A 56,011-nucleotide genomic window follows, 5' to 3' on the forward strand; every position below is an offset into this window, starting at 1 on the left:
TACGAGACTACGTTGGGGTGCATGAACTTCAAGGGACCGACCGCACGTCGCCTGAACAGGCTGATCGTCGGACTGCGGGACGCGCCGCTCGTCGGGAAGCTCGTCCGCAAGAGCATCACCGTCGTGTCCTACACAGGGCGGCGTTCTGGCCGTACGTTCTCCACGCCCGTTAGCTACCAACGCAAGGGCGGCGACGTCGTCGACATCCAGGTGATGATGCCGGACGCGAAGACGTGGTGGCGCAACTTCAGCGGTGAAGGTGGCCCGCTCACACTCGAGCTCGATGGTGCGCAACGGACCGGACACGCGACATCGCACCGTGACGACAAGGGGCGCGTCACGGTGCGTGTGCAGCTTTAGAACCCACAGCAGTTGATCGACGAAGGTGGCCGATGGTCGGCTCAGGCAAGTAGCGTCGACCTGTGCCAGAGCAAGGTGAGGTGATCGCCGGGCGGTACCGGCTGATGTCGTCGATCGGCCACGGGTCCATGGGCGTTGTCTGGCAGGCGCGCGACGAGCGCCTCGACCGCGTGGTCGCCGTCAAGCTGCTCAACACGGACCGGCGGTCCCCCGAAGCGGTGGCGCAGATGCTGCGCGAGGGCCGGGTCGCCGGTCGGCTGCGGCACCCGCACGCGATCAGCGTGCACGAGGTCGTCGAGCACGACGGCAAGCCCTGTCTGGTGCTGGAGTACCTGCCCTCCCGCAGCCTCGCGGCGCTGATCGCCGATCGGGGCGCGCTGCCGCCGGGCGTGGTCGCGGCCGTGGGCAGGCAGATCGCCGCCGCGCTGGCGGCGGCGCACGCCGAGGGCATCGTGCACCGGGACGTCTCGACGTTCAACGTCCTGCTCGCGGAAGACGGCATCGCGAAGATCACCGACTTCGGCGTCGCCCGCGCGGTCGGCGAGGGCACGGTGAACGATGCCCGCCTGATCGTCGGCACGCCGGCTTTCCTGGCGCCGGAGGTGGCGGCGGGCGAGGAGGCGACGTCCGCCTCCGACGTGTTCTCCCTCGGCGCGACCCTCTACGCGGCGCTGGAGGGCGCACCGCCGTTCGGTGTGGACGAGAACCCTTATGCGCTGCTGCAACGCGTGGTCCGCGCGGAGTTCGAGCCGCCGCGGTCGGGTGGCCCGCTCAACGAAGTGCTGCTGCGCCTCCTGCGCCGGGACGCTGCCGAACGCCCGACGATGGCCGAGGCCCACAAGCTGCTCGCCGCGGTCGCGGAAGGACTGCCGCTGCCCGCTGGGCCTCCGAAGAGCGGGACGCGGCAGCTTCTCGCGCGCCGGCACGTGCCGCGCAAGGTGATCGCGATGGTCGCCGGTGCGGCCGTCCTGGTCGCCGCCGGCGTTGTGATCGGCACCGTCGTGCGGGGCGAACGGCCCGGCAATGCCCAGACGAACCCCACCACGACGACGACCGCGAACGCCTGCGACGCACGGTACGAGGTGACCAACTCGTGGCCGGGCGGCTACCAGGCCGAGGTGACCGTGCGCAACACCAGCCCGAACGGCCTCACCGGCTGGACCGTGACGTGGCAGCCAACCGCGGGCCACACCATCGGCAACCTGTGGAACGGCACCCTGGCCCAGAACGCGACCGCCGTGACCGTCACCAACGCCGGCTACAACGCCGTGGTCCCCGCCGGGGGAACCACCACGTTCGGGTTCGTCGCCGCCGGTCCCGAACCCGCCCGCCCGGCCGTGAGCTGCTCTGCGGCGTGACTGACGGCTCATCGGTCAGCCAGGCGGCGGGGCTCCAGGAACGCCGCCACCAGGTAGGCGCCGCCGCCCAGCACCGCCAGCACACCGAAGAAGCCTGGTGCTGGCACGAACAGCGATGCCGCGGCGACCAACGCCAGCCACGTGCCGAGGTTGTAGTGCAACGCGTTGCGGCGCACGGCTCCCTCGGCGATGTAGATCAGGCCGACGACGATCGTCGAACCCGCCGGCCAGAGGATGGTCTGCAGCTCCGGCACGTCGAACACGGTGCTCAGGCCGGTGATCGCCAGCCCCAGCGCGACGAATCCGGTGATCCACGCCGTGCCGACCAGCTTCTCGGCACGACGCCGTTCGGGAGATGCCCTGCGCTGGATGCGCAGCGACGCGGACGTCGCCATGATCGTGCCGGCGAGGAGACCGCCGCCGAGCAAGCCGATCGGGAGCCAGCCCGGCAGGGGCACGGCACCTGACCTGGACAGCACCGCGGCACCGTGGCCGAAGAAGTAGGCGAACGCGAAACCGAGATATGCGGCGATCATGACAATGCCTCCGAAGCGAGTGAGTTGATCAGGCGCGGAGCGACCGCGGAGAACACGTGCGTGCGGCGGCTCGACGCGCGCTGGTGGGCGAGACCGTGCAGACCCAGCCAGAGCGCCAGGGCGTTCGCGGTGTGTGCGGTGAACAACCGAAGTGCCGGTTCGGCGAGGTCGAACACGCCGAACATCACGCGGTAGCGACTGGGGTGCGCAGCGGCGAAGTCCAGGTAGGCGAGGCCTGCCGCGTGGACGTCGGGAGCGCTGAGGACGGCGGAGGAGAGTTCGGCGAAGGCCGCGTGACACACCGCCAGCAGGATCGCCGAGCCGTTGGGGAAGTGCGGGTAGATCGACGATGTGGGCAGGCCCGCCTCGCGAGACACGGCCCGCAGCGTCACGGCGTGGTTCCGGTCGACCAGGGCGGTCGCCGCCGCGACGATGAGCTGCCTGCTCACGGCTCCGCGACGATGACGACCTTGCCCAGCACGGTGCGCGACTCGGCCAGCGCCAGTGCGGCGGCGGCTTCCCGCAACGGGATGCGCGCGGCGATCTGCGGCGTGAGCACACCATCTCCGACCAGGCGCAGCACGGCGGAGAGGTCCTCGGCCAGCCGCGCGCGGAACGCGGCGGGACGGAAGCGCTTGCCGGCCCAGAAGTTGTAGAACCCGGCGCGCTTGCCGTTGGGCAGCAGGTTCCACAGCATCAGGCGTCCGAACAGCTTCAGCACCGGCAGCATCGCGTTGCCCGGCTCGTCCTTCGTCGCGGCCGAGCCGTAGTTGACCAACGCACCGCCACGGCGCAAGAGCCGCCACGACTCGTGCAGACCTTCGCCGCCGACGTGGTCGAACACCGCGTCGACACCGTCAGGCGCGATCTCACGGATGCGGTCGTACATGTTCGGGTCGCGGTAGTCGACGGGAATCGCGCCGAGCGCGCGCACCGCGTCGTGGTGACGCGTGGAGGCCGTGCCGATCACCCTGATGCCGGCGTGGCGAGCGAGCTGCACCAACGTCGACCCGACACCGCCGTTGGCGCCCAGCACGACGATCGTGTCGCCGCGCTCGACCTTCGCGACGCGGTACATCATCTGCCACGCCGTGACCCCGTTGACCACGACGGTTTCCGCGGCGGCGGCTTCCACGCCGTCCGGCACGGGCACGAGGTCGGCGGCCTCGACGATCAGGTGGCTCGCCCACCCGCCGACCTTGGTGACCGCGGCGAACCGGTGCAGCGTGATCGCCGGGTCGACGCCGGGACCGGTCGCGACGACCGTGCCGACCACGTCGTAGCCCGGCACGAACGGGAACGGCGGCTGGTCGAAGTACTTGCCCAGGCGCATCTGCTGCTCGGCGAACGAGACGCCCGTGGCGTCCATGCGCAGCACGACCTGGCCCTGACCCGGCGCGGGCAGGTCGCGGACCCGGACGTGCAGGCCGTCGGGCTCGACGACGCCCGGCAGGACGATCTCGGTGGCGCGAGTGGTGGTGGCGATCATGCTGACTCCTCGGCTCGTTGTGCTTACGGCCATAAGCTAACGCCCGTAAGTCTAAGACTGCAAGGCCTAACGCCCATAAACTTTCAGGTGTATGGTTACGGCCGTGACCAACACGGAGCCGCGCAGGCGCAACCGCCGGGGTGAAGGCGGGAAGCTGCGGGAAGAGATCATCGCCGCGGCAGTCGCGCTGCTGGACGAAGGCGGCGACGAACGCGCGGTCACGCTGCGCTCGGTCGCACGCAAGGCGGGCATCGCGGCGCCGTCGATCTACGCGCACTTCGCCGACCAGCCGTCGATCATGCTGGCCGTGGTGCAGCAGGAGATGGACAGACTCGCCGCCACCCTGCGCGAGGCCGACGAGAACGCCGGCGCCGACCCGCGCCAACGGCTCTTCGCGGTCTGCAACGCCTACCTGGACGTGGCCAGGGCGCACCCGCAGCGCTACCGGATCATGTTCGGCGGCCTGTGGACGCCGTCGGTGGACGACACCTCGATCTCCGACGCCGACCTCGAGTCACTGGGCGCCGAGGCCCTCACCGTGCTGGCCGACGTGCTCGGCGCGTGCGTGGAAGCCGGGATCGCGCACGGCAGCGACGACCTCTACGGCGACGCGGTGGCGTTGTGGCTCGGGCTGCACGGCCTGGCGCACCAGCGGGCCGTGGTGCGCAAGATGCCCGGACCAGCGGACGTGGGGGACCGGCTGATCAGGGCTCTCGCGCACCTCAAGTCCTAGCCGAACACGTCCTCCGGATCGCAGTACTGGTCGCGGAGTTCACGGCGGCGGGCGTCGTCCGGCGGAGTGCCCGTGTCAGGGCGCCTCGAACAGCGTCGACACCGACTCGCCCACGTTGATCCGCCGCATCGCCTCGGCCATCGCCGGCGCGATCGACAGCACCTTCAACTTCGGCACGACCTTCTCCTGCGGGATCGGCACGGTGTTCGTCGCGACGATCTCCAGCACGTCGTCGAACGCCTGCAACCGGTCCAGCGCCCCCGACGAGAACAGTCCGTGCGTGCATGCGACCCGGATCGGTCCCGCCCCGCGCTCCCGCAGCTTGTCCAGCAGCTCGATGACGGTCGACCCCTTGGCGATCTCGTCGTCCAGCACGATCACGTCCCGCCCGGCCACGTCACCGATCACCGTCGAGATCTGCACCTCGTCGTCCGCGAACCGCTGTTTGGCACCGGCCGCGACCGGCACGCCGAGGATCCGGGCGAAGTGCGCGGCCTCCTTGGCGTTGCCCAGATCCGGCGACACCACAACGGTGTTCGACAGGTCGTGCTGGGAGAAGTGCGCCGCCAGTTCGCGCAGTGCGTGCAGGTGGTCCACCGGCACGGAGAAGAAGCCGTGCACCTGCGGCGAGTGCAACGTCATCGCCAGCACGCGGGAGGCCCCGGCGGCGACCATCAGGTCGGCGACCAGGCGGCCGCCGATGGAGATGCGCGGCGCGTCCTTCTTGTCCGAGCGCGCGTAGGCGTAGTGCGGCAGAACGACAGTCGTGCGCGCGGCGGACGCGCCACGGGCAGCGTCCAGCATCAGCAGCAGTTCGACGAGATGTTCCTGCACCGGCGGCACCAGTGGCTGGATCAGGAACACGTCCCGCTCGCGGCAGTTCGCCTGCAGCTGCACCTCGAGGCAGTCGTTGGCGAACCGGGTCAGGCGGCTGGGTGACAGGTCGACGCCGAGGTGACCACAGATCTCGGCGGCGAGGGAGGGATGGGCGGAACCGGTGAAGACAGCGATGTCACGCACATCCCGAACCTAGTCGACGACCAGCACCAACTTGCCGTCGCGGAAGAACGGGACCAAGTTCCCGCGCGTGTCGACCGTGTGGGTTCCGCGCGGTAAGACGGCCTCTATGGCCGTGAACGCGAGGATGTCCGACACGCCGTGACGGCCGCGCAACGACCGTTGGCCCTGGAATCGCAGAGCGCGCCCCTCGCGGCGGTACTGGTGTGCCTCAGCAGCAGCGGAGGCGCCTACTCGCAGCGCCTCCGGGCCTACCAGGCGCCCCGACGACGCACCGCGCACGGCGACCCCGAAACCCTGCTCGACGAGCGAGTTCACCACCGCGTCGGACGGGGGCACGGGGAGCAGGAAGGACATCGCGTGGTGACCTTCGACCTCGTGCACCACGACCGTCCTGGCCGTGGTCAGCAGGGTGTCGTGCAGTTCCAGTGCGATCTTCTCCGCTTCCCAGCGGTTCTCGTAGCCGGCGTCGACACCGACGAAGGTGCTGGTCACCTGACCTCCACGAAGATCGGGTTGGTGTAGCACCACAGGTCCTCCCACGGGTTCGCGGCTCCCGGAGTGTCCGCCTGCGGTTCGAACGCGCCGCGGTTGCCGTCGGTTCCGCGCAATCGGAGGTAAAAAGTTTCTCGGACGTTGCGGAACGTGTGCGTGAAGACCGCATAGTGCCAGCGCGGCTCGTAAGATCGCTCGACGTTCACATGTGGCGTGGACAACGTTTCAGACGACGTTCGACCGGTTACCGCACCCTTGATGAGGTCCAAACGGCGCAACCGGGGAATGAACCCCGCGCTGTTCGGGCGCGTGGCCAAACGTGCCTTGACCAGCACCGTCACGTCCGAACCGCGGCGCACGCGCAGACGTCCGCCCATCGTTTCGCAGCCACCGGTGCCGACAACGGTGAACTGCAGGTCTTCCACCAATCCACCGTGCGAAACCCACGCGCGACCTGCCCGCAGGCCCTCCATCACGGCGCCGCGGGTCCGCCTGGTCGCTCCGACGACGGTCCGGGAGAACTCGCAGGGGAAGAAGTCGACGTAGGGCGGCGACGCCTGGGGCGGGCCGCTGTCGACCGGGTCGAGGTGCTTGCCGGTGAGGTCGAACTGGTTGCCCGGCTCGGGCACGCGGACGATCGTGTCGCGCGAGTTGAAGTGCGAGTCGGAGTTCGACGTGATCCACCAGCCGAGGCCCTCGGCGAGCAGCGAGTCCCAGACGCCGCCGAGCTTCGCGGTCATCCAGTCGAAGCCGCCGTAGGTCCGGTACGCCTCCGTCGGATAAGGCGTGTAGGAGTTCGAGCCGGGGCTGTTCGCGTAGCCGCCGCGGTAACCGCCGGGACCGCGCAACGGATCGCCGTCGCCCTGCGCGCCGGGTGCGCCTTCCATGCCGACAACGATGTCGGGCGCCAGGTCACGCATGTTCCGCAACTCGTAGGGCGCCACACGGCCGTTGCGCATCGGGTGGTTGATGAACACCAACGCGGACTTCATCGTGCCGTTGCGGATCTTGGCTTGGAGAAAGCGGATCGCGTCCAGAGCCTTGCGCTCGTTGGCGGGGCTGGACGCTTCGGCGCCGTTCAGCCGCCAGTCGAACTGCCGCTCGAAGTCGCGCAGCACGCCGGCTTCGTCGTGGCAGTCCTCGAAGAAGAGGGTCGCGTGTTCGGCGCCGGGCACGTTCCACTCCATGCCCTGCCACAGCAGCAGTTGAGGGAACTTCTGCTGTGCGCGCCGAATGTCCGCCGCGGTCGCCTCAACGGAGTGCGCCTCGTGCGACGCGTGTCCGTGGTCGGTGATCACGAGCCAGTCAGTGCCGTGCCGCAACGCACCGCGAATCTGCTGCTCGATGGTGTACATGCCGTCGTACGAGTACTGCGTGTGCGTGTGGTGGTCGCCGGAAAGCCAGTGATAACGGGCAGAAGCAGCCGCACGGCCCGTGCCCAACACACCAGCTACACCCAGTGCACTCGCTCCCTGCAAGAAGCGCCTGCGGGCCACTTCGGACATGGCTGATCCTCCACGCGACGGGTCGGGTCCGTGGAGGCTAGGCCGATCGGGTGAGGCGCAGGTGGCTGCCGAATGACCGGCGGGCGAACAACGTCAGATCGGGAGGAGGTCGACCCAGTCCAGGAACGGCAGCGCGCCGGTCGCCTGCAACGCCGCGAGGCCCAGCCACACCGACAGGATCGTCACCACCGGCCCGACGATGGCCATCTCGACGACGCCACCCGTCTTCATGCGCATGATCTTCGGCGGCGCCACCGGGTACCACGTCTTGCCCATGATCGGTATCGGCCACAGCATCGGGCAGCCCTGCTCGGTGATCGCGTCACCGATGTAGTGCGCCACGCACCCGACACCGACCGCGATCCCGCACGCCGCGGCGGAAGCGTTGGTCTGCGCCGTCCACGCGATCATCGCCCACGTCACGCCGGCGGACACGACGGTGATCATCAACGCGTCCTGCTTGGGGTTCCAGTCGTTCATGATCCCGCGCACGGCGAGGCCCGCGAACACGAACATCAGCACCGGCAGCGCCCACTTCTGGCTGTTCTGCACGACCGCGGTGGTGAAGATGGCGGCGAACAGCGCGAAGACGAGCGTGTGTGTGAGACCGCGATGTCCGCCGTCTCTCTTGGAATCCTTCTTCAGACGTGTTGTCCGGTAAACGAAGCTGCTGACCGCGTTGATCCCCGCCGACAGCCCGCCGCTCAGTGCTCCGAACGTGCGCGAGATGGTCGAACCGGGGTGGTCGAGGTCCGGCAGAAGTGCTGCTCCAGTGGCAAGAACCGCGCCAACGGCCCAGCTCTGCGGCGAGAGCTGGCCGATCGGGTGACTCGATGCGAGTGCGGTGACGGCGCTCCAGGCGAGCAGCCCGCTCATCGCATGTGTTGGCCCAGTTGACACTTACTCCCCTTCAGTGATCACCCGACGGTGAAAACAGTAGCCGCAGGTATCACGTGTCCGAGCCAGAACTCCATATCTCCGGACAACCAACTCCTCGGCAAGGAGCACGGACATGGCTCAGGTTTGGCTCATCACCGGCAGTTCCCGCGGCATCGGCCGCAAGACCGCCGAAGCAGTGCTCGCCGCCGGACACCGGCTCGTCGCGACCGCCCGCGATCCGCGCGATCTCGACGACCTCGTCTCTCAACACGGCGACCGGGTCAGATCTGTTGCACTGGACGTGCGCGACACCGCCCAGGCGAAGGAAGCCGTGGCGACCGCGGTCCGCGAGTTCGGTCGGCTCGACGTCGTCGTGAACAACGCGGGGGCCGGCCGCGTCACGTCGATCGAGGAGTGCTCGGAGGCCGACTTCCGCGACCAGCTGGAGATCAACCTCTGGGGTGTCGTCAACGTCACGAAGGCCGCGCTGCCCGTTCTGCGCGAGCAGCGGTCGGGTCACTTCATCCAGGTCGGGTCGACCGCAGGGCACATGGCGTTCGGCGGCGGTCTCGCCCCGTACGTGATGGCCAAGTTCGCGCTGCGCGGCTTCACCGAGTCGCTGGCCGCGGAGTGCGCGCCGTTCGGGGTGAAGGCCACGATCGTCGAGCTCGGCGGCTTCCAGACCGACTGGACCGGCCCCTCTCTGGTGGTGACCGAGCCGGGGGAGGACTACGTTCCCTCTGTCGGGGCAATGCTCGACATGATGCGTGGCGCGCACGGCAACATGCCTGGTGATCCGGCTGAGGCCGCGCGAGTCATGCTCGACGTGGTAGCCATGGACGAGCCGCCACCGAGTCTGCTGCTCGGCAGCGACGCGGTGGACATGGTCCGCCTGGCCGACCAGGCACGGAATGCTGAAATCGACAAGTGGGAGCACGTGAGCCGCTCGACGGACTTCGACCCTGAATCGGTGTAACCAGGGTCGCAGGCACACCTCGGCGGTTTACCAGTACGCTTGTCTTGCTTGCATCGTCGCGAGAGGAGCGCCCGGAGTTATGGGCAAGATCAAGGTTCAGGGCACCGTCGTCGAGCTCGACGGCGACGAGATGACCCGGATCATCTGGCAGTTCATCAAGGACAAGCTGATCCACCCGTACCTGGACGTCACCCTGGAGTACTACGACCTGGGCATCGAGCACCGGGACGCCACCGACGACCAGGTCACCATCGACGCCGCGAACGCCATCAAGAAGCACGGCGTCGGCGTCAAGTGCGCCACGATCACGCCGGACGAGGCGCGCGTCGAGGAGTTCGGCCTCAAGAAGATGTGGGTCTCGCCGAACGGCACGATCCGCAACATCCTCGGCGGTGTCGTCTTCCGCGAGCCGATCATCATCTCGAACGTCCCGCGCCTGGTCCCGGGCTGGACGAAGCCGATCATCATCGGCCGTCACGCGCACGGTGACCAGTACAAGGCCACCAACTTCAAGGTGCCCGGCGCCGGCAAGCTGACGATCACGTTCCAGCCGGAAGACGGCTCGGAGCCGATCGAGCACGTCGTCACCGAGTTCCCGGCGGAGGGCGGTGTGGCGATGGGCATGTACAACTACAACAAGTCCATCGAGGACTTCGCCCGCGCCTCGTTCTCCTACGGCCTGCAGCGGGGCTACCCCGTCTACATGTCCACGAAGAACACGATCCTGAAGGCCTACGACGGCGCCTTCAAGGACATCTTCCAGCGCGTGTTCGACGAGGAGTTCAAGGCGGAGTTCGACGCCAAGGGCCTCACCTACGAGCACCGCCTGATCGACGACATGGTCGCCGCGGCCATGAAGTGGGAGGGCGGCTACGTCTGGGCGTGCAAGAACTACGACGGTGACGTCCAGTCCGACACGGTCGCGCAGGGCTTCGGCTCGCTCGGCCTGATGACGTCGGTCCTCATGACCCCGGACGGCAAGACCGTCGAGGCCGAGGCCGCCCACGGCACCGTCACGCGCCACTACCGCCAGCACCAGGCCGGCAAGCCGACGTCGACGAACCCGATCGCGTCGATCTTCGCCTGGACCCGCGGCCTCATGCACCGCGGCAAGCTGGACAACACCCCCGAGGTGATCCGCTTCGCCGAGGCGCTGGAGCAGGTCGTCATCGAGACGGTCGAGGCCGGTCAGATGACCAAGGACCTCGCCCTGCTCGTCGGCAAGGACCAGGAGTGGCTGACCACCGAGGACTTCCTCGCCGCGCTGGACGAGAACCTCAAGAAGAAGATGGCGTCGTTCTGACGTTCGCCTGATTCGAGCACGCGAGAAGGCCATCCCGGTCACACCGGGGTGGCCTTCTCCGCTTTTCGTCACCCGGTCGGTTCCTCTTGCGGGTGGTTGCCGCGCCGAGCCGTCCACAGGGGACTTCCAGCCGCTATATCTGCTGCTCGGGGCAGTTCGCGGTACAGGAGGCGGCGTCATGTTGGGTGTTCCGGTCAGGGGAATGATCGTGATTGGGGTGCTGGGCGTCGCCGGTGTCATGTACGTGGCGAACGGCGGCAAGCCGATGGGCAGCGACAAGGGCGCGGAGATCTGCAAGATCACCGTGACCGCCGACATCCTCAACGTCAGGTCCGGCCCCGGCGACATGCAGCCGATCGTCTCGACCATGCCGCGTGATGCCGTCGCCGACGCCCAGGCACGCGTGGAGAACGGCTACCGGATGCTGAGCGACCGGCGTTGGGTGAGCCAGCAGTTCGTCGCGCTGACGAGCGACTCGACCTGCAAGTGAGCCACCGACGCCGTGGCAGACTTGGGTCATGCTGCGGAACATGTTTCGGTGGGGCAGGGGCAAGGGCGTCACGCAGTGCTCCTGCGAGCCCGAGTGGCAGGGCCTCTACACCGAGATCGACGGCCAGCGCCAACTGGCGCTGCCCCGCGACGAGATGGCCACGATCGTGGGCTACCTGGACCTGACCGCCCACTGCGCGGGCTGCGGCGCCGAGTACCCGAAACCCTGGGGCCTCGCCTCTAGGTAGGCTCCCGCGTCGTGCTCACGGTCTCCACGGTCAACGTCAACGGTCTGCGCGCTGCCGCCAAGAAGGGCTACCTGGAGTGGATGGCGTCCACATCCGCGGACGTGGTGTGCCTGCAGGAAGTTCGCGCCGAACCCCACGAACTGCCCGCGGAGGTCCACTCACCGTCGGGCTGGCACGGCGTGTACGCCCCGTCGTCGTTGAAGGGCCGCGCGGGCGTGGGCGTGCTCTCGCGCGTTGAACCGTCCTCGGTCCGTGTGGGCTTTGGCACTGCCGAGTTCGAGTCGAGCGGCCGCTACGTGGAGATCGAGCTGCCGGGCGTCGTCGTCGGCTCGCTGTACCTGCCGTCCGGCGACGTCGGCACGGAGAAGCAGGACGAGAAGGACCGCTTCATGGCGGCCTTCCTGCCGTACCTGGTGTCGTTGCGAGAGAAGGCGGCCGTGTCGGGCCGTGAGGTGCTCGTGTGTGGTGACTGGAACATCGCGCACCAGCAGGCAGACCTGAAGAACTGGCGCACGAACCAGAAGGAGTCCGGCTTCCTGCCGTACGAGCGGGAGTGGATGTCGTCGGTGTTCGCCTCCGGGTACAACGACGTGGTGCGCGCGCTGCACCCCGATGTGGCCGGGCCGTACTCGTGGTGGTCGTACCGAGGCAAGGCGTTCGACAACGACTCCGGCTGGCGCATCGACTACCACGCCGCCACCGATGGGCTGGCCGGGCGGGCGGTCTCCGCGGTGGTGGAGAGGGCGGCGACGTACGGGGAGCGCTGGTCGGACCACGCGCCGGTCACGGTCGTGTACGCCGACTGATCCGACGCGGATCAGGCACAATCGTCCCGGAGGAGGTGACGAAGGTGCACGAGGTCGTGGCCACCAAGGTGGCTGAGATCGAGGAGCTCTGCCGAGCGCTCGGAGTTCGGCGTCTCGACGTGTTCGGGTCAGCTGTGAGCGATTCGTTCGACGTCGTGACCAGCGATGTGGACATCCTCGTCGACTTCGAGACCGGGGACGATTTCGATCACTTCGGCACCTACTTCGCCTTGAAGGAGGGGCTGGAGCGCATTCTCGGCAGACCGGTTGATCTGGTGGTCAGCACCAGCATTCGCAACCCGTACTTCCGGCAGCAGGTCATGGAGAGCAAGGAAACCTTGTATGCGGCGTGATCCCCGCACTTACCTGTGGGACGCCTTGCGCGCGGCAGAGTTGCTCGCCGAGTTCAGCAGCGGCAAGTCCTTCACGGACTACCTGGATGACGCGATGCTGCGGTCGGCCGTCGAGCGGCAGTTCGAGATCATCGGCGAAGCGTTGAACAACCTGTCGAAGGTTTCCCCGGAGCTCGCAGCTGCCGTTCCGGACCTGCCTCGCATCGTCGCCTTCCGCAACATCCTGATCCACGGTTACGCCAGCGTGGACGATGCACTCGTGTGGCAGGTGCTCACCGAGAAGCAGCCAGCAGCTGGAGGAGAGGCTGCACCAGCTGCTGGCTGGGCTGAGTTGAGAGCTGTCCCGGTACTCCGACTGATCCAGTCCGCCCAGCCTTTATCGCTCCCGTCCCCCTCCTGACCACTCGATTTCACCTGCCGGCTCCCCGAATCTGAACACGATTCACCATCGGTCAGATCAAGGGGGCGGCTCATGGCGGGCTTCACTCGGCGTTCGTTCCTGCTCGCGATGGGCGCCACAGCGGCAGGCGTGCCGCTCCTAGACACGCAAGCGATTGCCTCCACCGCGGGCACCACGCTCGAAGCCACGGCCACACCGGTCGGCACGAGCGGTTACCGCAGGCTGGCGGCGGGGCCGGGCTGGCCGACCGTGATCCGCAACGACTTCGTCCAGGCCAAGGCCGGGCGGGAAGCCAGGCGGCGGGCGCTGGTCAGCTTCGTGCAGTTCAGCGACATGCACATCTGCGACGCCCAGAGCCCGCTGCGGTTCGAGTACCTGCATCCGATCATGGGCTCCAGCGCGCACCGGCCGCAGGAGGCGCTCACGGCGCAGGGGTCGACGTCGCTCGTCCGGCGGGTCAACGCCGTGCGGACGGGTCCGCTGACCGGGCGGCCTTTCGACTTCCTCATGACCACCGGCGACAACACGGACAACCACGAGAACGTCGAGCTCGACTGGTTCCTCACGATTCTCAACGGCGGCCGGATCACGCCCAACACCGGCGACGTGCGGTACGAGGGCGTGCAGAACTCCGGCATCAGCGCGTTCTGGCAACCGGACCTCGCGGGCGTGGACGACTACAAGGCCAAGGGCTTTCCGCGGCTCGACGGACTGCTCGACGCGGCGGTCAGGGAGTTCACCAGTCCCGGCCTGAACATCCCCTGGTACTCCACCATCGGCAACCACGACGACAGCGTGGTCGGCGCGCTGCCGGACGGGTTGCTCGACAGCTGGTACACCGGGCGCAAGAAGATCGTCGGGTTCGGGGATCCCGTGCAGAACGCGAAGGTGGCGCAGGCGTTCAACGACCCCAAGGCGGTTCCTGAGGCGTTGGCGATCCTCGCTGGCGGCGGCGTCGTCCGGACCGTTACGCCTGATGCACGGCGACGGTTGTTCGACACCGGTGAGTTCGTGCGCAAGCATCTGCCGTCGGGCGGGCACGGTTACACGGAGGCCAACGCGGACGGCGTCGACGTCTTCTACACGTTCCGGATGGCGCCTGGTGTCACCGGCATCAGCATGGACACCACGAACCTCGCGGGGTTCTCCGAGGGGTCGATCGGGCTGCATCAGCTCAATTGGATCGAGAAAACCCTCAGGCGGAACAGCTCGCTCTACTACGACTGGCTGGGACTGCCGCAACGGCAGAACGTCACCGACGAGCTGTTCGTGCTGTTCAGCCACCACACCAGCAAGACGATGGGCAACGTCCTGCCGGACCGGCGCCGTCCGCTCGAACCGCGCATGAACGGCGACGCGCTCGTGAACCTGTTGCACCGGTTCCCGAACGTGCTGGCGTGGGTCAACGGGCACACGCACCGCAACGTGATCACGCCGCACCGGCACGAGACGCCGGGCAGGAGCTTCTGGGAGATCAACACCGCCGCGCACGTCGACTACCCGCAGCACGCCCGCGTCATCGAGGTCGCGGACAACGGGGACGGCACGTTGTCGCTGTTCACGACGCTGCTCGAGGCCGACGCGCCGTACCAGGCCGACTACGACGACCGCAGCGACTCCGGCCTCGCGAGCCTCTGCCGGGAGTTCACCTACAACGACATCCACTCGCGGACGAACCCGCTGGGCACGCCGCTCGACCGCAACACGGAACTGCTGGTCACCGTGCGATGAGTGGGATGTCCCACAGCTCATCACAACTGATCAGGAATTTCGGCGGCCTAAGGTCGTTGACGTGGCAGTGGACATCTCGCTAACCCCACCGCAGCCCCGTCCGAGCGCGGCGGCCATGCGGCGTGCACTGCGCCGGGCAGCTGACGGTGCCGTCCTCGACGCGACTGAGGCCGCTGTGCTGCTGCACGCGCGCGGGGAGGACCTGGACGCGTTGCTGACCGCGGCCGGCAAGGTGCGGGACGCGCACCTGCTCGCCGAAGGGCGGCCCGGGGTGGTCACGTACAGCCGGTCGGTGTTCATCCCGCTGACCAGGCTGTGCCGGGACCGGTGTCACTACTGCACGTTCGCGACCGTGCCGCACAAGGTGCCCGCCGCGTTCCTCGAACGCGACGAGGTGCTGGCGATCGCCCGCGCGGGTGCCGAGCAGGGGTGCAAGGAAGCGCTCTTCACGCTCGGCGACCGGCCGGAGGACCGCTGGCCCGCCGCGAGGGAGTGGCTGGACGCACGTGGTTACGAGTCCACTTTGGACTACGTGCGGGCCAGCGCCATCGCGGTGCTCGAGGAGACGGGTCTGCTGCCGCACCTCAACCCCGGCGTGCTGAGCTGGGAGGAGCTGACGCGGCTGCGCCCCGTCGCGTCCAGCATGGGGATGATGCTGGAGACCACGGCCGAGCGGCTGTGGAGCGAGAAGGGCGGCCCGCACTACGGCAGCCCCGACAAGGATCCCGCTGTCCGCCTTCGGGTGCTGACCGACGCCGGACGCGTGAACGTCCCGTTCACCACCGGAATCCTGATCGGCATCGGCGAGAACCTCACCGAGCGCGCCGAGTCGTTGCTCGCGATGCGTCAGGTCGCCAAGCAGTACGGGCACATCCAGGAAGTGATCATCCAGAACTTCCGCGCCAAGCCGGACACGGCGATGCGCGGCATGCCCGACGCCGACCTGACCGAGCTCGCGGCGACGATCGCCGTGGCACGCCTGGTGATGCCGTCGACCGTGAGCGTGCAGGCGCCGCCGAACCTGGTCGGCGAGGAGTTCGGCCTCATGCTGCGCGCGGGCGTCGACGACTGGGGCGGCGTCTCGCCGATCACGCCGGACCACGTGAACCCCGAGAAGCCGTGGCCCCAGGTCGATCGGCTCGTGGACATCACGCGCGAAGCCGGATTCTCGTTGCAGGAGAGGCTGAACGTCTACCCGCGCTACGTGCGCGCGGCGGCGGGCCAGTGGATCGACACGCGGCTCACCGCCCACGTTTCCGCGCTGGCACTGGAAAGCGGCCTCGCGAACCCGGACGCTCCCGTGGTCGGCCGCGAGTGGCAGGAACCCGACGGCGGGCTCGACACGTTCGGGCGCGCCGACCTGAACACCGCGATCGACACCGAGGGTCGCACGAGCGATCGCCGCGGCGACTTCGACGAGGTCTACGGCGACTGGGACGAGCTGAAGATTCCCGTTGCGCCGCAACGGCTTTCCGAAGACGTCCAACGTGGACTGAAGATCGCGGCGAACGACCCGGCCGCGTTGCTCGACGACACCGACGCCGCGATGGCGCTGCTCACCGCCGACGGCGACGCGCTGGAGGAGATGACGCGCCTCGCCGACGACCTGCGGCGCGAGGTGGTCGGCGACGACGTCACGTACGTCGTCAACCGGAACATCAACTTCTCGAACGTATGCTACGTCGGCTGCCGCTTCTGCGCCTTCGCTCAACGTGAACGGGACGCGGACGCGTTCAGGTTGAGCGCCGAAGAGGTCGCCGACCGCGCGCAGGAGGCGTGGGACTCCGGCGCCACCGAGGTCTGCATGCAGGGCGGCATCGACCCCAAGCTGCCGGTCACCTACTACGCGGACGTCGTGCGCGCGATCAAGAAGCGTCTGCCGCAGATGCACGTCCACGCGTTCAGCCCGATGGAGATCGTCTCCGCCGCCGCGAAGGCCGGCGTGAGCGTGCGCGAGTGGCTCACCGAGCTCAAGGAAGCCGGCCTCGACACCATCCCCGGCACCGCGGCCGAGATCCTCGACGACGACGTGCGGTGGGTGCTGACCAAGGGCAAGCTCCCGACCGCGACCTGGCTCGACGTCGTCAGCACCGCCCACGACCTGGGCATTCGCTCTTCGTCGACGATGATGTACGGCCACGTCGACCACCCCGGCCACTGGCTCACGCACCTGCGCGTGCTGGCCAGGTTGCAGGACCAGACCGGCGGTCTCACCGAGTTCGTCGCGCTGCCGTTCGTGCACCGCAACGCCCCGATCTACCTGGCAGGAGTCGCCCGTCCCGGCCCCAGCCGCCGCGACAACCGCGCCGTGCACGCGTTCGCACGGTTGGCGCTGCACGGGCGGATCGACAACATCCAGTGCTCGTGGGTCAAGCTCGGCGACGAGGGCACCGCGGAGATCCTCAACGGCGGTGCGAACGACATCGGCGGCACGTTGATGGAGGAGACCATCAGTCGCATGGCAGGGTCCGAACACGGGTCGGCGCGTACTGTGCGTGAGCTTGAGACCCTGGCTTCGCTTGCAGGGCGTAACGCCCGTCAGCGGACTACGACATATGGGCGAGTGCGAACCGATCATCAGTGACCGATAGTCTGATTCGGCGCATCGACGCTACCGGTGATCGGTAGCTTGGCGGCCAATCAGTCAGCAAGGTTCACCCTTCCGGGGTGGGTCTGTGCCTTGGGGAGGCTCGGCAAGTGCACGGCATGAGTCTGGTACTGAGCGCTGCGGTTGAGAGCAGCATGACCGGTACCGCTGCTGGTCCCGTGGGTCTGATCGCGGTCACGGCGGGTGTGGGTGGTCTGGTGTACGGCCTGGTCAAGCGGCGCAAGCCGGCGGTCGTCCCGGCGGCGAACCAGCGCATCGACCTGGTTCAGCAGGACACCGCGCAGAACTGATCCACCTGGTCTGAGAAGATTTCGTTCGTGTCCACGGAGAGCGCACCCACCAGCCGTCCTCGTGTCCTGTCCGGCATCCAGCCGACGGCGGGCTCGTTCCACCTCGGGAACTACCTGGGTGCGGTGCGGCAGTGGGTGGCCCTGCAGGAGGACCACGACGCGTTCTACTGCGTCGTCGACCTGCACGCGATCACCGTGGAGCAGAACCCGAAGGAACTGCGCCACAACACGCGCGTCTCGGCAGCTCAGCTGCTCGCGCTGGGCATCGACCCCGACCGCGCGACGCTGTTCGTGCAGTCGCACGTCCCGGAGCACGCCCAGCTCGGCTGGCTCATGCAGTGCATGACCGGCTTCGGCGAGGCGTCCCGGATGACGCAGTTCAAGGACAAGTCCGCACGCCAGGAGCAGTCCGTCGGCGTCGGCCTGTTCACCTACCCGATCCTGCAGGCCGCGGACATCCTGCTGTACCAGGCGCACTACGTGCCGGTCGGCGAGGACCAGCGCCAGCACCTGGAGCTGACCCGCGACCTCGCGACGCGGTTCAACTCGCGCTACGGCAAGACGTTCCGCCTGCCGGAGGCGTACATCGTCAAGGACACCGCCAAGATCTTCGACCTGCAGGACCCGACGGCGAAGATGAGCAAGTCGGTGCCCGGCGGCGTCGTGGAGCTGCTGGAGGACCCGAAGCGGTCGGCGAAGAAGATCCGCTCGGCCGTCACGGACACGGGCCGCGAGATCATCTTCGACGTCGAGAACAAGCCGGGCGTCTCGAACCTGCTGACGATCTACTCGGCCCTGACCGGCCGTTCCGTGGACTCGCTGGTCTCCGACTACGACGGCAAGGGCTACGGCGACCTCAAGAAGGACCTCGGCGAGGTCTTCACCGAGTGGGTCACGCCGGTCCAGGAACGCGTCCGCACGTACCTCGACGACCTGGCGTCCCTCGACAAGATCCTGGCCCGCGGCGCCGAGCGCGCCCGCGAGGTCGCGTCGGTCACGTTGCGCCGGTCGTACGAGAAGATCGGGTTTGTTCTGCCCGAGTAGTGCACTTGCACTAGCGTCCTGACCGTGGACAAGTGGCGGCGGAAGTACGCGTGGCTCGACCACGTCATGCTGGCGTACGAGCGCTACACCGAGAGGTACGGCACCCACTACGCGGCGGCGGTGACGTACTTCAGCATCCTGTCTCTGGTGCCGATCCTGATGATCGGGTTCGCGGTCGCCGGTTTCGTGCTGCAGTCCCAGCCGGACCTGCTGGCCGAACTGCGCACGGCGATCGCGGAGGCCGTGCCGGACGAGAACCTCAGCAAGCAGATCAACGAGGCCGTGAACACCGCCCTGGACTCCAAGGGCACGGTCGGCATCATCGGCCTGCTGGGCGCCGCCTACTCGGGCCTCGGCTGGATGGGCAACCTCCGCGACGCCCTGACCGCGCAGTGGGGCCACGCCAAGGAGAACCTGCCGTTCCTCGGCACGTTGTGGCGCGACCTCCTGGCGCTCATCGGTCTCGGACTCGCGATCGTGCTGTCCTTCGGCATCACCGCCCTGGGCTCGGGTTTCGCGGACCACGTGCTGGTGTGGCTGGGCCTGGAGGACGCCGGCTGGGCGCGGGCGCTGGTGAAGATCGCGTCGATCCTCCTCTCGCTGCTGGCGAACTGGATGGTGTTCCTCTGGGTGCTCGCCCGGCTGCCGCGCAAGCCCGTGGGCTGGCGCAGCGCGCTGCGCGGAGCTCTGGCGGCGGCCATCGGGTTCGAGGTGCTGAAGCAGGCCGCCACGATCTTCCTGTCGTTCGTGACGTCGTCGCCGACCTCCGCCGCGTTCGGGTCGGTGATCGGTGTGCTGGTGTTCGCGAACCTGGTGGCGCAGTTCTTGCTGTTCATCACCGCCTGGACGGCTACGGCGAAGGAGAACCGGGAGCCGGAGGTGGTGGCTGCGCCGCCGCCCGCGGTGATTTCGCCGGTGGTGTCGGTGCGGTCGGGGCCTGCGCCGTCGTTGATGTTGGGGGTTGGGGCTGTGATGGGGGCGTTGCTGGGGTTGAGGTGGCGTAGGAGGTAGACCGCTGGGGCCGGGATGGCGCGGCTCGGTGGTTCGGGCCTGAGGTCTCCCTGGTAGCCACCGTGCTCCTGGCGGCTCATCTGCTGCCTGAGTGAGCCACCGACGGGCTTGCCATCCGCCGCCAGCCGCTCGCTGGCCTGCCGCGTGCCGCCTGCCGAGCCGTCGCCACCTGCCTGCCAGCCGAGTTGCCGCCCGCCCGCCTGCCGTCCGTCGCCACCTCCCAGCCGCCCGCCGCCCGCTAGTCGTCTCCCACCTGCCGCCCGCTCTCACCACCTCACGGCGGCTCCACGATGTGCACCGCCAGCCTCGGCCGCGCGGCTGCCGCCCGGTGTGCGTTCCTCAGCTCCGCCGCCACCGCGTCCGGCTGGTCTCGCAGGCGGGTTGGCAGCGTCTGCACGACCAGGATTCCTGCGGCTGCGTAGCGGGTGTTGCGCAGGAGCGTGTGTTCGTAGTCGCGCGGGCCGTAGTGGAACGCCCTCGAGTCGATCTCCCAGGCCAGGCCCACGTCGTCGAACCAGGCGTCCGGTCTGCCGATGAGCCGGCCCGTGGCGTCGGCGAGCTGGACGTTCCAGTGCGGTGTGGTCAGGCGGATTCGGCGGGAGAGCTTGCGGGCGTCGCGTTCCGCCACGGACTCCGCGCGGTCGAGCTCTTTGAGGACTGTGCGGACGAGTTTGGCGCCGTAGCGGTTGGTGAGGGCCTCCTCGCGGAGGCTTACGGGGGTGCAGCGGCCCTTTTGGATGGCTGCGGCCACGAGCGTCGTGGCCTCGTCCGCCGAACGCATCTGCCGGCACGCGTCGACCACCGCTCTGGCTGGGAAGACCACCGGGAAGCCGTCGATGGTGGTCGAGCGGGGCATCGGTGAGGCGCGTTCGACGATCAGGGTGCCGCTGCCGCGCGCGGAACCGGGCACCAGGACGTGGATTTCGGAACCGCGGGCCGGTAGGCCGTGGCGGCGGCAGGCTTCTGCGCCGGTCAGCACGGCGTCCGGGCCTGCGCGCAGCAGGGCCGCGGTGACCTGTTGGTCGCGCGTGGGCGGGCCGTTGTGCAGCAGCACGACACCTGCGTGCATGCGCTGCCACGGCCCGCCCGGGCGGCACTTCGGCCAGGGGTTCGTCACCCCCAGCGACTTCAGGGCGGTGGTGCTGATGACACCGAGATCGCTGCGTTCGCGCAGTTGTTCGATTCGCATGTCGACAGTGTGACGAGTGCCACCGACAGTTTTTGACGGCTCAGCGCCGGGCGAGCCTCTTGCGGTCGATCAGCAGCAGGAGCACACCCGCTGCGGCGAGCAGGCCGCCGAGCGCCGCCAGCCAGCCGATCGAGGCGCCCGTGTTGGCCAGGCGGTTGTCCTGGTGGCGCGGAGGCTTCGCGACCGGCGGGGTCGTCCTGACCGGAGGCGTTGTCGTCGACGGCTTCGTCGAGGTCGAGGGCGTCGACGTGGTCGTCGAAACCGTCGTGGTGCTCGGACGTGTGTACGTGGTCGTCGACGAAGTCGTGGAGGACGTCGTGGACGTCGTCGACTCCGTGGACGTCGTCGACTTCGACGTGGTGGTCGACGGCTCCGTGCACGTGGTGGTGGTCGTCGACGTGGTGGTGGTCGGCTTCGTCGTCGTGGTGGGCTCACCTCTTGCCTCTGGTGAGCGCCATCCAGGACGTACTTTCGGGCACCACGCGGCGGCGCAGACCCGGTCGTCGCCGGAGGCCGCAGCCTCCGGGCCCGCACCGTAGAGTCCGACGACGGTCAACACCGCGCCCGCGGTGAGCACACCGATGTAGGCGATACGTGACATGGCACGATCGTTGCGCCGAGATACCGCACGTCGCGCGTGCGGCGCGCACACGTCACCCACGCGTGGACGTAATGTCCCTCGATCAGGTCCAGAAGACCGCGATCCCCGCGTTCAGCACGACGAGTGACGCCGCGGTCGGCAGCAGCCAGGACGGCGCCTTCGGCTTGTTGACATTGATCGCGACCACGGCGGCGATGGCCACGACGACCAGCAGCTTCACGCCGATCTTGATGTGGTCGTACTTCACCGAGTCGACCAGCGGGTCGATGCCGACCAGCGCCACGCCGGTGAGCAGCTGCAGAGCCGCACCGTGCAACCAGCCCTTGTTGACCGGCGCGTCCTTGCCGGCCTTGGCCTGCAGCATGATCATCGCGACGAGCATGCCCATGCCCAGCAGGTGCAGGAACACCAGCAGCAGACGTACGAACTCCACAACGTTTCCTATCGACGTCGAGTGGCCAGGAAGCCTCGCGCGCCCAGCACCCCGATGACGGTGCCGAACACGAGCGAGGCGATCACGAGCACCAGGTGCACCGTGAAGAAAGCGGTGGGCCCGTCGTTGAACGAACGGGGGTCCTTCCAGATGTTCTTCAGGAACGTGGGCCAGATCACCCACGACCACACTCCGAAAGCCACCAGAAAGAGTGACATCGGGCGCGAGAGCTTCACAGCGACCAGTATCGGACGTGGTGCGTGCAAGCCGCTAAACGGGGGTGGATAGCCTGGAGCCGTGCCCTTCACCCAACGGCTCATCGTCGCCCTGGTCCTAGCAACGGCCACAGCCGCGTTCGCCGCACCGACCGGCACCGCACAGCAGGCCGCCGGCTCGGCGCAGTGCGCTAACCGCGAGACCCCGCCGCCCCCGGTGGACACGTCGGAGCAGCCCGCGCCCGGTCAGAAGGCGCCGACCCCGCTCGAGGTGCCGGACAAGCCCGTCGGTGGCGACCGGCTCGGCGAGTGCGGCCTGATCCTCCCGCCGAACTCGGCCCAGCCGCCGAGCGGCATCACCGCGGCCTCGTGGCTCCTCGCGGACATGGACAGCGGCGCCGTCATCGCCGCGTACGACCCGCACGGCCGTCAGCGCCCGGCGAGCGTCATCAAGGTTCTGCTCGCGATGGTGGTCGCCAAGGAGCTGCGCGGCGACCTCGTCGTCACCGCCTCCGCCGAGGACACGCAGCAGGAGTGCACCTGCGTGGGCCTCAAGGACGGCGGCCAGTACACGGTCCGTCAGCTGCTGCAGGGCCTGCTGCTCACCTCGGGCAACGACGTGGCGCACACGCTGGCCCGTCAGCTCGGCGGCGTGCCGAACGCGCTGCGCAAGATGAACGCCATGGCCAAGGAGCTCGGCGCCCTCGACACCCGCGCCGTCACCCCGTCCGGCCTGGACGCCCCCGGCACCAGCACCTCCGCCTACGACGTCGGCCTGATCTTCCGCGGCGCGATGAAGTACGAGGAGTTCGCGCAGACGATCAAACTGCAGCAGGCGCAGTTCCCCGGCCGCAACGGCGGCACGATCATGCTGACGAACGACAACCGCCTGCTCGCGAACTACCAGGGCGCGATCGGCGGCAAGACCGGCTTCACCGACGACTCGCAGCACACGTACGTGGGCGCCGCCGAACGCAACGGCCGCCGCCTCGTCGTCGTCCTGCTGCGCGGCCAGGTGCAGCCCACGCACATCACCGCCCAGGCCGCGAAGCTGCTCGACTACGGCTTCGCCATGGGTCCCGGCGGTGTCGGCAAGCTCGTGGACGGCGCCCCGCAGCCGAAGCCGAACGTCGTCCCCACCCAGAGCAACGACGACAAGCAGGACGACGTGGCCGCCGTCGACTCCCGCACGGGCCGCCCGACGCCGACGGCGTTCGGCACCGTCGGCCTTCCGATCACGGCGGTGGCGGGCATCGGCCTGCTCGCCGGTGTGTTCCTCTACATCCGCAACAAGCGGGCCAAGGCGGCACGGGCACGCCGTCAGGCCGCACAGGCGGCACAGGGCGTCTGAGCCGCCACGAAGGGCACGCTACGAGCCTCCAGCACCAACGCTGGGGGCTCGTTCGCGTTCCGGGACCATCACGGCGGTGAGCGCGAGGACACCGGCGATCAGCACCATCGACGCCAGCACCGCCGCGGACGTGCCGAACCGGAAGAACACCGCGCCCAGCAACGCCACCCCGGCCGTCGCGCCGAGCTGCTGCACCGCGTTCAGCAGCCCCGAAGCCCACCCGGTCTCCTCCGGCGCCGCGACGGACAGCGCGTTGCCGAAGAACGGCACGGTGAACACCCCGAGGCCGAACCCCGCGACCAGCAACGGCACCGCCGTGAACGACACCGCGATCCCCGCCAGACCGGCCAGCACCAGAACGAGGCCGAGGCGCATCACCCGGTTCCCGAACCTCGGCACGAGCACGGATCCCGCGATCCACGAACCGAGCGCGAGTCCCGCAGACCACGGCAGCAGCGTCACAGCGGCACCGGTCGGCGTCTTGCCTTCGCGCAGCTGGAGGAACAGCACGAGCACGAACACCAGGCCGTTCATCACCGCGAAGAAGAGCAGCGACCCGGCCAGCGACGCGGGAAACACCCTGCCGCGCAACAGTCCGCCCAACCGGGGCCTGCCCGGAGCGCGGTCTTCGCGGATCAACGGTGCCACCGCCAGCACGGCCAGTCCGAGCGGCACGTTGACCAGGAACACCGACCGCCAGCCCGCGGCGTCGGTCAGCAGACCGCCTGCCACCGGCCCGCACAACGCCGACAGCGCCATGACCGGCCCGATCGTCCCCAGCGCCCTGGCCACCTCGTCCTCGGCGAACATCGCGCGGATCAGGCCGAACGTCTGCGGGATGATCAGCGCGGCCGAGGCGCCCTGCACCACCCGCGCCGTCAGCAGCACCGCCACGTGCGGCGCCCACGCGCACAACACCGAGCACAGCACGAAAACGAGCATCCCGATCACGAACACCCGGCGGCGCCCGAAGACGTCTCCGAGCCGCCCGCCCGCGATCAGGAGCAGCCCGAACGGCAGCGTGTAGCCGTTGGTGAGCCACTGCAGCGCGGTGTCGCTCATCGGGTGGTCGGCGCGGGCGGCGGGCGCCGCGATCGGCATCACCGTGCTGTCGAACAGGTTCATCGCCTCGGCGAGCAGCAAGGCGCAGAGGGCCGGCCAGCGCCGGCGGTAGAGCTGTGTCATGTACGCGAAGCTAGGTATTCGCGACCAGAACATCCGCGAACATCGCGATAGTTGACGGATACTGCCATCCGTGACCCTCGACGATCTCGACCGAGCCGTGCTGCACGCGTTGCACATCGACGGCCGCGCCCAGTTCAACCACGTCGCGGCGGTGCTCGGCACGTCACCGCAGACCGTGGCCAGGCGCTACCGCAAGCTCAAGGAGAGCGGCGCGCTCCGGGTCGTCGGCATGGTCGACGCGCGGAAGGTCGGCCAGGTCGAGTGGTTCCTGCGACTGGGCTGCACGCCGGACGCGGCACTGAAGGTGGCGCAGGTGTTGGCGCGGCGCCCGGACACGTCGTGGGTGCAGCTCACCTCCGGCGGCACCGAGATCTCCTGTGTCATCCGGGCCGCCAACGCGCCGGAAGCCCTGCTGCTGCAACAACTTCCGAAGACACCGAAGGTCGTGTCGGTGTCCGCGCACTGCCTGCTGCGGTCGTTCGTCGGCGGTCCGGTCGGCTGGGCGGGCCGCGCGAGTGTGCTGACCGCGACCCAGATCGCCGAGCTCACGCCGTCCTTCGAACGCACGGAGGCCGAAGTGGACGAACGCCTGATGACCGCGCTGCGCCAGGACGGCCGCACGACGTTCGCCGACCTCGCCACGGCCACCGGGTGGTCCGAACCGACCGTGCGCCGCAGGGTCGCCCACCTGCGTGCCGCCGGAGTCCTCTACTTCGACGTCGACGTGGACCCGGTCGCCCTCGGCTTCACGGCGATGGCGGTGCTGTGGATGTCCGTGCGGCCCCAGCGGCTCGTGGCCGTCGCGGAAGCTCTGGCGCGCCAGCAGGAAGTCGCGCTGGCGGCGATCACGACCGGTCCGGCGAACGTGCTCGCGAAGGTCGTGTGCCGCGACATCGACGCGCTCTACACCTACCTGACCGAACGGGTCGCGACGATCGAGGGCATCGAGCGGATGGAGACCGCGCCGGTCATCCGCACCGTGAAACGGGCCGGGTGAAACGCAAGATCACCCGCGGCGGAAGTCGAACGTGTAGACGCCGTTCCCGCCGACCACCGCCAGTTCGGTGTCGCTGAGCCAGGCGCAGTCGGCTGCCTTGCCGTCGAGACGAAAGGAGGTGAGGCACTCCCAGCCGGAACTGTCGTAGATCCGCACGACCTGGTCTTCCGACACCAGAGCGACCAGTGAGCTGTCAGGCGTCCACGCAACTTCGACGTTGTGCGGGCTGAAGCCGCCGAAATCGGCTTCGCGGGTCCAGGTCTCGGTGTCCCACACCTGGATCCGGTCGCCGACGCCGAGGAGAAGTCTGCGGCCGTCCGGCGAGAACACCGCTCCCTCCGGAGAGCCGCCCACCGCAATCGTGGTGATGAGTTCGCCCGAGGCCGTGGAGAGCACGAAGAGTTCGGTGTTGAAGCCCACCGCGAGCAGATCTCCGGACGGTGCGACGCTCGCACCGAGAATCTCCGGCGGAAACGTCCTTCTCAGGAGCGGCAGGGAACGGCGGGGCCGCTCCGGTGCCGGGCGATCAGCCAGACGGATCGAGTCTCCGTCCACCACCACGTGTCTCGGTGGTCCCCACGTGTCGATGTTCCACAAGTACCAGTTGATGTAGTTGGTCGCGCAGATGTAGGGTCCGCCGGCGGTGATCGAGCTGAGGCCGAAGCCCTCCGGAGTCGTCAGCGTCTGTCCGGAGTGCCAGTTGTTCACGTCGCACAAGACGATCCCGCTGGGCATGTCGACGAGCAGTTGCTTGCCACCTCGGATCGAGATGAGGTCGTCGGCCCGCGAGGCGAACTCCAGTTCCGTGTTGGGCCTTGTGCGGGCAAGATGCCAGATGATCGTGCTCTTCTGCGTCGAGAACGCGAACCAGCCGCCATCAGTGGAGGCCGCACAGGAGAACGCACCAGCCTGCTGCGTTCGCCCCGACGTGAGCGAGTGGTTCCACAGTCGTGCTGTTTTGTCGTCGCTCGTCGAGACGAGCGTGGAGCCGTCGGGGGAGAAGGCCAACGAGTTGATCTCTGAGCCGTGCGCGGCGATCTGCCGCGTCGGGCACCAGGTGGCGACGTCCCAGACGGTGATCATGCCGTGCTCGTCACCGGTGGCGAGCAGGTCGCCCCGAGGGGAGATCGCGGCAGTGGTCAGATCGACGTGATGGCGCAGCATCCGTACAGGACTGTCAGGCTGGGTCAGGTCGTGCAAGGCGAGGCTTTCGCTGCCGACGAGGATCACCCAGCGGTGACCTGGATCCACCACCACGCTTCTCTGGCGCCACGAGGTGGTTTTGGCAACCTGAAAGGACTTTCCGTTGTCCACGTTCCACAAGTGGATGGCGTCCTCGTCGACGCTCAGCAAGGTGGTGCCTGCCAGCGCGACGCAGCGATCGATCTCCTTGGGCACCTTGAACCGCCGCAGCCTCGCCTTGGTGGGCACGTCCCACACCGTCAGCTGCTTCCGGTCGTTCGCAGTGGCCAGCGTGCGGTTGTCCGCCATGAAGGCGAACTGCACCGACAGGCCTCCGCTGTCGAGGGTCGCGTGCAACGCCCACGTCTCGGTGTCGAAAACGTGCACCTCCGCGGCGGAGCCCTCGACTGCGAGCCACTTCCCGTTCGATGAGAGAGTGCCGTGGACGAACAGGCGCTGTTTGCTGGCGATCACCTGCAGCAGGCGACCGTTGTTCGGGTCCCACACGCGAATCGTGTTGTCGTTTCCGATGGTGGCGAGCCAATCTCCGTTCGGAGAGAACAGAGCGTCGTACACCTCGCTGCGGTGATCGAGCACCCTGCTCAACGCCAGGTCGGGCAGGTCCGGAAGAGGTGAGCTCGGCACGAGGCGAGGTACCTGCTCCGTTGCCGTCAAAGCGGCATCGCGCAGCTTGCTGAGCGCCGGGTACTGGACGAGACGATGAGCGAGGGCGTTGACCACGGCGTGCTCGGGGTCGGTCGGCGTGAGGGTGTGGCCGAGCTGGTCGAGGAACCGGGTCAGTTCACGGCTGTGCGGGCTGTCGACGAGCGCCACGTCCTCGGCGACCGCGACGGGGCCGAACCTGCGCAGCTTGCCGATGATCCACTCCGGCGCCTCGGCCAGTGCGGCCAGTTCCTCGGTGCGCCGGGCACCGGTGAGGTGGTAGGCGAGCGTGCGCCACAGGTGTTCCTGCTCGTAAGGAAGCTGCCACCACTCGGCAGAGCCCGCGGCGGCCGCGTCGAGGAACGCGTTGTGCAGCGCGGTGAGGCGGTCGTCCCCGCACTCGTGCCGCAGGTAGGAACGGATGACGTCGTGCAGGCGAATCCGGAGTCGCCCGGTCGCCAGCGAGAGGTCGACGACCTCCTCGCACAACCGGTCGGTCTCCTCGGACGACAGCCCCGCCGTGCGCTGCCAGAGCAACGCGATCAGGTCCTGCGGGATGTCGGTGTCCTCGGGGAAGATCGCGAGCTCGACCACTCGGTCCCGCCGGTCGCCGAGCAGGCTCAGTGACGACTCCAGCGTCGCGGCGACGGTCCGGTCCCGGCGGTCCTTGTCGGTGACGTCGAGTGCGGACGGGCCGAGTTTTTGCAGTCGTTGCAACAGCTTTCGCGCGGTTTCGACGACATCGGCGCCCTCGCGGTCCGCACGTCGCAGAGCGGCGTTCGTCAGGCTGAGGGCGAGCGGCCACCGCCCGGTGATGTCGAGCAGGGCGTCCCCGAGCGAGTCGGGCAGTCCGGTGATGCCGCTGTTGACCAGCGCACTCGCCTGGTCCGGCAGCATCTGGTTGACCTCGACGGCCTGCGCGTCGCCGGGCAGGACGTCGGAGAACCTCGTCGTCACCAGGAGCGTGCAGCCACGTCCCGCGTCGAGGAACGGGCGGAGCTGCTCCGCGGTCCAGACGTCGTCGACGACCAGCAGTGACTTGCCGCGCTCCTTCAGCAGGGCACCGAGGTGCATCCCCGCCTGCTCGGGCCGCGTGAGACCGGGGCTCTGGCCGTCGATGCGCTTGATGACGTCGTTGATCGTGTCGGCGAGAGCGGCACCGCGCATCTCCTGGCCGACGGTGACCCACCAGATGTTCTTGTCGAACATCGCCTTGACCTCGGGGTTCTGGCAGACCTCGTTGGCGAGTGTCGTCTTGCCGAACCCGCCGGCTCCCCAGAGCCCCGTCGTGATGGCGACCTTGCGCGACCTGGGGCTCAGCAGCAGCCGGACGATCTTCCCGGACAGTTCGGGACGCGCCACGACACCACTGGCCGACTGCACTGCGGGTGCGCCGAGAGGCTTGATCCGGCCTGACGAGGCCTGCCAGACGGCGAGCGCGATCCAGATGCCGGACAGCACCGCCAGCAGCGCGAAGATCGTCCAGCTCCACCCCGACGTCAGCACGTTGACGACGATCGCCACCGCGATGCTGATCACGGTGACTGCGGCCGCTGCCGATGTCTGCTTCGTCAACGTGGCTCCACAAGGGGGTCCGGTCGTGTACGTCCGAAAGACTTACCACGCGCAAAGCGAAGCGCCGCGCTCCTTGGCGGAACGCGGCGCTTCGAAACGAAGAACTCAGACGCGCTTGAACAGCAGCGCGCGCTTCACTTCCTGGATCGCCTTGGTGACCTGGATGCCACGCGGGCAGGCGTCGGTGCAGTTGAACGTCGTCCGGCACCGCCACACGCCGTCGATGTCGTTGAGGATGTCGAGCCGCTCCTCAGCGCCCTCGTCACGCGAGTCGAAGATGAACCGGTGCGCGTTCACGATCGCCGCCGGGCCGAAGTACGAGCCCTCGGTCCAGTAGACCGGGCACGACGTGGTGCAGCAGGCGCACAGGATGCACTTCGTGGTGTCGTCGAACCGCTCGCGGTCGGCGACCGACTGGATGCGCTCGCGCGTCGGCTCGTTGCCGTAGGTCACGAGGTACGGCTTGACCGCGCGGAACGCCTCGAAGAAGGGCTCCATGTCGACGAGCAGGTCCTTGTTCACCGGCAGGCCCTTGATGGGCTCGATGGTGATCGTGGTCTGCTTGTCGCCCGTCTGCAGCAGGTCCTTCAGCAAGACCTTGCACGCCAGGCGGTTCACGCCGTTGATGCGCATGGCGTCGGAACCGCAGATGCCGTGCGCGCAGGAGCGGCGGAACGTCAGCGTGCCGTCCACGTACCACTTGATGTAGTGGAGGAGGTTCAGCACGCGGTCCGACGGGAGGGCGGGGATGTCGAACGAGTCCCAGCGCGGCTCGTCGTCGAACTCCGGGTTGAACCGGCGGATCTTGACGGTGACCGTGACAGCGCCGTCCGGAACCGGCGGCTGGGAGCCGCGCGAGCCAGCAGTGGTTTCAGCGGTGGCGGTCATCAGTACTTGCGCTCCATCGGCTTGTACCGGGTAAAGGTGACGGGCTTGTAGTCGAGGCGGATGTCCGCGGCAAGACCCTCGCCCTGCTTGTAGAACATGCTGTGCCGCATGAAGTTCGTGTCGTCGCGGTTCGGGTAGTCCTCGCGGGCGTGACCGCCGCGGGACTCCTTGCGCGCCAGGGCGCCGACGACCAGGACCTCTGCCAGCTCCAGCAGGAAGCCGAGCTCGACGGCCTCCAGCAAGTCGGTGTTGAAGCGCTTGCCCTTGTCCTGCACGGAGATGTGGGCGTAACGCTCCTTGAGCGCCTGCACGTCGTGCAGCGCCTGCTTCAGCGTGTCCTCGGTGCGGTACACGGACGCGTTGGCGTCCATGGTGGCCTGCAGCTCGGTGCGGATGTCCGCCACGCGCTCCTGGCCGTGCTCCGACAGCGCCAGCGCGACCTGGGCCTCGACGGCCGCGGCCGGGTTCTCCGGCAGCTCGACGTGCTCGTCGCGGGACAGCGCGTACTCCGCGGCGGCGATGCCGGCGCGGCGGCCGAAGACGTTGATGTCCAGCAACGAGTTCGTGCCCAGGCGGTTCGCGCCGTGCACCGAGACGCACGCGCACTCACCGGCGGCGTAGAGGCCCGGAACGACGTTGTCGTTGTCCCGCAGCACTTCGCCGTGGATGTTCGTCGGGATGCCGCCCATCGCGTAGTGCGCGGTGGGGTACACCGGGACGGGCTCGACGACCGGGTCGACCGCGAGGTACGTCCGCGCGAACTCGGTGATGTCCGGCAGCTTCGTCTCCAGCACCTCGGCACCGAGGTGCGTGCAGTCGAGCAGCACGTAGTCCTTGTTCGGGCCGGCGCCACGGCCTTCCAGCACCTCGAGGGCCATCGAACGGGCCACGATGTCGCGCGGCGCCAGGTCCTTGATGGTCGGGGCGTAGCGCTCCATGAACCGCTCACCCGAGGCGTTGCGCAGGATCGCGCCCTCGCCGCGGGCACCCTCGGTCAGCAGGATGCCGAGACCCGCGAGGCCCGTCGGGTGGAACTGGTAGAACTCCATGTCCTCCAGGGGAAGGCCCTTGCGGAAGACGATGCCCATGCCGTCGCCGGTCAGCGTGTGGGCGTTCGACGTGGTCTTGAAGACCTTGCCGAAACCACCGGTCGCGAACACGACGGACTTGGCCTGGAAGACGTGGATCTCGCCGGTCGCGAGCTCGTACGCGACGGCGCCGGTGCAGACCGGACCGTTCTCCGTCTCGGTGAGGCAGATGTCGAGCACGTAGAACTCGTTGAAGAACTCGATGCCGTGCTTGACGCAGTTCTGGTACAGCGTCTGCAGGATCATGTGACCGGTGCGGTCCGCGGCGTAGCAGGCGCGGCGCACGGCGGCTTCACCGTGGTTGCGCGTGTGGCCGCCGAACCGGCGCTGGTCGATCTTGCCCTCGGGCGTGCGGTTGAACGGCAGGCCCATCTTCTCGAGGTCGAGAACGGCGTCGATGGCCTCCTTCGCCATGATCTCGGCGGCGTCCTGGTCGACCAGGTAGTCGCCGCCCTTGATCGTGTCGAAGGTGTGCCACTCCCAGTTGTCCTCCTCGACGTTGGCGAGGGCGGCGCACATGCCGCCCTGGGCCGCGCCGGTGTGCGAACGCGTGGGGTAGAGCTTGGTGAGCACCGCGGTGCGGGCGCGCTGGCCGGACTCGATCGCCGCGCGCATTCCGGCACCACCAGCGCCGATGATGACTACGTCGTACTTGTGGAACTGCATTGTGGTGGGCTCCCCGCGCGGGTCAGTTCGACGAGATGTTCGGGTCGAAGGTGAAGATCACGAACGTGCCGAGCGAGACGATCAGCACCATCGAGACGTAGAGCAGCATCTTCAACCAGAACCGGGTGGAGTCCTTGCGCGCGTAGTCGTTGATGACCGTCCGCACGCCGTTGCCGCCGTGGATCTGCGCGAGCCAGAGCATCGCGAGGTCCCAGAACTGCCAGAAGGGCGACGCCCAGCGGCCGGCGACGAAGCCGAAGTTGATCTTGTGAACACCGCCGTCGAGGATGTTCATGATGAACAGGTGGCCCAGGACCAGGACCACGAGCAGGAGGCCGGAGAGGCGCATGAACAGCCAGCTGTAGAGCTCGCCGTTGCTGCGGCGGGCCGCGGGGCGGCGCGGCTGGCGGGGCTTGTCGAGTGCGAGAGACATGGTCAGTGACCCCCAACCAGGTCGGAGATCGTGCGCTCCATCATGAAGTAGAAGCCGGGGATCATCACGACGACCCAGACGGCCAGCACGGTCCAGAGCATGACCCGCTGGTACTTGGCGCCCTTCTCCCAGAAGTCGACCAGCATGACCCGGATGCCGTTCAGCGCGTGGTAGAGCACCGCGCCGACGAGGCCGACCTCGAAGAGGTTCACGACCGGGTTCTTGTAGGTCTCGATCACCGCGTCGTACGCGTTCGGTGACACCCGCACGAGTGCGGTGTCGAGCACGTGGGTGAAGAGGAAGAAGAACGTGAGGACACCGGTGATCCGGTGGGCGACCCAGGACCACATGCCCAGATCACCGCGGTAGAGCGTCCCACCCCCTCGGGTGGTGCCCGACCGCTCGGGTGCGCCTGCGCTGGTCATGCGCCGCGGCCTCCAACGTCAGTGGTGGTGGTCGGTGAACAGTTCTGCCCGACCATGACCGGAAAATCCTAGTCCCGCACGTTGGAACCAACCCAGCAGGCGCACCCGCTCTGTGATCGATGAGACACGCTGTCGATCGGCCAAGCGGTCTTTATCGATCCCGAAATGCGGTCCACGCCACATCCGAAGTGCACGCGGGGAGCTTTCGTTCGCATGGAGCGCACGAAGGGGCCCCGCGTGCCGTCCGCGAAATGGAGGACGGCGGCCCAGGACCTCCGCCTTGGTCCGGGCCGCCGTCGTGGCAAGGGCACTTGCCGACCTGTACACGGCGGAGAGGGCGCGATCGGTTCAACGTCGGGTCGTCGGCGCGCGGAACTGGGCCGTTTGGACGACGATCAGTGACGGGGAAGCGGCCGAAGGGGACGTTTCGCCACGCGCCGAACACGAGTGATCACCAAAGGTGCGGCCAAAGCGTCGAATGCGTAACCGATAGGGGTCTTTGTAGGTGCTCGCCGCAACGTGTCTGGTTACTAAGAGGTACGGTGCGCCGTCTAGAACCCAACAACGTCGTTGGGGAGGAACCTCAGGGAGGAGACGAGCCGTGCGTCGTCGTATGCGTGGCGTCGCGGTCGCCGCGATCGCGCTCACCAGCGTGATGACTATGGCCGCCTGTGCGAAGGACTCGGGTGGCGGTAGCAACACCTCGAACAACGGCAGTGGTGCCGCTTGCGAGTACGCCACGCCTCCCACTGCGCCCGCCACCTCGAACACCAGCGCGGCCGCCGGTGACAAGGTGGACGGCAGTGCGCTGAAGGTCGGTCTGGCCTACGACATCGGTGGTCGTGGCGACGCGTCGTTCAACGACTCCGCCGCCGCCGGTCTGGACAAGGCCATCACGGACATGGGCATCAAGAAGGAGAACACGCGCGAGCTCTCCGCTGCCCCGAACGAGGACGAGGCGGCGAAGCAGACCCGTCTGCGCCAGCTCGCGTCCGAGGGCTTCAACCCGATCATCGGTGTCGGCTTCGCCTACGCCGAGTCGATGAAGCTCGTCGCCGCGGAGTTCCCGAACGTCAAGTTCGGCCTGGTCGACTCGGCCGTGGACGGTGCCACCAACGTCACGCCGCTGCTGTTCGCCGAGCAGGAGGGCTCCTTCCTCGCCGGTGTCATCGCCGCGTACCAGAGCAAGAAGTGCCACGTGGGCTTCGTCGGCGGCGTCGAGATCCCGCTGATCCAGAAGTTCGAGGCCGGCTACTTCCAGGGTGCCAAGGCCGCCGCGCCGAAGATCGAGATCGAGAAGAAGTACATCACCCCGGCCGGTGACTTCACCGGCTTCCAGGACGCCCCGAAGGGTCAGGAAGCCGCGAAGGGCCAGATCGACAAGGGCGCCGACGTGATCTACCAGGCCGCGGGCGCCTCCGGCAAGGGCATCTTCTCTGCCGCCAAGCAGGCCGGCGTGCTGGCGATCGGTGTCGACTCCGACCAGTACAACCAGGCGACCGTCGCCGACACCAAGGACGTCATCGTGTCGTCCATGCTCAAGCGCGTCGACGTCGCGGTCTACGACTACATCAGGGCCGTCGCCAAGAACGACCTCGCGTCGCTGCCGAAGGTCTTCGACCTGAAGGTGAACGGTGTCGGTTACGCCACGTCCGGTGGCAAGATCGACGCCAAGCTGCAGGGCATCCTCGAGGGCTACAAGGCCCAGATCATCGAGGGCAAGATCACGGTCAAGGACAAGCCGTAGTCCGCTGACCAAAGCACACACCGGGCCCTGTGAGGATTTGCCCCTCACAGGGCCTGGTGCGTCGTAGGAGGAGCCTCGACGATGAGCAGTTCCACGTCCGTACGGACGGACGATCCCCCCGCCGTGGTGCTCACCGGCATCACCAAGCGATTCCCCGGTGTGGTCGCCAACAGCGACGTCCACCTGACCGTCCGCCGTGGCGAGGTGCACGCGCTCTGCGGTGAGAACGGCGCCGGCAAGTCCACCCTGATGAAGATCCTCTACGGCATGCAGCCGCCGGACGAGGGCACCATCGAGGTGAACGGCGAGCAGGTGCGGTTCCGCACGCCGTCCGACGCCATCAAGGCCGGCATCGGCATGGTGCACCAGCACTTCATGCTCGCCGACAACCTCACCGTCCAGGAGAACGTGGTCCTGGGCGCCGAGGCTCTGCACGGCATCGGCCAGAAGGCCCGCAAGCGCATCATCGAGCTGTCCGGCAGGACTGGCCTCAACGTCGACCCCGGCGTCCTCGTCGAGCAGCTCGGCGTCGCGGACCGGCAGCGCGTCGAGATCCTCAAGGTGCTCTACCGCGGTGCCAAGGTGATCATCCTGGACGAGCCGACCGCCGTGCTCGTGCCGCAGGAGGTCAACGAGCTCTTCGACACCGTCCGCGGCATGCAGGCGCAGGGCTACACGTTCCTGTTCATCTCGCACAAGCTCGACGAGGTCCGCGCGATCGCGGACTCCGTCACGGTGATCCGCCGCGGCACGACCGTGGGCAGCGCGGACCCGAAGACCGTGTCGTCGCGCCAGCTCGCCGAGATGATGGTCGGCAGCGAGCTCCCCAGCCCGGAGACCCGCGAGTCCACCGTCACCGACACCGTCGTGCTCGACGTCAAGGGGTTGAAGTTGCTGACCCCCGACGGGTCGCGGCCGATCCTCGACGACATCGACCTGGTGGTCCGTTCCGGCGAGGTCGTCGGCATCGCCGGTGTCGAGGGCAACGGCCAGACCGAGCTCGTCGAGACGATCATGGGCATGCGCAAGGCCGGCAGCGGCACGATCACGTTGCAGGGCAACGACCTCACGAAGCTGGGCACGCTCGCCCGGCGCGAGGCGGGCATCGGCTACATCCCCGAGGACCGCCACCGCCACGGCCTGCTGCTCACGCAACCTCTCTGGTACAACCGGATTCTCGGCTACCAGACCCGCAAGCCGGCGTCCAAGGGCATCTGGCTCGACACCGACGGCGCCAAGAAGGACACCGAGCGGATCGTCACCGAGTTCGACGTGCGCACGCCCGGCATCGACGTGCCCGCGGCCGCGCTGTCCGGTGGCAACCAGCAGAAGCTCGTCGTCGGCCGGGAACTGTCCGGCGACCCGGTGCTGCTCATCGCGTCGCACCCGACCCGCGGTGTCGACGTCGGCGCGCAGGCGTTGATCTGGGACGAGATCAAGCGCGCCCGTGCCGCCGGTCTCGCCGTGCTGCTGATCTCCGCCGACCTGGACGAGCTGATCGGCCTGTCGGACACGATCAAGGTCATGCTGCGCGGCCGTCTGGTGGCCGACGCCGACCCGAGCACCGTCACGCCCGAGGACCTCGGCAGCGCGATGACGGGTGCGGGCAGCACGAGCGCGGCGGTCCAGGAGACCGCTGTCGTCGAGGAAGGCGAGAACTGATGGGAAACCTGCGCGGCAAACTCCTGCCGCCGGCGTTGGCGATCGTCTTCTCGATGCTGCTGTGCGGTGTGGCGCTGGTGATCTCCGGCGCGAACCCGTTCAGCGCGTTCGGTGCGATGGTGACGCAGGTCGGCAAGGGCTCGACGCTCGTCGACATCATCAACTCGACGGGCATCTACTACATCGCGGCGCTCGCGGTCGCGATCGGGTTCCAGATGAACCTGTTCAACATCGGTGTCGAGGGCCAGTACCGCGTCGCGGCCGTCGTCGCCGCGGTCGTCGGCGGCTCGATCGCGCTGCCGCCGGGCATCCACACGCTGGTGATCATCGTCGTGGGCGCGCTCGCCGGTGCCGCCTGGGCCGCGATTCCCGCGATCCTCAAGGTGACCCGCGGCGTGAACGAGGTCATCTCGACGATCATGATGAACGGCCTCGCGATCGGCCTGTCCGCCTACCTGATCCGCCGCGACGTCTTCGGTGAGCTGCGGGGCAACAACATCCGCACGCCGGAGATCCCGGAGAGCGGCTGGATGCCCGGCATCTCCTTCGGTGGCGGCGGCACGATGTTCGGCTTCCTGTTCGTGGCCATCGCCCTGGGCGTCGGCTACTGGATCATGATGAACCGCACCAGGTTCGGCTTCGAGCTGCGCGCGTCCGGCGAGTCCGCGACCGCCGCGTCGGCCGGTGGTGTCAACGCCAAGAAGATGATCCTGGTGTCGATGCTGCTCTCCGGCGCCATCGCGGGCCTCATCGGCCTGCCGGAGATGCTCGGCCGCGACCACACGTTCAGCCTGAACTTCACCGCGGGCATCGGTTTCTCGGGCATCGCGATCGCGCTGCTCGGCCGCAACCACCCCGGCGGCATCGCGTTCGGCGCGCTGCTGTGGGCGTTCCTCGACAAGTCGGGTCTCGCGCTCGACAACGTCGGTGTGCCAAGGGAGATCGTCACCATCATGCAGGGCTCGATCGTCCTGTCGGTCGTCGTCGCGTACGAGGTGGTGCGCCGCGTCGAGCTCGCCGCGGAACAGCGTCGCGTCGGCCGTGAGCTCGGAACTGTCGGAGGTGCCGCGTGATCACGACGATGGAGGAGAAGCCCCACGTCCCGGCGGCGCCTCGCAGGAAGAAGTTCCCCGGCTGGGCCGTCGGAATGATCAGCGTCGCCGGCGCGGTCGCGTTGCTGTCGGTCACGTCGTACATGACGAACTTCCCGCAGCTCACGTCGTCCGGCACGACCCAGACCGCGGTCCGGCTGATGCTGCCGATCCTGCTCGCCGGTCTCGGCGGCCTGTGGGCGGAACGCGCCGGCGTGGTCAACATCGGCCTCGAAGGCATGATGATCATGGGCACGTGGGGCGCGGCGTGGGCCGGCTACCAGTGGGGCCCGTGGGCGGCGCTCGTCTCGGCCGTCGTGTTCGGTGCGCTGGGTGGCCTGCTGCACGCGATCGCCACGGTCACGTTCGGCGTCAACCACATCGTCTCCGGTGTGGCGATCAACCTGCTCGGCGCCGGCCTGACGAAGTACCTGTCGACGCTGGTGTTCTTCCCGCTGTCGCACAACCCGCGCCAGTCGCCGCCGGTCCAGCCGTTCGACACGTACTCGGCGGCGGGTTTCGCGGACTGGCTCGGTGAGCTCGAGTCCGGGCAGCGCCTGTTCATCTCGGACGTCGCGGGCATCCTGCGCGGCCTGGTCACCGGCGTCTCGCCGTTGACGATGCTGACGATCCTGCTCGTGCCGCTGTCGTACTACCTGCTCTGGCGCACCCGCTTCGGCCTGCGCTTGCGCTCGGTCGGCGAGAACCCGCACGCGGCGGACTCGCTGGGCGTGAAGGTGTACTTCCACAAGTACGTCGCCGTGATCGTCTCCGGTGGCCTCGCCGGCCTGGGCGGCGCCGCGCTGGTGCTGAACCCCGGTCAGCTGTCCTATTTGGAGGGTCAGACCGGCGGCCGCGGCTTCATCGGCCTGGCTGCGATGATCTTCGGCAACTGGCGGCCCGGCGGCCTGCTGGGCGGCGCGGCGCTGTTCGGTTACGCCGACGGCCTGCAGCTGCGTTCCGGCGGCGACACGGTGCTGGCGCTGGTGTACGGCGTGGTGATCTTGCTCGGCGTGATCGTGGTCTACCAGCTGATCAAGCGGAAGTGGTTCTCCGCGGCGGCGGCGATCGTCGTGGCCGTGCTGCTGTACCTGCTGTACATCAGCCTCGACGAGATCCCCGGCGAGTTCGTGTCCTACGCCCCGCACATGGTGACGCTGGCCGTGCTGGCCGTGGCGTCGCAGCGGCTGCGCATGCCGGCCGCCGACGGTGTGGTGTACCGCCGTGGTTGATTGGGATCTTCTCCGGGCACGGGCAGTGGAAGCGGCGTCGTTCGCCCACTGCCCGTACTCGGGGCTTCAGGTCGGTGCCGCGGCGCTGTGCGACGACGGCCGCGTCATCGTCGGCTGCAACGTCGAGAACGCCTCGTACGGTCTCGGGTTGTGTGCCGAGTGCACCCTTGTCGGCCAGCTGCGGCTGACCGGCGGCGGCCGGTTGGTGGCGGTGGCTTGTCGTTCCGGTGCCGGCGACCTGCTGATGCCGTGTGGCCGCTGCCGTCAGCTGATCTACGAGTTCGGTGGCCGCGAGTGCCTGGTGGACACCGCTCGCGGACCGTTGCCGATGACCGAGGTGCTGCTCGACGCGTTCGGACCGGAGGACCTGCCGTGAGTTTCTCTGCTGTGGATGTCATTCGTGCCAAGCGCGATGGCCTTGTGTTGTCCGACGCTCAGATCGACTGGGTCATCGACGCCTACACGCGCGGTGCCGTGGCGGACGAGCAGATGTCCGCGCTGGCCATGGCGATCTTCTTCAACGGCATGACTTCGGCGGAGACCGCGCGCTGGACGCAGGCGATGATCTCGTCCGGTGAGCGGTTGTCGTTGCACGTGGACCGCCCGACCGTGGACAAGCACTCGACGGGTGGGGTGGGCGACAAGATCACGTTGCCGTTGGCGCCTCTGGTGGCTGCTTGTGGTGCGGCTGTTCCGCAGTTGTCCGGGCGCGGGCTCGGGCACACCGGTGGGACGTTGGACAAGCTGGAGTCGATTCCAGGGTGGCGTGCGGCACTGTCCACTTCGGAGATTCTGTCGCAGTTGTCTTCCGTTGGTGCTGTTGTTTGTGCTGCTACGGAAGGGCTTGCTCCTGCGGATCGGAAGCTCTACGCGTTGCGGGACGTCACCGGGACTGTTGAGGCTATTCCGCTGATCGCTTCTTCGATCATGTCGAAGAAGATCGCGGAGGGGGCTGAGTCGTTGGTTCTGGATGTGAAGGTCGGGTCCGGGGCCTTCATGAAGGATCTGGCTTCGGCTCGGGCTCTGGCTTCTGCGTTGGTGGGTATTGGTGTTGAGCACGGGGTGCGGATTTCGGCTCTGTTGACTGACATGTCGGTGCCGCTGGGGCGGGCTGTCGGCAATGCGGTTGAGGTCGCCGAGTCCGTTGAGGTGTTGCGTGGTGGTGGGCCTGCGGACGTTGTCGAGCTGACGGTGGCGCTGGCTTCGGAGATGCTTGCTTTGGCTGGGATTTCGGCTGATCCGGCTGCTGTGTTGGCTTCTGGTGAGGCTTATGAGACTTGGGCTCGGATGATTCGGGCTCAGGGTGGGGATCCGGACGCTGTGCTGCCGGTGGCGTCGCACAAGCACGTGGTGACCGCGCCTGCTTCCGGCGTGTTGTCCACTTTGGACGCCTACGGCGTTGGGGTGGCTGCCTGGAGGCTCGGGGCTGGGCGGGCTCGCAAGGAGGACCCGGTGCAGGCTGGGGCCGGTGTGCTCTGCTTGGCCAAGCCCGGGGATTCCGTTGAAGCCGGACAGCCTTTGCTGGAGCTGTACACCGACACGCCGGACGCGGTCGAGGGTGCCTTGCAGGCGTTGGAAGGCGCCTACTCGGTGTCGGACTCGGCGCCGGAGCGGTCGCCGCTGGTGATCGACACGATCCGCGGCTGACGTCGCTTGATCGTGGTAGTCGCCGTCGGTTCAGCCTGAACCCGAAAACTCGTCCCTGACGAAATCTGCCCCCGGAGCTCGCGGCTCCGGGGGCAGTTCCACACGTGTCGGACTCAGGCGCCCTCGGCCGCCAGGTCGTCGTCGTCCATGTCCTTGCCGCCGTTCACCGGCTTGGCGCCGTTCTTGCGGGTGCGGCGCTGCGGGCGCGGCAGGGCGGTGGGGGGCGGGGGAGGCGTCGGGGAGCCGCCGCCGAGGATGAGCTCGGCGAAGGTGGCCATGGCCTCGTCCAGCTGGCCGCCGATGCGGAGTTCCGACTCCTGGTTCGACTTGCGGACCAGGGACTGCAGGGCGTCGGTGTCCGGGCGGGCGCCGACGGTCTCGGCGACCTTGGTCAGGCTGGCGTCTACCGTGCCGCCGAGTTCGGAGATGCGGGCCGCGAAGCCGTCTTCGACCTTGTCCAGGCGGTTGGTCATGTTGTCGAGCTGTGAGGTGACCAGCTCCAGGCGGCGGGCCAGGGACTCCAGGCGGTCGGCTGCGTCCACCTGGTCGCGGGACTGTTCGATCGCCGCGTACAGGGCCGTGCGGGCCTCGTCCAGCTTGCCTTCGACGGTGGAGCGGGTGTCGGCGACCGCGGAGGCCAGCTCGGTGCGGGTCTCGGCGAGCGAGGAGGCCAGGGCGTCGCGGGTTTCGGCGACCGTGCCCTCCAGGGAGCCGCGGGTCTCCGCCACGGCTCCTGCCAGCGAGTCGCGGGTCTCGACGAGGGAGGCGGCCAGCTGGTTGTGGCGGTCGGTGACTGCGGAGACCAGCTTCTCGCGGCTGTCGGCGACGGCGGCGGCCAGGTCGGCGCGGGCGGCGGCGAGGGCGTCGCGCTGCTCGTCGGCGCGGCCGTGGATGCCGGAGAACGACTCGGCGAGGATCTTCTGCAGGGCCTCGCGGGTGCCGTCGAGGTGCTCGTGCACGCCCTCGTCGACCTCGTCCAGGCGGCCGCGCAGGGCGGCTTCGAGGGCCTCGATGCGCTCGCGCAGCGGGTTCGTGACGGCGCCGGGGATCGCGTCGACCTTGCCGTCCTGCTTGTCGAGGTGGCCGTCGAGGTCGTCGATGCGCTTGTGGATGCTGGCGAGCTTGTCCTCGAGGCCGTCCATGCGGCCCGCGACGCCCTCGAAGCGGCCGGCGACGCCGTCGAGGCGGCCGTCCAGCTGGGCGAAGGGCTTGGCGAGCTTGTCCACCAGGGCGTCGACCGCGCGACCGATGTCGGCGACGGCGTTGTCCTGGGCCTCCAGCTTGGCGAGGGCCTCGTCGAGACGCTCCGCGAGGACGCTGACCTCGGTGCGGTCCGGCAGCTCCGACAGGCGCTTGCGGACCGAACCCAGCGACTCCAGAGGCGACATCCGGGCGTGGATCTCGTCCAGCGCGTCGAAGATCTGCTGCTGCTCGCTCTCACGGATCTCCGCGGCGCGCGTGAGCATGTTGCGCATCCGATCGAAGGACATCGTGGAGTTGTTGTTCTCTGTCACGGCTGAGTGCCTTCGTCCAGGGGAGGGGGAGACCACGGGAGCCTATCCGCGTCACGGGACGTCTCTGTACCACCCCCGGCAGTAAATGGCCGGGTGCGGACGGGCGACTGACCCGGTCAGGCTACCTGATTACTCTGAACGCCAAGTTACTGGCCGGAAGCATGCGACAGCGACCGGTGATGTTCCTACCTTGGGGTGACTCAAGCCTGGTTGTGGTTGCAGAAAGTTGCTGATCACGGATCGGCAACGACGTTGAACCGACAAATGATCATATCGGCGACAAGATCATTTTGGCCAGCGCTGAAGCGGCGTGTCGGCTGAAGTAACGTGTAGCAATGTCCACGCCGCTTACCTTGGAGTCCATCCGCAGCGCGCCGAAGGTGCTGCTGCACGACCACCTCGACGGTGGCCTCCGCCCGCAGACGGTGATCGAACTCGCCGATGCCTCCGGCTACCAGGGCCTGCCCACCACGGACGCGGGCGTGCTCGGCGGCTGGTTCCGCGACAACGCGAACTCGGGTTCGCTCGTGCGTTACCTCGAAGGTTTTGCCCACACGTGCGGTGTGATGCAGGACGAGGCCTCTCTCGTCCGCGTCGCCGCGGAGGCCGTCGAGGACCTCGCTGCCGACGGGGTCGTCTACGCGGAGATCCGCTACGCCCCCGAGCTGAACATCGAGAAGGGCCTCTCGCTGGAGCAGGTCGTCGAGGCGGTCCAGGAGGGCTTCCGCCTCGGCGCCGCCCGTGTCGCCGAGACCGGCCGCAAGATCCGCATCGGCACGCTGCTCTGCGCCATGCGCCAGAACGAGGGCTGGCTGCGCATCGCCGAGCTGGCGGTCCGCTACCGCGACCTCGGTGTCGTCGGCTTCGACATCGCGGGCCCCGAGGCCGGCTTCCCTCCCACCAGGGGCCTCGACACGTTCGAGTACCTGCGCCAGCAGAACGCGCACTTCACCATCCACGCGGGTGAGGCGTTCGGCCTGCCGTCCATCTGGGAGGCCATCCAGCACTGCGGCGCCGAACGCCTCGGCCACGGCGTGCGGATCGTCGACGACATCAAGGTCTCCGGCGACGGCACCGTCCAGTTGGGACGGCTCGCCGCCTACGTCCGCGACCGCCGCATCCCGCTGGAGATGTGCCCGACCTCGAACCTGCAGACCGGCGCCGCGGCCACCATCGCCGACCACCCGATCGGCCTGCTGGCCAAGCTGCGGTTCCGCGTCACGGTCAACACCGACAACCGCCTGATGAGCGACTGCTCCCTCTCCAGCGAGTTCGCGGTGCTGGCCGAGACCTTCGGCTACGGGTGGGCGGACCTGCAGTGGTTCACGATCAACGCCATGAAGTCGGCGTTCATCGGGTTCGACGAGCGGCTGTCGATCATCAACGAGCTGATCAAGCCGGGCTACGCGGCGCTCACCGCGTAGCTGTCGCCCAGGCGCTCTCGTCGATCGGGCTGAGGGCGCGCAACGGCTCCCACCACGCGCGGTTGGCCGCGTACCAGCGGATGGTGTCCCGGACACCGGCTTCGAAGCCGATCTCCGGGCGCCATCCGAGCTCACGGCCGATCCGCGCGGAGTCCAGCAGATAGCGGCGGTCGTGGCCCGGACGGTCCGCCACGACCGACTTCCGCGACTGCGGCAGCCCCAGCTCGTCCAGGACCAGGTCCGCGATCTGGTCGACGCTCGCCTCCACGCCCGTGCCGACGTGGTAGGTCCGCCCGATCTCGCCGTCCCGCAGCACCGCCTCGATCGCCCGGCAGTGGTCCAGCACGTGGATCCACTCGCGCCGGTTGTCGCGCGCCGCGTAGAGCGGGAGCTGCTCACCGTTCAGGGCTTTGACCGTGAACAGCGGGATGACGTTCTCCGGGAACTGGTTCGGCCCGTAGTTGTTGGCGCAGTTGGTGATCGTCACGGGCAGGTCGAACGTCTCGAAGTACGAACGCACGGCGTGGTCCGCGCCCGCTTTCGAGGCGTTGTACGGCGTGCGCGGCCGGTACGGCGACTCTTCGTGGAACGCGTCGACGGCATCCAGCGCGAGATCGCCGTACACCTCGCACGTCGACACGTGGTGGAACCGCCGCACACCAGCGCGGCGGCAGGCCTCCAGCAACGCCTGCGTGCCGAGCACGTTGGTGCGGAAGAACCGCGCGGGGTCCAGCACGGCGAGGCTGTTGTGGGACTCCGCCGCGAAGTTCACGACGACGTCGACGCCCTCGACGTCGGCCTCGGCGATGTCCGCGTGGACGAACGGCACGCCGGTCGGCAGGTTCGCGCGCGTGCCGCGGTAGGTCAGCGCGTCGAGGGCGATCACCTCGTCCGAGGGGTGTTCGCGCAGCCAGTGACGGGTGAAATGCGAGCCGATGAACCCGGCCGCACCGGTGACGAGCACGCGCATGGTCAGTCCTCCGAAGGAATCGCTGCGACGCCGGGAGGTTCCGCGCCGGGCCAGCCGCGGAACTCGACCTCCAGCTGGAACCGGTGGCCCAGGTAGTGGTGCTCGGACAGGGCGATCGGGCGTTCCGAGGCGTCCAGCGCGGTGCGGCGCACCAACAGCACCGGCGTGGCGGCCGTGACGCCGAGCAGGGTGCCGATCTCGCCCGCGGCGACGGCCGCGATGTTCTGCCGGACGACGGCGATCTGGTTCCCGTTGCGGCGCAACGTCTCCCACGTGCCGGGTGACTCGGCGTCGGCGCGGCTGACCGGTGCGGCGAGCTCCAGCGGCACCCACTCGGTCACGACGTCCAGCGGGGTGTCTCCGGTGCGGCGCAACGAAAGCACGCGCAGCACCTCACCTGCCCCGAACGTGTGCGCGACGCTCGGGGGCGCCTCGCAGTAGCCGTACTCGACGACGGTCCGGCTCAGGTCGACGCCGGCTTCCGCGACGGCGGACCGCGCGTGCTGGAACGTGCCGAGCGCCAGCGGCTGGGCGAACGACGCGACGTACCAGCCGGCGCCCTTGCGTGACGCCAGCAGGCCCTCGTCGCGAAGCAGTTCCAGCGCGCGGCGCACGGTGACGCGGCTGACCTCGTAGCGGCGGCCGAGCTCCGCCTCGCTCTCGATCGCCCCCGCCGGACCGTAGTCGCCGAGCGTGATGCGTTCCCTCAGCTCAGCGGCGACGCGCTGCGACCGCGAACCTGTCATAAACCTGTATCATACAGGCAAGCGCAACCTGCCCTGCTCAAACGAAACGCGGGAGCCCCGCGTACCCCGGAGGGTTACGTGGGGCTCCCGCGTGACTTTCAGAATGCGGAAAGGAGCGGTCAGTTGACGTTGAGCCGGTCCTCGAACGTCGCTTGCAGCGCGCGGAACGCGGCCACCTCGGCGTCGTACGGAGCGGACGGCGCGAGACGGGTCGGGTCCGGCGCGACCACGAACGACACGAGCCAGCCCAGCGACTCCGAGGAGGCGAGCGCGTCCTTCACGGACTCGTCCTCGGCCCACTCGCCCGCGTCCTCGAACAGCTCGACGGCGAGGTCCAGCTGCTGCGGGTCGAGGGAGTCGGGGCCCTCCTCCATGTCCTCGGCGATGCCGGTCAGCACGTAGACGTTCTCGTCGTCCACGTCGACGTCGAGCTCGCCCGCGGTGGCCTTGACCTTCACGTCGTTCCACGTCTCGACCTCGGCCAGGTCGTGCTCGTCGTTCTCGGCGACGAAACGGCTCAGGCCACGCGCGGAGGTGAAGACCTCGATCTTGCCCCGGCGGCCCAGGAACACCGGGTCGTCGCCGAGGTAGCAGCGCAGCGTGTAGAACTCGCCGGCGGACGTGATGATCTTGATGGGGTCGATGCCCGCCTCGGCCCAGAAGCCGGTGGGCTCGGCCTTCTCCTCGTCGGAGTCCTCGTCGTCGGAGCCCGCGTCGACGGCAGCCGCGGCGGCGGCCGCCTCCTCCAGCGCGGCGAGCTCCTCCTGCGCGACGGCGAGCTCCTTCTCCGGCACCTCGGGCGTGCTCACGACGCTGTCGATCGCGTCGAGGACCTCGTCCCACTTCTCGGAGACGACCTCGGACAGCTCGTCCCACAGCTTGGCGCCGTCACGGCCGCTGAACGGCAGCGTGCCCTGCGGCAGCAGCGAGAAGCCCTCCGCGGAGTCGAGCACCTCGTGGACCTTCTCCAGGTCGCAGACGTCCGCGAGGGCGCGCACGATCGCGATGACGTCGGCGAGCTCACCGATCGTCCAGGTGTCCGGGTCCTCGGCGATCAGCTCGGGCACACCGACGAGGTCGAACTGGTGGTTGTCGTCCGGCGAGAGGTCCGCGACGCCCAGCGACGGCACGATCGGCCACGCAGGGTGATCGGTGAGGTCGTGCTCCTCGGCGGTGCGCACGAAGGCGGCGAGATGCGCGGCGTCGGGGAAGACGAACAGGTCTTCCTCGTCACCGAGGAACGCCTCCCACTCCTCGCCCTTCTCGCGCCAGCGGGGTGCCCACAGCGTGACCACGTCACCCTGCGTCAGCCCCAGCTCGATGGGGACGATGTCCTGCGCCATCCTGACCTCCCGGTCACGCCTGCCTGATGCCGTGGGCGAGCCTAACGGTGCTGATCACCGGCGCCCAAAGGGGTTCTCGAAGAACGCGTCCTCGTCGGGGTCCTCGACGATCGGCGCCCTGGACCGACGCTGGGAAGGTGCGTCGGGAGCTGCGGATTTCGGGGGCACGACGGGGTTCCACGTCGACCGGAAGGGTGAGTCGCCGGCGATGGACTCGACGTCGATCGCCACGCCGTCGCCCAGCGCCAGCGCCATCCGGTTGAAGCTCGTCTGCACGGCCGCGTTGGTCGCGAGCCGCACGGTCTCGGTGACGACCTCGCCGACCGCCTGCGGCCCCTGGCCGAGCAGCGCCGGGTGCAGGTGCAGGGCCTTGATCTCGCCCTTCGCGGTGGCCGTGGCCATGCAGAGCCCGTTGGGGTGCTCGACCGTCTCGGCGGTGACGGCGAGGTCGCGCTGAAGCTGTTCGACGGCCTGTCTGCGTTCCTCGTTCACCGCTGCCACCCGAACTCGTCGTCGTCGCGCTCGCGCACGAAGCCCAGTTCGGTCAGCTCGCGCGGGTCGACGACCCGTTCCAGCGTCTGGTGCAGCCGGCTGCCGGCGTTGCGCCGCGCTTTCTCGGCGACGCGCATGATCTCGGCGGCCAGGCCGTGCGGGCCCATCCGCAACGCCGCGGCGCTGACCGTGATCTGCTGCGGCGGACCGCCGGGCGTCGCGACCACCGTCACCGCGCCGTCCGGTGAGGACGCCCGCCCCGTGACGGGATCGCTGCGCGTGACGTGCTCGGACACGGCCTGCTCGACATCGCGCACCTTCCGTGCGGCGCGCTCGACGTCGTCGTCCACCCGATCACCCCCTACCGCGACAGTGTGCCGCATCGCGGAGCAAGGGGTTGTGTGGTTCGAGTCGATGTGGCTGCGATCGTGTGTCCCATGATCCTGCGTTCGGTCGTGCTGTTCGTCCTCGCCGCCCTCATGGAGATCGGCGGCGCGTGGCTCGTCTGGCAGGGCGTGCGGGAGCACCGCGGCTGGGTCTGGATCGGCGCGGGTGTGATCGCGCTGGGTCTCTACGGCTTCGTCGCGACCCTGCAGCCCGACGCGAACTTCGGCCGGATCCTCGCGGCCTACGGGGGCGTGTTCGTGGCGGGCTCGCTCGGGTGGGGCGTGGTCGTCGACGGCTTCCGGCCCGACCGCTACGACGTGATCGGCGCCCTCGTCTGCCTCGCCGGGGTCGCCGTGATCATGTACGCGCCGCGGTAGCCGCTTCGAGCAGCGCGGTGAGCTCGGCGGCCACGTCGTCCAGCGGTTCGATGCTGCGCTGGGCACGGCACATCGCGACCGCGCCCTCGGCACCGGTGACGACGAGCCGGGCCAGCCGCCTCGCCCGCTCGTCGGCGACACCCGCCTCCTTCAGCGCGTCGGCGAGCTGGGTCGTCCAGATCCGGAACGCCTCGGCGGCCGCGTCCAGCGCCTCGGAGCTCTCCTCGATGGACACGGCGAGCACCGGGCAGCCCGCCTGGAAGCCCGACTCGATGACGACCTGGCGCCACATCGTGAAGAACGCCCGCACGCCCTCGGCCGGACCTTTGCGGAGCTTCGCCGTGAGCACCGTCCGCACGGTGTCCGACGCCCACTGGACGGCTTCCGTCGCGAGCTGTCCCTTGCCGCCGGGGAAGTAGTGGTACGTCGAGCCGAGCGGCGTTCCCGCGTGCTTGGCGACCTCGCGGATGCTCGTCGCGTTGAGGCCGCGCCGGCGGATCATGTCGGCCGCGCCGGTGACGATCTGCTGTCGGGACATCGACTCGCCTCTCTGGCTATAACGCTCGTCATAGGTTAGCGTCGATATAACAGTCGTCATAGATCGGAGTTCGCCGTGCCCATGATCGAGCTGACCGCTCCTGCCGGATCGCTGACCGACGCCGGTCGCAAGAGCGTGCAGCGGGACCTGGGGGCGTTGCTGCTCAAGTGGGAGGGCGCGCCGGACACCGCGTTCTTCCGCTCGGTGTGCTGGACCTACCTGCACGAGCTGCCCGCGGGTGCGCAGACGACCGGTGAGGACGACGCGCCGCGGTTCCGGGTCGACGTCCGGGTGCCGACGGGCGTGTTGTCCGACCGGCGCAAGGCCGGGCTGGTGCAGGACGCGACGGCCCTGGTGCTCGAGGCCGCCGGGCTCGGTGAGGCCGACGCGATGCGGGTGTGGGTGCTCATCCACGAGCAGCCGGACGGGACGTGGGGCGCGGGCGGGCAGATCGTGAACTTCACCGAGCTGAAGGCCGCCGCGCGGGCCGCGAAGGCCGAGGGTGCCTGATCTGACCCCGGGACGTCGTGCTGCGGCGTGACTACCACGTCACCCCGTCGGCCGGTAGAAGCCGTAGAACGACATCCCGCTGTTCGTCGTCCGGATCTTCCCGACCTGCACCGGGTCCCCGGCCTCGACCATCTGCCCGTTGCCGATCACCATCGCGACGTGCCCGTCCCACACCACGAGATCGCCGGGCAGCAGCTGGTCCGGCGGCACGGACGCGCCCATCGCCTGGGACGAGGCCGGCCGCGGGATGTCGAAGCCCGCGTTCTTGTACGCCCACTGCGTCAGGCCCGAGCAGTCCGTGCCCTGCGGCGGGTTCGCGCCACCCCACACGTACGGCGTTCCCAGCGCCGACAACGCGTTGCGCACCGCCTTGGCCGCGGTCTCGTTCGGCGCCTCGGCACTGCTGCCGTCGGGCAGGTTCACACCGACGCCGGTGCCGGGCTGCGGCGGGATCGCCACGGGAAGCCGAGGGCCTGAACCGCCGCCACCGCCTCCACCGCCGCCTCCTCCGCCACCGCCACCGCCGCCACCCGAGCCGGCGCCACCGCCTGAGCCGGCACCGCCGCCGGAGTTCGAGCTGGAACCGGACTGGGACGACGAAGAAGCGCTCGAAGCCGAAGTCGTGCCCTCGTCACCGCCGAGCGGCTCGCCGAGTTTGCTCAACGCCCCGACATCGGGCTTCTGCAGCCCGTTCAACTGACCGACGAGCTGCGTGAGCTGGTCGCGCACCTTCTGCAGTTCGGCGGAAGTCCGGCCCTGGTAACCGGAAGCCATCCCGGCCAGGTCCGCGAGCGCGGCCAGCACGATGCCCGGACCGGCCACCAGCGAGGCGGCGACCGCGGCGGCCAGCTTCGGGGTCGCCTTCGACGTGAACTCGTCGATCAGGCCCTGGATCGCGGTGCGCCCGCCGGTCACCGCGGACACACCGGTCGAGGCCACGGTCTTGAACACGGAAGCGTTGGAGGACAACGTGTTCGCGGCCGACGTGAAGGTCGCGACCCGACCGGTGAACGTGTTGGCCTTCTCGCCGGACCACGTGTTCAGCACGGCCGTGGAAGCCGACGAGTGCCGTGATCCGAGGTCTGTCAAAGCGGTCTGCGCGCGGCCGAACGCGTCGCCGGCACGCGTGGCGCCGCCGGTGTCGCCGTCCAGCTTGGCCAGATCTTCCTTCATCGGTGCGATGAACGAGCTCAGGAGTCCTTCGACGCTCATGCACGCGCCGCCTTGTCCAGCGCCGCCTTGTGCGCGTCCTCCTGGGCGATGTAGGCGTCACGGGCCTTGGCGACGGCGGTGCCGAGACCGGCCAGCCCGGTGGAAGCCGCCTTCAGCGCGTCGAGCTGGGCCTGGGCCGCGGTCTGGAAAGCGGCGTTGAGACCCACCTCGTTGCCGATCTTGCCGAAGCAGTCGCCGGGCAACGCCGTCGTGCCGGTCAACGTGCCGGTGCCGACCGCGCCCACCTCGCTCGCCAGACCGCTCACCGCCGACGCGTATCCGGTCAAGGCGTCGAGGTCGGCCCTGAGTCCCTGTTCCGCCATCTGAAAGCTCTTCCCCCAGTCGTGACCTGTTCGCTCCGATCCTGCCCCGATGGGCGGTACCTCGCCCGTCGTTCCGCCAAGATCATGGAACCGTGGGTGTGATCGAGCACTGGAACCGGATCCTGGCATGGCTGGCGGAGCACGCTCCTGCCACCCGTGCCGTGCTGCGTCCGAGGTACGACGCGCTGCCGGAGCTCAGGGTTCCGGCCGACCTCCAGCTGTGGTGGAGCGTCTACGGCGGCACCGAGGAGGGCCTCTTCGCCGAGATCCTGCCGCCCTTCTACACGCCGCTCGGCGCCGATCGCGCGTTCGTGCTCAGGGACACCCACCGGAGCAAGCCCGCGGACGGGTCGGAGGCGGGCTCGCCGACGACCGGGTTCCACCCCGAGTGGCTGCCGATCGCGTTCGACGGCACGGGTGACGTGCTCGCGATCGACCTGAGGCCCGGTGTGCTGCGCGGCTGCGTGGTCGAGTGGGACCGGGAGCGCAGCGAGATGATCAAGCCGGAGTTCACGTCGCTCGTCGAGATGTTCGACCAGGTCGCGACGGCCCTGGAGACGCGCAGCGCGGTCGGGCACTGCTTCCCGATGGTCAACTCGGCCGGCGAGCTGGGCTGGCGGACCTGCTAGACCTTGCCGATGATGTGCAGTTCCTCGAGACCGCTGATGATCAGGTCGACGCCCAGCGCCGCCAGCAGCACGCCGAGGACCCGCACGAGCACCCACGCGTAGGTCATCTGCACGTAGCGCATCAGGATGCCCAGCACCGCGATCGCGGCGAGGTCCAGGGCGATCACCGCGGCGAACGCGGCGGCCAGCACCAACGTGGACGCCGCCGTGCTGGTGTCCGACATCAGGAACAGGTAGGCGATCGCCACCGGGTTCGCGTAGTACGAGGTGGCCAGTTCGTGCGTGCCGCCGGTCGGGTCGTGGTGCGGCTCCTGCTTGCGGCCGAGCACGAGGTCCAGCGCGTGCACGAAGAGGATCACGCCGCTCGCCAGCATCAACGCCCCGCCGCTGATGTGGAACAGCTGGATCAGCAGTCGTCCCGCCCCGACGACGAAGAGTCCGGTGGCGAGAGCGATGCCGGTGGTCGTGAGCGCCACCCGCCAGCGCTGCCCGGCGTCCTTGCCTTCGGTGTCCAGCATGAAGGCCACCAGGATCTTCGGCGGACCCACGACGGCGACGAGGATGCTGAACGCCTCGACGAAGCTCATGCCGTTGATGATCGAGCCGGCGCGGTGGTGCCGCGACTCGGCGAGCGCAACTCACCCCTGGCGGGCGAGCTTCGCGACGTGCCGGCCGCGACCTGGCGGCCCTACCTCACCCCGGCGAACGGGCGTTGCGGCAGAGCTGCCGTCTTCACGCGCGCCCACACCTTCACGGCTGCCAGCGCACTCAGCCACCCGAGCGCGGTGCCCGCGGTGTTGGCGATCAGGTCGTCGACGTCGAAGATCCGGTTGGCCCACAGCAGCTGCGAACCCTCGATGAGCAGCGAGACGCCGTAGCCGATCAACGCGGCCTGGCCGATCGTGCGACGGCCCCAGAACATCAGCATCGCGCCCAGCGGCACGAACAGCAGCACGTTGAGCGTCATCAGGTCGAACGCGATCCGCCCGTCGCGGAACGTGTCGGCGATCCACTGGAACGGGACCAGCTGCACGGCCTGGCGCGGCGGCACGGTCTGCATCGGCAGGAACGTCGCCGCGAACAGCATGCTCGCGTACACGGTGATGGTCGCGCCGCGGAACGTCAGCTGACGGAAGAACAGCTGCGGCAGCAGGAAGACGACCGACAGGAAAAGGCCCCACTGGATGCTCGCGAGATGTGCATTCGTCATGAATCCAAATTAGGAAAATGGCCTTCAGCGCACATCGCGCTGAAGGCCACTTCGGTCCTCGTACTTCCGGTCGAGGTCTACTCGGCCGCGTAGTCCCGGGGACTGATCCCGCGTAGTACCGGACCACACGCCAGTGCTGCGACCAGCGCGACCACGACACCGACGCCCACGGGAGCGACTACCCACGGGGTGAACGGCATTTCCCCGCGACCGACCATTCCACGCGCCAGCGTGAGCAGTCCGAAACCGACGACAATTCCCGCGCCGCACGCCGCGATCGTGACCGCGAACACCGGGAGCATCACTTCCCGGCGCAATGCGTGACCCAGCACGCGAATCGGAGTTCCGGCCGCGATCAACGCACCGAAGGTGCGCCTGCGGTCGATCACCGACCCGGCTGCCGCCACCGCCGCGCCGATCCCGCCGAGCACCGCCGCGATCGAGAGCCCGATGACCGTGGCCCGTTCGAGGTCGGCCATCAGCGTGTCGCCGTACAGACCGCGCTGCTCACCGTCCACCAGCCGCACGCCCGGCAGCGTGCCGACCAGCGCCGTGTGCACCGCGTCCCGGTTCTCTGACGTCGTCGGCACCCCGACCATCGACACCTCGCCCGCGATCGACGGCAGCAGGTCCCTGTCGATGAAGGCGCTCACCCTCCCGGCGCCCGCGAAAGGCCGCGTCTCGTACTGCGCGGGCAGCTTCGCCGTCACCGTCCTGCCAAGGCCGGACGACGTGAACTCGTTGCCCGCCAACGGTGTGGGCGCGTACACGGCAGGTCCCGGCTGACACGTGAGACCGGTCAGCACCTTCGACACCTCGGCACACTGCCCGACGACCACGTAGGTGCCGCGGCCTTCGCTCTTGATCAGGCCGTCGAACATCGTGACGATCGGGGCGGAGGTCGCGAGCCGCAGCGGCGTGACGTCGTGCGTCACCTGTTCCGCGACGATCGCGCTCTCCTGCCACGTCGAGTCGCGGTAGGGGACCTGGCTCTCCAGGCCCGGCAACATGGTCAGCGCCATCGACCCGGTGAAGACCGCGATCACCACGCCCGCCGAACCGCGGAACGCCGCGACCGGATCACCGGAGAGCCGCCGGCCCGCCAGCAACGTCGACGGCCTGCGCCACCGTCCCACGAAGAACCTGCCGACCTGCGCTGTCACCACAGGCCCCGCCAGCACCAGCGCGAACGCCACCGCGCCGAGGCCGAGCAGCACGACGGTGAACTGGCTGTCCCCGCCGGATTGCTGCGCGTACACGATGCCCAGGAAGAACACGCCCATCGCGCCGACGATCGACAACAGCCGCCACGACCGCACCGTGCGCTTCTCCTGCGCCGCGAGTGGCCGGTTCACCACGCGCCGCAGCCCCATGATCGCCGCCGCGACGACCAGCACCGGCGCGAGCACGGCGACCCCTGCCACGACAGCGGGATCCGGCACGAAGTCGCCGGGGAACCAGGTGCCGCCCTCCCACGGGACCTCCGCGGTGACGTGGCTGAACGGCTGTGCCAGCAGAACACCGAGCACGCTGCCGACGACCGCGCCGACCGCCGTCTCGATCGCCGTCATCACGACGACCTGCCGCGGCGACGCGCCAGCGAGCCTGAGCGCGGCCAGGCGGCGCTCCCGTTTCGCCGCCGTGAGCCGTGCGGCCGAGGCGACCAGCACTAGGCACGGCACGACGAGCACCACGAGCCCGACGCGCGTGAGCAGGTAAAGCATGCCGTGGTAGTCGTCGCGGTACGAACCGCGGCCGGCCTGCAGACCGGGCGCGGGGAAGCCGTTCTCGACCTTCTCGTGGCCGATGACCGCGACGAGCTCGTCCGGGAACTTGAGCGCTTCCGGCCCGAGCAGGCCGATCTGCCTGCCGGGGAAACGGTTGCCGAGCTTCTCCGCGGGCGTGCTGTGCACCAGGTCCGCGAGCGCGGGGGAGAGCAGCACCTCGCCGTTCTCCGGGAACTTCGGGATGCCCTTCGCGACGGGCACCGCACCCTGCTCGTTGCGTGCGACGTCGAACCGCTCGATGAGCTTGCCGCCGTACGAATCCTTGTTCGCCGCAATGGAAATGGCGCCGGTCTCGCTCTGGCTCAGGGCTTCGCGCCACGCCGTGCGGTCCGCCCGCGCCTGCAGACCGTTCGGGGCGGCGAGGAGCCAGAGGACCAGCGACACCGCGATCATCACGCCGAGCGCGACCAGCACCGTCGCGACCTGGCTGCGGCGGTCCCTGCGCAGCACCGCGAGAGCGATCCTCACGCGGACACCCCCGCGGCGATGCGACCGTCCTGGATCTCCACGACGCGCAGCGCACGGTCCGCGATCGCCTTGTCGTGCGTGACGATCACGACGGCCGCGTTGGTCTCCTCCGCGGCGGCCAGCAGCGCGGTCATCATCTCCTGACCGGTGCGCGTGTCGAGGGCGCCTGTCGGTTCGTCCGCGAAGATCACCCGCGGCCGGTGCGCCAACGCCCGCGCGATCGCCACGCGTTGCGCCTGACCGCCGGACAGCTGGTCGGGACGCCGTTTCTCCATGCCCTGCAGGCCGAGCCGGCCGAGCCACCGCCGGGCCGCACCGAGCGCCTCGTCGCGTGAACCACCCGCGAGCAGCATCGGCAGCGCCGCGTTCTCCTCCGCGGTCAGCTCGGCGACGAGCATGCCTGACTGGAAGACGAACCCGAACGCCGTCCGCCGCAGCTCGCTGCGTCCCGTCTCGTTCAGCTCGCCGATCGCGCGCCCGTCGAGGAACACCTCGCCGCCGTCGGCGCGCAGGATGCCGGACAGCACGTGCAGCAGCGTCGTCTTGCCGGAGCCGGACGGACCGACCACCGCCAGCACGTCCCCCGCGGAGATGTCGATGTCCACCCCGGCGAGCGCGTGCACGTCGCCGTAGGTCTTGACCAGGCCACGAGCGGCCAGAACCGTGTTCATGACGTTGAAGGTGCCGGGTCCGGGCCCGCGAAACCTCAGCCTTGACGACACACCGGATCAGCCGGATGACCGAGGCCGTAGGGGTGTGGTGGTCCTACCGTTGTCTGCCGTGGACAGTCATCGGGGCCAATGGCCGATCGCCGCCGGGCTGGCGTTGCTGATGCTCGGCGAGCTGCTGCTCATGAACGGGCTGGGCAGCGCCGGGGCACTCGTGTGGCTGCTCAGCGTGCCGCCGTGCATCGCGGCCGTCGCATCGTTCAAGTCGCGTGACTTCGCGATCCCGGTGACCGTGGCGTCGATCTTCGTGTCGTCGTTCGTCATCCGGCTCTTCCACGTGAACATGCCGACGATCCTGAGCCCGCTGACAATCGCCGAGACCGCCGCGTGCCTGGTCCTCACCGCCGTGATCGTGCGCGAGGAGCCGCGCCGCGCCGCCACGTGGTCCGTCGGCTGGCTGATGGCGGTGAGCTTCTTCGCCGCGATCGTCCGCGACAACTGGATCTCGGGGAGCAACTACAACGAGATGCTGGGCTCGCTGGTCCTGGGCTTCGGGGCCGTCGGCGTCGGCCTGTACTTCCGTGCGCGGGACACCGAGAGCGGCCGGTTGATCGCCTCCGCCATCACCGACGCGCAGAAGGAAGAGCGCATCGCGCTGGCCCGCGAGCTGCACGACGTGGTCGCGCACCACGTCACGGGCATGCTCGTGCAGGCCCAGGCCGCGCTGGAGGTCTCGGACGACGACCCGAAGGCCGCCCACCGCCTGTTGCCGGGCATTGTCCGATCGGGCACGGAAGCGCTCGGCGCGATGCGGCGGATGGTCGGCACCCTGCGCCAGGGCGAGAACGAGATCGCCACGACCGACCTGGCCGCCGACGTCATCGCGACCGTCGAACGCACCCGCGAGCTCGGCTTCGAGACCAGGCTGCGCATCGACCTGCCGGACGAGGTGCCACCTGAGCTCGGCCGCTCGGTGTTGCGCCTGGTCCAGGAGTCGCTCACTAACGTGCACAAACACGCGCAGAGCCCCACCATGATCGACGTGGAGATCTTGCGGACGCCCCAGAACGCGCTCCGGGTGGTCGTCGCCGACGACGGTCAGCCGCACGAGCTGAACCAGGGCGGCTACGGTCTCGTAGGCATGCGTGAGCGGGTCGACCTGCTCGGTGGCCTGTTCTCCGCGGGCCCGCGTGAGAACGGCTGGCAGGTGCTCGCCGAGCTACCCCTGGAAGGAAGCAAGTGATCTCGGTCCTCATCGCCGACGACCAGGAGATGGTCCGGGTCGGCTTCCGGATGATCCTCGAGAAGCAGCAGGACATCACCGTCGTCGCGGACGTGGCGGACGGCATCTCGGCCGTCACCGCCGCGCGTGAGCACAAGCCCGACGTGGCGTTGCTGGACATCCGCATGCCCGGTCTGGACGGACTGGAGGTCACCAAGAAGCTCTCGCCCACGACCAAGGTCGTCGTGGTGACGACCTTCGACCTCGACGAGTACGTGCACACGGCGCTG

At 68.7% G+C, this 56,011-nt stretch carries 59 protein-coding genes (1 of these 59 cut by a window edge); 30 read left to right on the forward strand and 29 right to left on the reverse strand.

The genetic code is table 11. The features are described from left to right. The first annotated feature begins 21 nt into the window (after nt 1-21). Together AOM45_RS29800 and AOM45_RS29805 are read left to right on the forward strand one after the other, a co-directional pair. A complete protein-coding gene (locus tag AOM45_RS29800; protein ID WP_030470799.1) occupies nt 22-360 on the forward strand; it encodes a hypothetical protein in 339 nt (112 codons plus the stop codon). A 62-nt stretch (nt 361-422) separates the two neighbouring features. Next, complete coding sequence (locus tag AOM45_RS29805) at nt 423-1,718, forward strand: protein kinase domain-containing protein (RefSeq protein WP_030470798.1); 1,296 nt, start codon at nt 423-425, stop codon at nt 1,716-1,718. Nucleotides 1,719-1,726: 8 nt separating this feature from the next. On the opposite strand, the gene AOM45_RS29810 is transcribed toward AOM45_RS29805, so the two are convergent. Genes AOM45_RS29810 through AOM45_RS29815 form a run of 3 tightly spaced genes read right to left on the reverse strand, consistent with a single transcriptional unit; the run spans nt 1,727 to nt 3,743 of the window. Next, entirely contained in the window at nt 1,727-2,254 is a 528-nt protein-coding gene (locus AOM45_RS29810) for an ABC transporter permease (RefSeq protein WP_156094155.1), read from the reverse strand. Continuing rightward, entirely contained in the window at nt 2,251-2,703 is a 453-nt protein-coding gene (locus tag AOM45_RS48945; protein ID WP_063757135.1) for a TetR/AcrR family transcriptional regulator, read from the reverse strand. The genes AOM45_RS29810 and AOM45_RS48945 overlap by 4 nt, the downstream gene beginning before the upstream one ends. Further along, nucleotides 2,700-3,743 (reverse strand): medium chain dehydrogenase/reductase family protein, encoded by a 1,044-nt coding sequence (locus tag AOM45_RS29815; protein ID WP_030470796.1) that lies wholly within the window; start codon nt 3,741-3,743, stop codon nt 2,700-2,702. The genes AOM45_RS48945 and AOM45_RS29815 overlap by 4 nt, the downstream gene beginning before the upstream one ends. Before the next feature lie 103 nt (nt 3,744-3,846). Between AOM45_RS29815 and AOM45_RS29820 the strand changes: the two genes are divergently transcribed. After that, entirely contained in the window at nt 3,847-4,476 is a 630-nt protein-coding gene (locus tag AOM45_RS29820; RefSeq protein WP_201780090.1) for a TetR/AcrR family transcriptional regulator, read from the forward strand. 75 nt (nt 4,477-4,551) lie between these two features. Here the strand turns inward: AOM45_RS29820 and AOM45_RS29825 are convergent, their stop codons facing one another. The 4 genes from AOM45_RS29825 to AOM45_RS29840 all read right to left on the reverse strand — a co-directional run bounded on the left by AOM45_RS29825 (nt 4,552) and on the right by AOM45_RS29840 (nt 8,393). Beyond that, nucleotides 4,552-5,496, reverse strand: coding sequence for a ribose-phosphate diphosphokinase (locus AOM45_RS29825; protein ID WP_030470794.1), 945 nt, complete (start codon nt 5,494-5,496; stop codon nt 4,552-4,554). A 9-nt stretch (nt 5,497-5,505) separates the two neighbouring features. Beyond that, entirely contained in the window at nt 5,506-5,988 is a 483-nt protein-coding gene (locus tag AOM45_RS29830) for a hypothetical protein (protein ID WP_030470793.1), read from the reverse strand. Then, complete coding sequence (locus tag AOM45_RS29835) at nt 5,985-7,493, reverse strand: PHP domain-containing protein (RefSeq protein ID WP_030470792.1); 1,509 nt, start codon at nt 7,491-7,493, stop codon at nt 5,985-5,987. Before AOM45_RS29835 ends, AOM45_RS29830 begins: the two co-directional genes overlap by 4 nt. A 93-nt stretch (nt 7,494-7,586) precedes the next feature. Beyond that, nucleotides 7,587-8,393 (reverse strand): metal-dependent hydrolase, encoded by an 807-nt coding sequence (locus AOM45_RS29840; RefSeq protein ID WP_030470791.1) that lies wholly within the window; start codon nt 8,391-8,393, stop codon nt 7,587-7,589. Between the two features lie 112 nt (nt 8,394-8,505). Here AOM45_RS29840 and AOM45_RS29845 point away from each other — a divergent pair, with 112 nt between their 5' ends. The 12 genes from AOM45_RS29845 to yhjD all read left to right on the forward strand — a co-directional run bounded on the left by AOM45_RS29845 (nt 8,506) and on the right by yhjD (nt 19,631). Continuing rightward, the gene (locus AOM45_RS29845) at nt 8,506-9,348 is read left to right on the forward strand and encodes an SDR family NAD(P)-dependent oxidoreductase (RefSeq protein ID WP_030470790.1); all 843 of its coding nucleotides are present in this window, start codon (nt 8,506-8,508) and stop codon (nt 9,346-9,348) included. A 79-nt stretch (nt 9,349-9,427) separates the two neighbouring features. Further along, on the forward strand, nt 9,428-10,651 hold the full coding sequence (locus AOM45_RS29850) for an NADP-dependent isocitrate dehydrogenase (protein ID WP_030470789.1): 1,224 nt from the start codon (nt 9,428-9,430) through the stop codon (nt 10,649-10,651). Nucleotides 10,652-10,853: 202 nt separating this feature from the next. Beyond that, complete coding sequence (locus AOM45_RS29855; protein ID WP_051784246.1) at nt 10,854-11,141, forward strand: SH3 domain-containing protein; 288 nt, start codon at nt 10,854-10,856, stop codon at nt 11,139-11,141. Nucleotides 11,142-11,169: 28 nt separating this feature from the next. Continuing rightward, nucleotides 11,170-11,388: a hypothetical protein gene (locus AOM45_RS29860; protein WP_030470787.1), complete on the forward strand. Its 219-nt coding sequence runs from the start codon at nt 11,170-11,172 to the stop codon at nt 11,386-11,388. 11 nt (nt 11,389-11,399) lie between these two features. Next, nucleotides 11,400-12,194: an exodeoxyribonuclease III gene (locus tag AOM45_RS29865; protein WP_030470786.1), complete on the forward strand. Its 795-nt coding sequence runs from the start codon at nt 11,400-11,402 to the stop codon at nt 12,192-12,194. Nucleotides 12,195-12,238: 44 nt separating this feature from the next. Beyond that, a complete protein-coding gene (locus AOM45_RS29870; RefSeq protein WP_030470785.1) occupies nt 12,239-12,547 on the forward strand; it encodes a nucleotidyltransferase family protein in 309 nt (102 codons plus the stop codon). Continuing rightward, nucleotides 12,537-12,947, forward strand: coding sequence for a HepT-like ribonuclease domain-containing protein (locus AOM45_RS29875; RefSeq protein ID WP_081902471.1), 411 nt, complete (start codon nt 12,537-12,539; stop codon nt 12,945-12,947). The genes AOM45_RS29870 and AOM45_RS29875 overlap by 11 nt, the downstream gene beginning before the upstream one ends. Nucleotides 12,948-13,019: 72 nt before the next feature. After that, nucleotides 13,020-14,678, forward strand: coding sequence for a TIGR03767 family metallophosphoesterase (locus AOM45_RS29880; protein ID WP_030470783.1), 1,659 nt, complete (start codon nt 13,020-13,022; stop codon nt 14,676-14,678). Between the two features lie 61 nt (nt 14,679-14,739). Continuing rightward, nucleotides 14,740-17,262 carry a bifunctional FO biosynthesis protein CofGH gene (locus tag AOM45_RS29885; protein WP_030470782.1) on the forward strand — a complete coding sequence of 841 codons (2,523 nt, stop codon included), beginning with the start codon at nt 14,740-14,742 and terminating at the stop codon, nt 17,260-17,262. Nucleotides 17,263-17,384: 122 nt separating this feature from the next. Then, nucleotides 17,385-17,576, forward strand: coding sequence for a hypothetical protein (locus AOM45_RS51185; RefSeq protein WP_156094154.1), 192 nt, complete (start codon nt 17,385-17,387; stop codon nt 17,574-17,576). Nucleotides 17,577-17,603: 27 nt separating this feature from the next. Next, nucleotides 17,604-18,620: a tryptophan--tRNA ligase gene (trpS, locus tag AOM45_RS29890; protein WP_030470781.1), complete on the forward strand. Its 1,017-nt coding sequence runs from the start codon at nt 17,604-17,606 to the stop codon at nt 18,618-18,620. A gap of 24 nt (nt 18,621-18,644) precedes the next feature. Then, the gene (gene yhjD / locus AOM45_RS29895) at nt 18,645-19,631 is read left to right on the forward strand and encodes an inner membrane protein YhjD (RefSeq protein ID WP_236703879.1); all 987 of its coding nucleotides are present in this window, start codon (nt 18,645-18,647) and stop codon (nt 19,629-19,631) included. Between the two features lie 274 nt (nt 19,632-19,905). On the opposite strand, the gene AOM45_RS29900 is transcribed toward yhjD, so the two are convergent. After that, complete coding sequence (locus AOM45_RS29900; protein ID WP_051784244.1) at nt 19,906-20,820, reverse strand: hypothetical protein; 915 nt, start codon at nt 20,818-20,820, stop codon at nt 19,906-19,908. Between the two features lie 32 nt (nt 20,821-20,852). Between AOM45_RS29900 and AOM45_RS51925 the strand changes: the two genes are divergently transcribed. After that, complete coding sequence (locus AOM45_RS51925) at nt 20,853-21,359, forward strand: hypothetical protein (protein WP_162185718.1); 507 nt, start codon at nt 20,853-20,855, stop codon at nt 21,357-21,359. Between the two features lie 144 nt (nt 21,360-21,503). Here the strand turns inward: AOM45_RS51925 and AOM45_RS29910 are convergent, their stop codons facing one another. Together AOM45_RS29910 and AOM45_RS29915 are read right to left on the reverse strand one after the other, a co-directional pair. Then, the gene (locus AOM45_RS29910) at nt 21,504-21,854 is read right to left on the reverse strand and encodes a hypothetical protein (protein WP_030470777.1); all 351 of its coding nucleotides are present in this window, start codon (nt 21,852-21,854) and stop codon (nt 21,504-21,506) included. An 8-nt stretch (nt 21,855-21,862) separates the two neighbouring features. Continuing rightward, complete coding sequence (locus AOM45_RS29915) at nt 21,863-22,090, reverse strand: SCO4848 family membrane protein (protein WP_030470776.1); 228 nt, start codon at nt 22,088-22,090, stop codon at nt 21,863-21,865. A gap of 61 nt (nt 22,091-22,151) precedes the next feature. Between AOM45_RS29915 and AOM45_RS29920 the strand changes: the two genes are divergently transcribed. Further along, nucleotides 22,152-23,420 carry a D-alanyl-D-alanine carboxypeptidase family protein gene (locus AOM45_RS29920; protein WP_051784243.1) on the forward strand — a complete coding sequence of 423 codons (1,269 nt, stop codon included), beginning with the start codon at nt 22,152-22,154 and terminating at the stop codon, nt 23,418-23,420. An 18-nt stretch (nt 23,421-23,438) separates the two neighbouring features. Here AOM45_RS29920 and AOM45_RS29925 read toward each other — a convergent pair whose 3' ends face one another. After that, on the reverse strand, nt 23,439-24,605 hold the full coding sequence (locus AOM45_RS29925) for an MFS transporter (protein WP_030470774.1): 1,167 nt from the start codon (nt 24,603-24,605) through the stop codon (nt 23,439-23,441). A gap of 70 nt (nt 24,606-24,675) precedes the next feature. On the opposite strand from AOM45_RS29925, the gene AOM45_RS29930 reads away from it, so the two are divergent. After that, on the forward strand, nt 24,676-25,602 hold the full coding sequence (locus tag AOM45_RS29930; RefSeq protein ID WP_030470773.1) for an Lrp/AsnC family transcriptional regulator: 927 nt from the start codon (nt 24,676-24,678) through the stop codon (nt 25,600-25,602). A 9-nt stretch (nt 25,603-25,611) separates the two neighbouring features. On the opposite strand, the gene AOM45_RS29935 is transcribed toward AOM45_RS29930, so the two are convergent. The 5 genes from AOM45_RS29935 to sdhC form a co-directional block, all read right to left on the reverse strand. Continuing rightward, on the reverse strand, nt 25,612-29,022 hold the full coding sequence (locus AOM45_RS29935; RefSeq protein ID WP_081902470.1) for an NB-ARC domain-containing protein: 3,411 nt from the start codon (nt 29,020-29,022) through the stop codon (nt 25,612-25,614). A gap of 105 nt (nt 29,023-29,127) precedes the next feature. Continuing rightward, nucleotides 29,128-29,910, reverse strand: coding sequence for a succinate dehydrogenase iron-sulfur subunit (locus tag AOM45_RS29940; RefSeq protein WP_030470771.1), 783 nt, complete (start codon nt 29,908-29,910; stop codon nt 29,128-29,130). Then, a complete protein-coding gene (sdhA, locus tag AOM45_RS29945) occupies nt 29,910-31,664 on the reverse strand; it encodes a succinate dehydrogenase flavoprotein subunit (protein ID WP_030470770.1) in 1,755 nt (584 codons plus the stop codon). The genes AOM45_RS29940 and sdhA overlap by 1 nt, the downstream gene beginning before the upstream one ends. 22 nt (nt 31,665-31,686) lie before the next feature. Further along, nucleotides 31,687-32,097 carry a succinate dehydrogenase hydrophobic membrane anchor subunit gene (locus AOM45_RS29950; protein ID WP_030470769.1) on the reverse strand — a complete coding sequence of 137 codons (411 nt, stop codon included), beginning with the start codon at nt 32,095-32,097 and terminating at the stop codon, nt 31,687-31,689. Between the two features lie 2 nt (nt 32,098-32,099). Continuing rightward, complete coding sequence (sdhC, locus tag AOM45_RS29955) at nt 32,100-32,522, reverse strand: succinate dehydrogenase, cytochrome b556 subunit (protein ID WP_030470768.1); 423 nt, start codon at nt 32,520-32,522, stop codon at nt 32,100-32,102. Nucleotides 32,523-33,135: 613 nt separating this feature from the next. On the opposite strand from sdhC, the gene AOM45_RS29960 reads away from it, so the two are divergent. The 6 genes from AOM45_RS29960 to AOM45_RS29985 all read left to right on the forward strand — a co-directional run bounded on the left by AOM45_RS29960 (nt 33,136) and on the right by AOM45_RS29985 (nt 39,901). Further along, entirely contained in the window at nt 33,136-34,269 is a 1,134-nt protein-coding gene (locus tag AOM45_RS29960; protein WP_030470767.1) for a BMP family lipoprotein, read from the forward strand. 81 nt (nt 34,270-34,350) lie between these two features. Next, the gene (locus AOM45_RS29965) at nt 34,351-35,931 is read left to right on the forward strand and encodes an ABC transporter ATP-binding protein (protein WP_030470766.1); all 1,581 of its coding nucleotides are present in this window, start codon (nt 34,351-34,353) and stop codon (nt 35,929-35,931) included. After that, complete coding sequence (locus AOM45_RS29970) at nt 35,931-37,004, forward strand: ABC transporter permease (protein WP_030470765.1); 1,074 nt, start codon at nt 35,931-35,933, stop codon at nt 37,002-37,004. Before AOM45_RS29965 ends, AOM45_RS29970 begins: the two co-directional genes overlap by 1 nt. Nucleotides 37,005-37,012: 8 nt before the next feature. Then, complete coding sequence (locus tag AOM45_RS29975; RefSeq protein WP_030470764.1) at nt 37,013-38,254, forward strand: ABC transporter permease; 1,242 nt, start codon at nt 37,013-37,015, stop codon at nt 38,252-38,254. After that, the gene (locus tag AOM45_RS29980) at nt 38,247-38,630 is read left to right on the forward strand and encodes a cytidine deaminase (protein ID WP_236703880.1); all 384 of its coding nucleotides are present in this window, start codon (nt 38,247-38,249) and stop codon (nt 38,628-38,630) included. Before AOM45_RS29975 ends, AOM45_RS29980 begins: the two co-directional genes overlap by 8 nt. Then, nucleotides 38,627-39,901, forward strand: coding sequence for a thymidine phosphorylase (locus AOM45_RS29985; protein WP_030470762.1), 1,275 nt, complete (start codon nt 38,627-38,629; stop codon nt 39,899-39,901). The genes AOM45_RS29980 and AOM45_RS29985 overlap by 4 nt, the downstream gene beginning before the upstream one ends. A gap of 113 nt (nt 39,902-40,014) precedes the next feature. Here AOM45_RS29985 and AOM45_RS29990 read toward each other — a convergent pair whose 3' ends face one another. After that, on the reverse strand, nt 40,015-41,391 hold the full coding sequence (locus AOM45_RS29990) for a coiled-coil domain-containing protein (RefSeq protein WP_301314443.1): 1,377 nt from the start codon (nt 41,389-41,391) through the stop codon (nt 40,015-40,017). Between the two features lie 359 nt (nt 41,392-41,750). On the opposite strand from AOM45_RS29990, the gene AOM45_RS29995 reads away from it, so the two are divergent. Continuing rightward, nucleotides 41,751-42,839 carry an adenosine deaminase gene (locus AOM45_RS29995; RefSeq protein WP_030470760.1) on the forward strand — a complete coding sequence of 363 codons (1,089 nt, stop codon included), beginning with the start codon at nt 41,751-41,753 and terminating at the stop codon, nt 42,837-42,839. Here AOM45_RS29995 and AOM45_RS30000 read toward each other — a convergent pair. The 5 genes from AOM45_RS30000 to AOM45_RS30020 form a co-directional block, all read right to left on the reverse strand. Continuing rightward, nucleotides 42,829-43,809 carry a dTDP-glucose 4,6-dehydratase gene (locus tag AOM45_RS30000; protein ID WP_030470759.1) on the reverse strand — a complete coding sequence of 327 codons (981 nt, stop codon included), beginning with the start codon at nt 43,807-43,809 and terminating at the stop codon, nt 42,829-42,831. The two genes, AOM45_RS29995 and AOM45_RS30000, sit on opposite strands and share 11 nt — an antisense overlap. Before the next feature lie 2 nt (nt 43,810-43,811). Then, the gene (locus AOM45_RS30005; RefSeq protein WP_030470758.1) at nt 43,812-44,555 is read right to left on the reverse strand and encodes a GntR family transcriptional regulator; all 744 of its coding nucleotides are present in this window, start codon (nt 44,553-44,555) and stop codon (nt 43,812-43,814) included. A gap of 119 nt (nt 44,556-44,674) precedes the next feature. Further along, nucleotides 44,675-45,898: a SatS C-terminal domain-containing protein gene (locus AOM45_RS30010; RefSeq protein ID WP_030470757.1), complete on the reverse strand. Its 1,224-nt coding sequence runs from the start codon at nt 45,896-45,898 to the stop codon at nt 44,675-44,677. A 54-nt stretch (nt 45,899-45,952) separates the two neighbouring features. Beyond that, the gene (locus AOM45_RS30015; protein ID WP_030470756.1) at nt 45,953-46,399 is read right to left on the reverse strand and encodes a YbaB/EbfC family nucleoid-associated protein; all 447 of its coding nucleotides are present in this window, start codon (nt 46,397-46,399) and stop codon (nt 45,953-45,955) included. After that, the gene (locus tag AOM45_RS30020; RefSeq protein ID WP_236703881.1) at nt 46,387-46,740 is read right to left on the reverse strand and encodes a YbaB/EbfC family nucleoid-associated protein; all 354 of its coding nucleotides are present in this window, start codon (nt 46,738-46,740) and stop codon (nt 46,387-46,389) included. The genes AOM45_RS30015 and AOM45_RS30020 overlap by 13 nt, the downstream gene beginning before the upstream one ends. An 87-nt stretch (nt 46,741-46,827) precedes the next feature. Here AOM45_RS30020 and AOM45_RS30025 point away from each other — a divergent pair, with 87 nt between their 5' ends. Next, entirely contained in the window at nt 46,828-47,154 is a 327-nt protein-coding gene (locus AOM45_RS30025; protein ID WP_030470754.1) for a YnfA family protein, read from the forward strand. Here AOM45_RS30025 and AOM45_RS30030 read toward each other — a convergent pair. Beyond that, nucleotides 47,135-47,692 carry a TetR/AcrR family transcriptional regulator gene (locus AOM45_RS30030; protein WP_030470753.1) on the reverse strand — a complete coding sequence of 186 codons (558 nt, stop codon included), beginning with the start codon at nt 47,690-47,692 and terminating at the stop codon, nt 47,135-47,137. The genes AOM45_RS30025 and AOM45_RS30030 overlap by 20 nt on opposite strands. Nucleotides 47,693-47,773: 81 nt before the next feature. Here AOM45_RS30030 and AOM45_RS30035 point away from each other — a divergent pair, with 81 nt between their 5' ends. Further along, nucleotides 47,774-48,202 carry a tautomerase family protein gene (locus AOM45_RS30035; RefSeq protein WP_236703887.1) on the forward strand — a complete coding sequence of 143 codons (429 nt, stop codon included), beginning with the start codon at nt 47,774-47,776 and terminating at the stop codon, nt 48,200-48,202. Between the two features lie 39 nt (nt 48,203-48,241). Here AOM45_RS30035 and AOM45_RS30040 read toward each other — a convergent pair whose 3' ends face one another. Beyond that, a complete protein-coding gene (locus AOM45_RS30040) occupies nt 48,242-49,414 on the reverse strand; it encodes a C40 family peptidase (RefSeq protein WP_030470751.1) in 1,173 nt (390 codons plus the stop codon). Then, a complete protein-coding gene (locus tag AOM45_RS30045; RefSeq protein ID WP_030470750.1) occupies nt 49,411-49,737 on the reverse strand; it encodes a hypothetical protein in 327 nt (108 codons plus the stop codon). The genes AOM45_RS30040 and AOM45_RS30045 overlap by 4 nt, the downstream gene beginning before the upstream one ends. A 92-nt stretch (nt 49,738-49,829) precedes the next feature. Between AOM45_RS30045 and AOM45_RS30050 the strand changes: the two genes are divergently transcribed. After that, nucleotides 49,830-50,366, forward strand: a complete 537-nt coding sequence (locus tag AOM45_RS30050; protein ID WP_051784242.1) for an SMI1/KNR4 family protein — start codon at nt 49,830-49,832, stop codon at nt 50,364-50,366. Here the strand turns inward: AOM45_RS30050 and AOM45_RS30055 are convergent. From AOM45_RS30055 to AOM45_RS30070, 4 genes are all read right to left on the reverse strand, one after another. Continuing rightward, nucleotides 50,363-50,953, reverse strand: a complete 591-nt coding sequence (locus AOM45_RS30055) for a MarC family protein (RefSeq protein ID WP_030470748.1) — start codon at nt 50,951-50,953, stop codon at nt 50,363-50,365. The genes AOM45_RS30050 and AOM45_RS30055 overlap by 4 nt on opposite strands. Before the next feature lie 101 nt (nt 50,954-51,054). Next, nucleotides 51,055-51,576 (reverse strand): VanZ family protein, encoded by a 522-nt coding sequence (locus AOM45_RS30060; RefSeq protein WP_051784241.1) that lies wholly within the window; start codon nt 51,574-51,576, stop codon nt 51,055-51,057. 77 nt (nt 51,577-51,653) lie between these two features. Continuing rightward, the gene (locus AOM45_RS30065) at nt 51,654-53,831 is read right to left on the reverse strand and encodes an FtsX-like permease family protein (protein WP_030470746.1); all 2,178 of its coding nucleotides are present in this window, start codon (nt 53,829-53,831) and stop codon (nt 51,654-51,656) included. Then, nucleotides 53,828-54,502, reverse strand: coding sequence for an ABC transporter ATP-binding protein (locus AOM45_RS30070; protein WP_030470745.1), 675 nt, complete (start codon nt 54,500-54,502; stop codon nt 53,828-53,830). The genes AOM45_RS30065 and AOM45_RS30070 overlap by 4 nt, the downstream gene beginning before the upstream one ends. Before the next feature lie 109 nt (nt 54,503-54,611). On the opposite strand from AOM45_RS30070, the gene AOM45_RS30075 reads away from it, so the two are divergent. Further along, nucleotides 54,612-55,742: a sensor histidine kinase gene (locus AOM45_RS30075; RefSeq protein WP_051784240.1), complete on the forward strand. Its 1,131-nt coding sequence runs from the start codon at nt 54,612-54,614 to the stop codon at nt 55,740-55,742. Continuing rightward, nucleotides 55,739-56,011: the beginning of a response regulator gene (locus AOM45_RS30080; RefSeq protein WP_030470743.1), read on the forward strand. The gene runs 354 nt beyond the window's last position; 273 of the gene's 627 nt are visible here — the first part of the coding sequence; the start codon lies at nt 55,739-55,741; the stop codon falls past the right edge of the window. Before AOM45_RS30075 ends, AOM45_RS30080 begins: the two co-directional genes overlap by 4 nt.

Origin of the sequence: Lentzea aerocolonigenes (genome assembly GCF_000974445.1) — a bacterium.
Classification (GTDB): Bacteria; Actinomycetota; Actinomycetes; order Mycobacteriales; family Pseudonocardiaceae; genus Lentzea; species Lentzea aerocolonigenes.

Bases quoted from the DNA above. Each gene is read 5' to 3' on its own strand.
- AOM45_RS29975 (WP_030470764.1), top strand. From the start codon at position 37,013: ATGGAGGAGAAGCCCCACGTCCCGGCGGCGCCTCGCAGGAAGAAGTTC.
- AOM45_RS30040 (WP_030470751.1), bottom strand. From the start codon at position 49,414: ATGAGCGTCGAAGGACTCCTGAGCTCGTTCATCGCACCGATGAAGGAA.
- AOM45_RS30010 (WP_030470757.1), bottom strand. From the start codon at position 45,898: ATGGCGCAGGACATCGTCCCCATCGAGCTGGGGCTGACGCAGGGTGAC.
- AOM45_RS30070 (WP_030470745.1), bottom strand. From the start codon at position 54,502: ATGAACACGGTTCTGGCCGCTCGTGGCCTGGTCAAGACCTACGGCGAC.
- AOM45_RS29810 (WP_156094155.1), bottom strand. From the start codon at position 2,254: ATGATCGCCGCATATCTCGGTTTCGCGTTCGCCTACTTCTTCGGCCAC.
- AOM45_RS30025 (WP_030470754.1), top strand. From the start codon at position 46,828: ATGATCCTGCGTTCGGTCGTGCTGTTCGTCCTCGCCGCCCTCATGGAG.
- AOM45_RS29965 (WP_030470766.1), top strand. From the start codon at position 34,351: ATGAGCAGTTCCACGTCCGTACGGACGGACGATCCCCCCGCCGTGGTG.
- AOM45_RS29850 (WP_030470789.1), top strand. From the start codon at position 9,428: ATGGGCAAGATCAAGGTTCAGGGCACCGTCGTCGAGCTCGACGGCGAC.
- AOM45_RS30035 (WP_236703887.1), top strand. From the start codon at position 47,774: ATGATCGAGCTGACCGCTCCTGCCGGATCGCTGACCGACGCCGGTCGC.
- sdhA (WP_030470770.1), bottom strand. From the start codon at position 31,664: ATGCAGTTCCACAAGTACGACGTAGTCATCATCGGCGCTGGTGGTGCC.
- AOM45_RS30030 (WP_030470753.1), bottom strand. From the start codon at position 47,692: ATGTCCCGACAGCAGATCGTCACCGGCGCGGCCGACATGATCCGCCGG.
- AOM45_RS29860 (WP_030470787.1), top strand. From the start codon at position 11,170: ATGCTGCGGAACATGTTTCGGTGGGGCAGGGGCAAGGGCGTCACGCAG.
- AOM45_RS30060 (WP_051784241.1), bottom strand. From the start codon at position 51,576: ATGACGAATGCACATCTCGCGAGCATCCAGTGGGGCCTTTTCCTGTCG.
- AOM45_RS29815 (WP_030470796.1), bottom strand. From the start codon at position 3,743: ATGATCGCCACCACCACTCGCGCCACCGAGATCGTCCTGCCGGGCGTC.
- AOM45_RS29835 (WP_030470792.1), bottom strand. From the start codon at position 7,493: ATGTCCGAAGTGGCCCGCAGGCGCTTCTTGCAGGGAGCGAGTGCACTG.
- AOM45_RS29950 (WP_030470769.1), bottom strand. From the start codon at position 32,097: ATGTCTCTCGCACTCGACAAGCCCCGCCAGCCGCGCCGCCCCGCGGCC.
- AOM45_RS29995 (WP_030470760.1), top strand. From the start codon at position 41,751: ATGTCCACGCCGCTTACCTTGGAGTCCATCCGCAGCGCGCCGAAGGTG.
- AOM45_RS29900 (WP_051784244.1), bottom strand. From the start codon at position 20,820: ATGCGAATCGAACAACTGCGCGAACGCAGCGATCTCGGTGTCATCAGC.
- AOM45_RS29880 (WP_030470783.1), top strand. From the start codon at position 13,020: ATGGCGGGCTTCACTCGGCGTTCGTTCCTGCTCGCGATGGGCGCCACA.
- sdhC (WP_030470768.1), bottom strand. From the start codon at position 32,522: ATGACCAGCGCAGGCGCACCCGAGCGGTCGGGCACCACCCGAGGGGGT.
- AOM45_RS30055 (WP_030470748.1), bottom strand. From the start codon at position 50,953: ATGAGCTTCGTCGAGGCGTTCAGCATCCTCGTCGCCGTCGTGGGTCCG.
- AOM45_RS29855 (WP_051784246.1), top strand. From the start codon at position 10,854: ATGATCGTGATTGGGGTGCTGGGCGTCGCCGGTGTCATGTACGTGGCG.
- AOM45_RS29845 (WP_030470790.1), top strand. From the start codon at position 8,506: ATGGCTCAGGTTTGGCTCATCACCGGCAGTTCCCGCGGCATCGGCCGC.
- AOM45_RS29875 (WP_081902471.1), top strand. From the start codon at position 12,537: ATGCGGCGTGATCCCCGCACTTACCTGTGGGACGCCTTGCGCGCGGCA.
- AOM45_RS29925 (WP_030470774.1), bottom strand. From the start codon at position 24,605: ATGACACAGCTCTACCGCCGGCGCTGGCCGGCCCTCTGCGCCTTGCTG.
- AOM45_RS29800 (WP_030470799.1), top strand. From the start codon at position 22: ATGAACTTCAAGGGACCGACCGCACGTCGCCTGAACAGGCTGATCGTC.
- AOM45_RS29990 (WP_301314443.1), bottom strand. From the start codon at position 41,391: ATGTCCTTCGATCGGATGCGCAACATGCTCACGCGCGCCGCGGAGATC.
- AOM45_RS30045 (WP_030470750.1), bottom strand. From the start codon at position 49,737: ATGGCGGAACAGGGACTCAGGGCCGACCTCGACGCCTTGACCGGATAC.
- AOM45_RS29970 (WP_030470765.1), top strand. From the start codon at position 35,931: ATGGGAAACCTGCGCGGCAAACTCCTGCCGCCGGCGTTGGCGATCGTC.
- AOM45_RS29940 (WP_030470771.1), bottom strand. From the start codon at position 29,910: ATGACCGCCACCGCTGAAACCACTGCTGGCTCGCGCGGCTCCCAGCCG.
- AOM45_RS29960 (WP_030470767.1), top strand. From the start codon at position 33,136: ATGCGTGGCGTCGCGGTCGCCGCGATCGCGCTCACCAGCGTGATGACT.
- AOM45_RS51185 (WP_156094154.1), top strand. From the start codon at position 17,385: ATGAGTCTGGTACTGAGCGCTGCGGTTGAGAGCAGCATGACCGGTACC.
- AOM45_RS30000 (WP_030470759.1), bottom strand. From the start codon at position 43,809: ATGCGCGTGCTCGTCACCGGTGCGGCCGGGTTCATCGGCTCGCATTTC.
- AOM45_RS30005 (WP_030470758.1), bottom strand. From the start codon at position 44,555: ATGACAGGTTCGCGGTCGCAGCGCGTCGCCGCTGAGCTGAGGGAACGC.